Raw genomic sequence first — 50,281 nt, forward strand, 5'->3', positions numbered from 1 at the left:
TCCTTGGCAAGTTGCTCCTCAGCAGAGCTTGCCTCCGCTTTATCGTGGTACTGTAAGTTAAATGAAACTTCTTAGAAATTAAAACACTTACTATATTTGAAAAACAAAAGTGTCAACCATTTTCAGGACGAGACAATCAGGTTGTTTGGAGATTTTAGCATAGCACCGCTATGGTGAAATTGAAAACAGCAACGAAGTGGCTGATTTTGAAGCGATTTCAGCACGTAATAGAATGTCTATTGCATATTTCGGGTTAAACATCTCCTCACAAACCAATTAGATATGAATAGATATTTAAAGCTTGGTCTCTTTATTTTCTCATTCCTCCTGATATTAATAATTGGCTCTTTGGTTTACATACAGATGATCCTGCCAGATGTAGGCAATCCACCGGAGAACATGAGGCTATCTACTTCATCGGAAACTCTTAATAGGGGTAAATATCTTGCAAACCATGTAATGATTTGCATAGACTGCCACTCTCAAAGGGATTTTAGCTTATTTAGTGGCCCTCCAATTCCCGGAACAGAAGGTTCAGGAGGAGAAGTTTTTGACCATGCAATGGGTTTTCCAGGCACATTTATTTCACCCAACATTACCCCAGCCCACTTAACCTCCTATTCAGATGGAGAACTCTTTAGACTGATAACAACTGGGGTAAAGAAAGATGGAGATCCAATCTTCCCCATAATGCCTTATGCGAATTATGGGAAAATGGATAAAGAAGACATTCTATCAGTAATCGCCTATATTCGAACTTTGTCTCCTATTGAAAAAGTTCAGCCAACATCTGAGCCTGATTTTCCATTCAGCTTAATTATGAGAACCATACCCCAAAGGGCTGAATTTTCAACAAGACCTCCTGAATCTGATGCTATAGCCTACGGTAAATACCTAGTGAATGCAGCAGCTTGTAATGACTGCCATACCAAATTTGAAAATGGTAAATATACCGGTGAACACCTTGCTGGTGGAAGGGTTTTTAATATGCCAGATGGCAATATCTTAACGAGTCCCAATCTCACACCACATAAAACTGGACTAGGAAACTGGACGAAAGAACAGTTTATCGAAAGATTTAAACAGTATGAAGACCGGAACAAACTCGGTAAAGTTCAAGCTGGAGAAATGCAAACCATTATGCCATGGAACATGTATGCAGGCATGACCGTGGAAGACCTGGGTGCCATATACACGTACATTCACTCCCTTAAACCAGTAGATAATCAAGTCAATAAATTCTTAAAAGCAGAAAGCTTATAAGCAGTTTAATGCTCCACCATCTATTGGAATACTTGCACCATTGATATACCCAGCAAACGGAGAGGCCAAAAAAGCCATTAGGTAGCCATATTCCTCAGGCTTCCCAAACCTTTTAGCAGGTATGGCTTGTTGTTTCTGATGCAATAAATCATCAAAATCTTCACCTGTTTCCTTCGATTGGCTTTTAATCAAGGATTCGATTCTTTCGGTTTCAAAAGAGCCAGTCAACACTGTATTCACTGTAATACCTGAGGGTGCAGCCTCCTTAGACAAGGATTTGGCCCAGCTTACAACAGCGGTACGCATGGTGTTCGACAAGATAAGGTTGGGCAGAGGCTCTTTGACAGTGACAGAGGAAACATTGAGAATTCTCCCATAACCTCTTTCTTTCATCCCATCCAAAAGCAGGTGGCTCAGATGGTGATAGGTTTTAAAAAGCAGGTCAAAAGCTTCCTGATAATCTTCGGTAGATTTCTGAACCACAGAACCAGCTGCGGGCCCATTTGTATTGTTCACCAAAATATCTACTTCTTTACCAGCAAAAAATTGATTGGTAAGCGTTTTAAAGGAATCAAAATCTGCAAAATCCACATCCAGATAGTTATGTTCCTGACCACTGCTAACAGACAAAGTGCTTTTAGCAAATTCCAATTTTTCTTTATTTCTGGCGAGTAGGGTAACAGAAGCACCACATACAGCCAATTGTTGTGCTGTTGCAAGTCCTAGTCCTCTTGTTGCCCCTCCTACTACTGCTTTGTATCCTTTTAAGTCGATTTTCATGGTAATGCAATTCAAAATTAAATTTTCAAGAATGAATTTAGAATTAAAAAATCGAATACCAAAACCCAGCTAAAGTGGGGAATAAATTTATTATTCAACAAATCCTATCTTTTTTATAGGGTTTGTTGGGATTGTATTTAAATAATTAATTATATTTGTCGTACTAATAATTGGCATGACATACGAGCAATTTAGCAAATATTCATTTTTGTTGGACCGGACCGCAAGGAAGGTCAAGCAATACGCACAGCAGAAGTTCAAATTAAAAGAATTTGACATTACTGTGGACCAATGGCTGGTTTTAAAAAACCTAAATGAAAATGAAAGACTGAGCCAGACAGAATTGGCCCATTTGGTTTTCAAAGATCATCCTACTTTGACAAGGATAATAGATCTTCTTTGTAAAAAGGGTTATTTGGAAAGAATTCAACATCCGGAAGACCGAAGAAGCTATCAATTGCATCTTACTCAGGAGGGGAAGGACAAGGTGAAAGACTTAAAACCACAAATAGCCGCAATCAGGCAAAAGGCCTGGGAGAATCTCGATGAGAAGGATTTCGGAGAGTTCAAGCGAATTCTCAATACGATATACAATAATCTAGCAGAATAAATCTAACAAACTCTTAATATTAGTTGTTATACTAATTATATTTGCACAAACTATTGACTTTTAAAGAGGTTAACACATAAAAATCGACTTAAAGATGATTACTACTGACATTTGCATTATTGGAGCAGGCCCAGTTGGCTTATTCGCTGTCTTTGAAGCAGGGTTATTAAAAATGCGCTGCCATTTGATAGACGCCTTGCCACAAGTAGGAGGACAACTTTCGGAGATCTATCCACAGAAGCCTATTTATGATATACCAGGATACCCGGAGGTAAAAGCCCAGGAATTGGTAGACAATCTAATGGAGCAAATTAAGCCATTTAAACCTACATTTTCTTTAGGCGAGCGTGTTGACCATCTTAGCAAGCAAACCGACGGTTCGTATATACTCACTACAAGTGACAAGACTCAGGTACACGCCCAGGTCGTAATCATAGCTGGTGGACTGGGATGTTTTGAGCCTCGTAAACCAGCATTAGAGAACCTTACTGAATTTGAAGGAAAAGGAGTAACCTATATGGTGAAAAACCCAGAACAATTCAGAGATAAAAAGGTGATTTTAGCCGGGGGTGGTGATTCCGCTTTGGATTGGGCAATCTATCTATCTGATGTAGCGGAGAAGGTTACTTTGGTACATAGAAATGAAACTTTCAGGGGAGCTCCTGATTCTGCCTCAAAGGTATTCAACCTAGCCAATGAGGGAAAAATAGACCTTATTTTATCTGCCAATCTTAAAAAATTGGGAGGAAATGGTCATTTGGATACTGTTTACTTAGAAGACAAAAGCAAGTCTCAGTTTTCAATTGAAACCGATTACCTTATCCCATTATTTGGTCTAAGCCCTAAATTAGGACCTATAGCAGATTGGGGTTTGACCATAGACAGAAATGCGATAGAGGTTGATACCAGGGATTATTCGACTGGAGTAGAAAGAATCTTTGCTATTGGTGACATTAATACTTACCCAGGCAAGCTAAAATTAATCCTATGTGGTTTCCACGAGGCTGCCATTATGATGCATTCTGCATTTAAGTTTGTGTACCCTGATCAAAAATTAAGCTTCAAATACACTACTGTTAATGGTGTAAATTCATTTTAATCGTATTTTTGCAAAATGGTTACATTCACTGTAGAAGATCACGCTGGCAATCGCCAAAGTATAGAAGCCCCGGATGATATGGGCTTGAGTTTAATGGAAATATTAAAAGCATCCGAATATCCCGTTTTAGCGACATGTGGAGGAATGGCATTGTGTGCTACCTGCCATGTTGAAGTGCTAGAAGGGAAAGAAGGACTAGGAGACGCCACTGATGTGGAACTGGATCAACTTGAAGCACTTCCTGAGTATTACCCTACAAGCAGGCTAGCATGTCAGGTTAGAATCAGTGACGAACTCGAAGGTGCAGTAGTAAAACTTAGAGGAGAAGACAATTAATCAAAAAAAAGGGGAGTTTGATCTAATAAACTCCCCTATTCTATGTCTCTTATCGAAATCCTATTGATTATCAATTTTTAGCCATCTCAAAACTGTTTTTCTAAACTTTTCTTGAACAACCGGCTTAGTAAGAAATCCGTCAAAACCTGCGTTTTTCAACTCTTCTGCCTCACTTTGTAAAGCATTGGCCGTAAAGCCTACAACTGGAATTTGATTGGTATTGGGCTTAGACCTTATCTCTTTGAGCAATTCATAACCGTCTAATTTTGGCATATTAATATCTGTAATTACCAAATCAGGTATGGTCGAATTCCTAAGCAATTCCAAGGCTTCTTCCCCATTTTCTGCTTCTAATATTATTGCGTTAGGATCCAGTTTCTCCATGTATATTTTTATCAGCATGCGATTGACAGCATTGTCCTCAGCTACTAACAATTTAAATGGCTCCTTATCTTTAGGGGGAATATTACTCCCATTATGTGCTTTAGGGAATTCGGCTTTTGCATCTCTCGTTTTTACCAAGCTTTCAAAGAGCATTTCTAATTTTGATGGGGTAAAAGGTTTATACAATATGGTATTACAGCCAATGGAACTATACAATTTAATTGTTGCTTCTTGTTCTATGCTACCTACTGCGGCCACGAACCTCACTTGTGGGGTCCTGTCCTTTACAACAGTCATCATTTTTTGCATGGTCCATACACTGTTAGACCCTAACAAACTATTATTTAATATAACTAGTGCTATATTCAGGTTATTTTCTAATGCAAAAAAAGTGTCCGATACTGTTTTCACATGAGTGGCCTTTATTCCAAAACTCTCACAATTCGCTTTAAGAACTTTCCCTGACGCTTCATTTCCATCTACTATTAAAGTCTCACTAAGTTGGGAGAAGTCTTGGCTAGGTAATTTAAAATTCATTGTTTTGACTTCTAAATCAAAATAGAAATCACTTCCCTTTCCCATTTCACTTTTCAACTGAATGGAGCTCCCCAATAGTTTTAACAATTTATTTGAAATGGTTAATCCCAAGCCTGTTCCACCAAATTTCTTTGTAGTAGAAGAATCTGCTTGAGAAAAGGCCTCAAAAATCAATTGTTGTTTGCTCTTAGGTATACCTATCCCGCTATCCGATACTGAAAATCTGATATTTAAATTTTCTTGAAACTCCTCAGTGTAAGGGTTCAACAGGGTTAATTTCATTATTACCTGACCTTTTTCAGTAAATTTCAAGGCATTATTCAATAAATTAATTAAAACCTGCTTAAGCTTTAATTCATCTGTTTCTATTACATCCCCAATCCTAGGGTCCAAATCAAGTATTAATTCTAAGCCTTTTTTGTGAGCCTGAAAGCTTAAAACATCCAAAATAGTTTCAAGCAACTCATGAAGATGTAATTGTTTGATATTGGTTTCTGATTTTCCAGATTCTATTTTCGCCAAATCAAGAATATCATTTATTAAATCAAGCAAAGCATTGGCAGAATTTAAAGCAGTATTGGCATATTTGGCTTGTTGTTCATTCAATTGGGTATTTGACAAAAGCTCAGTAAAACCAATAACTCCATTTAAAGGGGTTCTTATCTCATGACTCATATTGGCCAAAAACTCACTTTTGGCACGATTAGCCTCTTCCGCTTCCTCTCTAGACCGCTGAATTTCAAATTGAAAAAGTTTTTCCTGTGTGATGTCTCTTAATAAAATAATGCTTCCTACCGATTTTCTATTTTGGCCTTTTATTGAAGATTTAGAGACAAGGTACCAATTCAAATAATCCCCTACTTTGTATGAAAACTCAATCATTCTGTAGTCTTCAGAACTTGTAAGCAATTCGTGTATTTCTGGCCAATCCTTCTTAATTACCTTTAAAGCAATGTTTTGGTTAATTGTTTTTAACTCAAACATATTGGCGGCAGCAAGATTCAAGGTAATCAAAGTCCCATAAGTATCGGTAACTAAAACCCCTTCTTGCATATTGTCAAACAAAGTTCTGTAAGCAATGGGTGCAATTTTAAACAGATTGTAACGTGTCAATCCTAAATAAAAAAACAATCCTGTACCTAAGAAACTAAAAGTAATATAATCAATCAGAACAGGTCCACGACTTGTCAAATACAATAAGTAAACAAAAAAGGGTGAACAAAGCCCTAAGATCACCATAAACACTTGCTTGGAGTCAATAGGAGGAACCTCTCTTATCCTTTTTATTAATAGAAATAAACTAACAAACAAGAGAAGCAAGGTGTAGGATTGGTGTAACCAATAACCAAAACCTTTTCCTGTCACCATCATTATGAATTCCCCTTTATTTACTAGCACAAACGAGCTATAGAAATAAGTGTGAAAATCATTTGTCCATACCAATAGTAAATTAATTGCAGGCACCACAAACAACAAATACATCCTGTTTCTATTGATCCAATTCCCTCTTTCAGTATATATCAAGGTAAATAAAAGCACCAATGGAGCGAACATTACGGCCCCCAAATACATCCCCTTTAACATCAACAACTTGCTAGGGATAGTCTCCATTGTCAGTTCAAAAACATTAGAAATTGAATAGACAAAACAGGCAATCATTAATGCGGAAAAATAGGATGAGGCTTTGCCTTGTACTTCCTTCTTTAAAAAAAATATAAGTAATACTGGTGCTATAGCAACCAATACCATTAAAAGTAATACCAAATTAAAATTCAAGGTGGACAGCATAAAAAAAACAAAATATTATTATTGAAATATAAACTTTTAAAGTCAATTATTTAACATTTCAACGATCTTTTTACTTTGAAATTTTGAAGTACTTAGTTCTATATAATGTAATTAATACCTCACTGTTTTCCTTTCTAAGCACAATCAGACTGAAATTTACTATTAATCAAATAATTACAACAGAAAAACGATTCAAATTTAACTTAACATCATAATTATTTCCATTATTCAAACCCCTAAAAAAACTATTATTTACTTGTTAAACCCGAAATATGCAATAGACATTCTATTACGTGCTGAAATCGCTTTAAAATACCCAATCGTTGCTGTTTTCAATTTCACCATAGCGGTGCTATGCTAAAATCTCCAAACAGTCTGATTTTCTTGCGATTGCAACACTTCCCGTAAACACGGGACAGGCATCACCCCTGACTATAGTCAGGGCCAGGAAATCCTATTACATAATCCGGGTTAAATGTGTGATGCTATTTCCCACAGGGGCGATAATTACTTTCTGACCAAAAACAGAAAATCTCATTACACAATTCAGATTTATTATAACAAATGAAAGGAGAATATGATTGCCTTCCAATAAAAAAAAGTTGAATGACCGACATGGGTTATTTAATTGTGGGAAATTTTATTAGGAAAAACCTTTTAATAAAAGAAATACATTGAATATATTAGTACAAAAGCCCAAAACAATACACTCAAATTAACAAATATGATGGATTTTCCATGGTTTCAATTTTATCCGGAAGCCGTTCCTAAGCAAATAGACCCGGATCAATACAGTAGTGCAGTAGATCTTTTTGAAGAAAGTATAGCAAAATTTGGAGATGCGGTAGCCTATGAATGTATGGATAAAACCATATCCTTCAATGAATTAGATAAATTATCGTCCACCTTTGCTTCCTTTTTACAGCATGAACTTAACCTAAAAAAAGGTGATCGCATTGGTATTCAAATGCCTAATTTACTACAGTACCCAATCGTCATGTTTGGCGCGCTAAGAGCCGGTCTGATAGTGGTAAATACCAATCCATTGTATACTTCTTCGGAGATGGAGCATCAGTTTTCTGACGCAGGGGTCAAAGCGGTCGTTATCGTTGCTAATTTTGCACATAATCTTGAAAAAATTAAAAGTAAAATAGGCCTTAAGCATATAGTCATTACTGAAATAGGTGATTCACTTGGTGGGTTAAAAGGGAATATCGTCAATTTAGTAGTGAAATACATCAAAAAGATGGTTCCTGCTTATAATATACCGGAGGCTTGGAGCTTTAAAAAGGCAATGGCAGCTGGTGAGAAAAAAGCTTATGTAAGGCAGGAGTTGGCTCATAAAGATTTGGCTTTCCTACAATATACTGGAGGAACTACTGGTGTGTCCAAAGGTGCCATGTTAAGTCATGGCAATATCGTTGCCAATATGCAGCAGATTTCTGCCTGGATGAAACCTAGGTTAATCGAAAAGGAGGAGACGGTAATAACTGCACTTCCTTTGTACCATATTTTCGCATTGACGGTCAATTGTCTGGCCATGATGAAGATTGGTGCTCACAATGTGTTGATCACCAACCCCCGCGATATGCCTACATTTTGTAAAACACTTAAAAAGCATCCTTTCAGTGTTTTTACAGGAGTCAATACCCTTTTCAATGGTTTGTTGAACCAAGAATCTTTCAGATCTTTGGACTTTAGTTCGCTTAAAATAGCAGTTGCAGGTGGAATGGCCCTTCAGTCATTTGTTGCCAAAAGATGGAAAGAAGTGACGGGAGTTGCGATATCTGAAGGCTATGGGCTTACTGAGACCTCTCCTGTGGTTACTTGTAACCCCATAGATGGTACAGAAAGGTTGGGTACAATTGGTATTCCTTTACCTAACACGGATGTAAAAATTGTAGATGATGAAGGAAATGATTTGCCCTTAGGTGAAAGAGGAGAATTGTGCGTTAAGGGCCCTCAGGTTATGCCAGGCTATTGGGAAAGACCTGAAGAAACTGCCGATAGCTTTTTGGGAGAGTGGTTTAAAACAGGAGACATAGCGGTTAAGGATAAAGACGGATACTTTAAAATCGTAGATCGTAAGAAGGAAATGATTTTGGTGTCTGGCTTCAATGTTTACCCTAACGAGGTAGAAGATGCCTTGACGGCGCATGATAGGATCAACGAAGCAGGGGTAATAGGTATTCCTGATGAGAAATCTACTGAGAGGGTAGTCGCCTATGTAATTGCCACAGACAAATCGCTTTCAGAAGAGGACTTGATTGCCTTTTCTAGAGAAAGCCTGACAAGTTATAAGGTGCCAAAAGAAATATATTTTGTGGATGAACTTCCCAAATCAAATGTTGGAAAAATCCTCAGAAGAGTAATCAAAGAAAATCACTTAAAGAAGATGGTGCTTTAAACCATCTTCTTTTCTTGGTCTATATATTTAATGATTTTAGCAGGGTTTCCTCCGACGATGACGTCTGCAGGTACATCCTTTGTGACAACTGCGCCTGCGGCAATAATGCTCCTGTCACCAATGTTTACTCCTGGACAAATAATCGCTCCTCCTCCGACCCAAACATCATCACCAATAGTCACTGGCTTACCAAATTCAAGCTGGCTGCCCCTTGTTTTGGCGTCGATTGGATGAGTTGCAGCATAAATATTTACTCCAGGCCCAAACATGCTTCGGTTACCAATTGTAATTGAATTAATGTCTAAGAGTACACAATTGAAATTAAAAAAAACCTGATCCCCCACACTGATATTATAACCATAATCGCAGTAAAAAGGAGGCTCCAAACCAAAATCTTTGCCTACATGCTTAAAAAGCTTTTTAGCGATATTAACCTTTTGGGTGCTGTCTCCAGGGAGGTTTTGGTTTAAGTCATTGAGTAATTGTCTGGTATGAAACCTGTCCTTGCTTAGGGTTTCGTCTGATGCCAGGTACAATTCACCATCAAGCATTTTTTCTTTTTCAGATTTCATAGGTTATTGGACAATTAGTTGGTTCTTTATTTGAGTAAGATGCCTCTTTTCATGGCTCAAAATAATTTCTATTGCTGTGTCCAAAGGGAATACAATCCATTTATTGGCCGGAGAATAAATCATAAGTTTTTGATTTAGATAAGGTTCCAGCTTTTGAATGTAATTGGACAATTGGTCTTGTTTATTGAAAAAATCAAACTTCAGGTCATTGTTATGCATCTTTTCAGCAGGTTCCCAGGAAGAAAAAGTTTTAATTTTTGTACTTTTATTCATGGCCGCAAGGATCATCTCTCCCGTTTTTTTACCATAAAAAGGAAGCCTACCTAATAGTGGTGTCTTAAACTTCTGGTCAATGATTTGTTGAAAAATGGGAAAATAAGAAGCATTAACTTGGATTAAATGGTCAATAATTTCCATTGGGCTCCATTTTCCAGGTCCTGGTTTTAAGTTTAAAGTAGTAAGGTCATAATCCTCTAAGAGCTTCTCAAATTCCCAAGTGATTTTGGTTAATTCCATTTGCCAGGCATCTGCTTTTTCTTTCATAATCGCTATGTTTAATAAAGTATTTGAATTAAAAGATGCCCTGAAGGAAATTGTTTGCTTCGTTCTTCAGTTTAATATCTAATATTACAAATTTGACAACTTTTATTCAAGAAGAAATAAATGAATCATTTTGTTTTTTCTGAGTATTGTTTTTACTTATGAGTTATTTATGTACGCAATAGTAGATATTGAAACTACGGGAGGATTTACTGGTAATAACAAGATTATCGAGATTGCCGTGGTTTTTCATGATGGTGAGAAAATTACCGGGCAATATGAGCAATTGTTGGATCCGGAAATGCATGTGCCTGGTTTTATCACAGGGCTCACAGGCATAGACTCACAGATGCTTGAAGGAGCACCTACTTTTGCAGATATTTCTGATGAACTTTTTGACTTATTAGAAGATAAGGTATTTGTCGCTCATAATGTAGGCTTTGATTATAGCTTTGTTAAGCAGGCATTTGAAAGAGAAGGAAAAGTGTACAAACCCAAACGCCTGTGTACTGTAAGATTAAGTAGGAAAATTTTTCCTGGGCTTAAAAGTTATAGCCTGGGTCGTCTATGTGAATCAAGAGGAATCACCGTGAATGATCGTCACCGCGCTATGGGTGATGCATGGGCCACATCTATATTGTTTGGCCAACTTCTGGAGGCAGATCATGAGGACCATATTGGTCAAGCCATAAAAGGCAAGCACAAGGCATTAACCCTACCTCCCAATATCAGCAAAGAACAGTTTAATGAAATTCCACAATCTACAGGGGTGTATTATTTTCATGATGCCAACGGGAAAGTGATCTATGTAGGCAAAGCAGTGAACATACAAAGTCGCTTCAATGGACACTTTACAGGTAAAGCTAAGTTGAGTTTAAAAAGTGAGATATGTGACGTAAGTTATGAAGTTACAGGAAGTGAGTTACTGGCATTGTTGTTAGAGGCCATGGAAATCAAAAGGCTGTGGCCAAAGTACAACAGGTCGCTAAAAGTAAAAGCCATGTCTTGGGGTATTTTCTCCTATACGGACAGGGAAGGTTACACTCGGTTTCAAATCAATAAGATTGTACCCGGAATTAAGCCTTTAGCTACATTTACCAGCCATGCCAGTGGTTGGAAATTCTTAGTAGAAAAAAACCAGGAATACCAGCTTTGCCCAAAACTTAATGGAATACAAAAAAAGAATGGAGCCTGTTATGATTTTCAAGTAGGTGAATGCAATGGGGCCTGCTGTGGCAAAGAATTGCCTGAAGTTTATAACGAAAGAGCCGATGAAGTTTTTGCTGCTGTGAAAATGGAAGGAGAAAGGTTCTTGGTGAAAGATATAGGTAGAAATCCCGAAGAAGAGGTCGCATTGCTTTTTGAAGATGGTTTTCTTTCTGCCTATGGTTTTTTGGACTTAAACATGTCCTATCAATCCTCCGAAGAAGTGATCTCTGCACTAAAACCTGTTAAAAGAGTGGTTGAGACTCGTTATTTACTGAAATCCTTTTGGGATAAAATACCTGAAAACAATATAGTTTATTTAGAAAATAGTTGAATTTGCTTGAAACATAAACCTCTATAAAATAAAATATTATGAAAATAAACGATCAAGAACCACTGCCAGTATATGTACCTGATCCTTCAAGGTATGATAACATGAAATACCGGAGATGCGGTAAAAGTGGATTGGATTTGCCAGCCATCTCTTTAGGGCTCTGGCACAATTTCGGTCATAGTGATGACCTTAAGGTAGGAAGAGAAATATTAAGAACAGCCTTTGATTTGGGGATTACGCATTTTGATCTTGCGAACAATTATGGACCTCCTTATGGTGCTGCTGAAGAGAATTTTGGTAGAATTCTTAAAAAGGATTTTTTAGCTTATAGAGATGAGTTGCTGATTTCTTCCAAGGCAGGATGGGACATGTGGCCTGGTCCATATGGTAACTTTGGCTCCAAGAAATACTTGGTCGCTAGTTTGGACCAAAGTTTAAAAAGAATGGGACTGGAATATGTAGATGTATTTTATCACCACAGGCCAGATCCAGATACTCCTTTAGAGGAAACCATGGGCGCCTTGGATTTGATTGTGCGTCAGGGAAAGGCGCTTTATGTAGGTATTTCTCAATACAGTGCAGCTGACACAATCAAAGCGGCTAAAATATTGAAAGAGTTAGGAACGCCTTGTTTAATTCACCAACCGCGGTATAACATGATGGACAGGTGGGTAGAAAAGGATTTACTGAATGTGTTGGATGAGTCAGGCATAGGCGCCATTGCCTTTTCTCCGCTGGAGCAAGGAATTCTAACCAATAAATACCTCAATGGTTTTCCTGAGGATTCAAGAGCCGTAAAGGATGGAAGGTATCTTAAATCCAGTAATATAACTTCAACGGTATTGAGTCAGGTTAAAAAATTAAATGACCTTGCAGAAGAAAGAGGGCAGAGTCTTGCTCAAATGGCCATAGCCTGGTTGTTGAAGAGCCCAACAATTACCTCGGTGCTTGTTGGTGTTAGTAAAGCCTCTCAGCTTCAGGATAATGTGAATAGTCTGCAGAATTTAAGTTTTACTGAGGACGAACTACTAAAGATTGAAACAATTTTAAAAAGCTAGGCAAACAATTTTACATAAAATTCTGCCTTAAAGGCCTTTGGAATACATTAAGAATTCCAAAGGCCTTTTTTATTTTGCAATTATAATATTTTTAATGGCGAAATTTACTTATAATCGGTTTATTTTCTATTTTAAATTTGTATATTGGGTAAGAACCCAAAAACAAAAAGGTATGAAAAAGCAGCTAATCATTTGGTTAATATCCGTAATGGCAGTAGTCAATGTTTATGGACAAAACGAGCAATTTTTGGTCTTGGAATTCATCAAAGTAGAGCCGAATAAAGTTTTGGATTATTTAGAATATAAGGAGTTTTTAGAGAAGGTTTACGAACAAGAAAAGAATGATGGACACATCAGTGGATGGGACTTTTGGTCACTTCAATCAGGTTCTGATTTAGAAGGGGAAAACTTCCAATACTTGACTGTTACCTATTATGAAGACCCTGTATCGATGATGAATGGGAACAACATGAATCAGTTGATCAATAGTGCGGTACAAGCTTTTCCTGAAATGAGTGCAGAACAAGCAAAAAATAAGATTGCTTCTTCTTTGGAAATGAGGGATTTAGCTGTTAGGAGCTATATGTTAGAAGTGGCGAGAACGGATGATGATTTCCAATACACTCCCGGGATTTTAGCTACTTTCGATCTTATGAAGGCAGTTGAAGGTAAATTTCAAGAATACGAAACTGCTGAAGAACAAATATTTTTGCCTCTTCATCAGAAAAAAATCTCCAATGACCTAATGGAAGATTGGAGATTTTTGAGAACAGCACTACCAACAGGAAGTGAAGCAAAATCTACTCATTTGACCATGAACATTTACAGGGATTATATTCAGTTTTTTAATTCTATGGAATTTGAAGACATGGAGATGACAGATAAAGAGCAAGAAGCAATGCTAGAGGGCTTAAAATCCAGAGATCAAAAATGGGTTTATTTGGCGACCCTACAATCCGCAGTCAGGTAAAAGCACTATAATTTAGGTAATGGTAAATTAAACCCGAAATATGCAATAGACAATCTATTACGTGCTGTAATAACTTTAAAATCAGTCATTTCGTTGCTATTTTCGACTTCACCATAGCGGTGCTATGACTCAGTCTCCAAATAGCCTGATTTTATTGTGATTGCAACACTTCCCGTAAACACGGGACAGGCTTCACCCCTGACTATTGTCAGGACGGAGAAATCCTATTACATAATCCGGGTTTAAAGAGGCCACAGAAAAGCAATAAGGTTGCTGATCCTGTGGCCTCTTTTTTATAATGATCTTAGTTAGTCGGGATTTTATGTGTCTAATCCAACTTATGCAATAGGGTAGTACTAATGCTTCGGGAATATTCCCTTAATAAAACAGATGTTTTATGGTTTTTTTTAAGGGTTGAATACAGTGTTCTTCCAACCGAAATGCTTACAGATTAAAACCATCAAAAAATTGACCCCAGTATGAAAGACTACAAGTAAGAAGATCGCTAGTAGTGGCACACCAAATACCTGTAGGGGCCAATAATAAGTCCAAACGCCTAAATTAATGGTTATGATTTCACCAAAAGTGGGGAATATCATAGCTATGACAATTGACAATAGGATTTTGGTAGCTATTTTTTTGATACTTAAAGCTGAAATTAAATCTTTTTCTAGCTGGTAGATATAGGTAAAAGCCAAAGCCCATGCAAAAGGCAGCCAATAGGGAAAAGACCTGCCCAAGCTAAGGTCATGGTATTCCCAATAACCAAAAAAAACGCCCCAGATCTCACAGCAAACACCTAATACACCGCCGATAATTGTTCCAGTCAGAAACACCATCTTGTCATCAGCATTGCGCTTCCACCTTTTTGCTAGGGAGTATATCAGGTAAATGGCCAATACCAGGCCAATCCAGAAATCATGAGAATGAAAAAAACCAATAAAAAGGCCCGCCAGCGTTAGCTTGATGAAGTTCTTAATGATTATTCTGCTACTTTCGGCCCTTGATGTACTGCTGTATTCAGTGTCCAATTGATCGGAGTTAAAAGTGAAAGGCAAAACTATACAATATTTACCTATAAGCCCTCAAATTTCCAATTTTTCAAAAGTTTTTCCAACTTTTTCACACCTGTACTGGCTTTCTCCTCAATAAAGAAAATATTTTCCTGGCTGGGGATGTGTGGAATTATTGGATCAATGACAAATTTAGGAATTTCTTTTCTGGTATAGTCTATCAATCCCGCAGCAGGATAGACCAACATAGAAGTGCCTATGATGACCAAGGCGTCTGCATTTTCAACTGCAGAAATAGCAGAAGTCATCATTGGTACAGGTTCACCAAACCAGACAATATAGGGTCGTAGCTGACTACCTTTTTCGCATTTATCTCCTATTTTTAATTCCCAGCCTTCAATGGGGTACACTAATTTTGGATCAACGGTGCTCTGTGCTTTGAACAACTCTCCATGGAGGTGAAGTACTGTGGATGAGCCAGCCTTCTCATGTAAATCATCAACGTTTTGAGTAATAATAGTAACCTTATACTTTTTCTCAAGTTCCGAAAGCTTAAGATGGGCTTCATTTGGCTTGGCATAAAGGCCAGTTTTCCTACGCGAATTATAAAATTCAAGTACCTTTTCCTTGTCTTTGTTCCAGCCTTCTGGTGAGGCTACTTCCATCACATCATGTCCTTCCCAAAGTCCATTGTCATCCCGAAAGGTTTTTATTCCACTTTCCGCAGAAATTCCCGCTCCTGTTAGGACAACAAGATTTTTAATTTCTGATTTCATTGTACTATTTGTATTTTATTGTCTTTAATAAAAAACCTGAACTTCCACTTTTCGGTCTTCTGGCCGTGAATTCCTTTGAACTCCCCTTATCAATAGTGCACCCGGTTGACGTTCTATCCTGTCTTTGTCTACACCAAATCGACTCAATAAGCTTTCTTCAACCACAGCGGCCCTCTTTTCTATCAATTTAAGGTTATAAGAGGTGCTGCCAGTATTGTCAGCAAAGCCTTTCACCAATATTATAGCTTTAGGCGTTTGGTTTAACATTTTAACCAAAGGAGCTAACTTTAAGGTTTCATTTTCTGATAAAATACTCTGATTTGATTCAAAATAAATTTCAGCGTAAAGGCCATTTTCTATTAAAGCTGCTTTGCTTTCATTCGAATTTAACAATTGTGAATTGATTCCCTGAACGTTTGCCGGTGTTTCAAATTTGTACTTTTGCCCGCCAATTCCTTGTCCTGGTATTGCCTTAAATCCAGTACTGATTGAATTCATTTCTACAGTGTCCAACTGCACGAGTGCGGTGCTGTCAGCGATCATCGTTGAGTCCATGCCAATAGGAGCTGTAACATAGGCAGCTTGGTTGACTGCGGAAGGTCGACCATAATAAGGTAGGGGATAAAGGATATTGGAATTAGCCACTTGGCTTTCAGGAGAAGCTGCTACATACGGGGCATTTATTTGAGGATCACTCTGTTCTCTCAAATTGTTTTGATTGTAACGACTATAAACAGTCTCTTTTTCTTGAACGTAAACAATTTCTGGATCGGATTGTCTAAAGGGGTATTGCCAAATGGTCACCGAATCCCTTTTTTGCTCCGTTTCGCTAATTCTGGAATTGAGTGCCGAAAATGTAAGCGTACTGTCAGCATTAGTTCTTGATTCTATTTGGGCAGGTATTTCTTGGACCTTGCTTTCAATAGGCAATGCTTTTCTTTCGGGTGCTAACACCTTTTCCTTATTGAAGTCACTGTTGTTTATGATTGTCTCTGATGAAGCTGTGTTATTTGAAGAATCCGTTCCTTCATATTCAATCTTTATCTCAGTGATTGATCGAATTATTGTCGAAGATGGGCTTATTGTGTTGGCTCTGAAGGCTGTTCTCGAAGGGAGAAAACTTATTTTTAGCCCAAATTGATGGTTGAAGAACCAATCCCGGTTGTTTTGCGCATCTCCTCTGATCATTCTGTCAGAAGGGCTTAAAGCAACTCCAGGATAGGCTGCATATTTTTGAAATTCATCAACATAGCTAGTTCTGGAAGACCCATCCACATCATCAATATAATCTGTATTTGTTCTTTTTACATCTGATTGAAAATACAGCTCAATTTGCTTGGTTAGCCTAAATCTTATTCCAATGCCTGCTGCCAAATAAAAAGCATTTTCATCATAGCCATTATTGCTAGAGGCCTGAAGTTTTCCTAGGTCGGTTTCGAAGTTTCCATCAGTGATTAACTCATTTTGTGAATAATCGTATTGGTTTCCATCCTTATCTAAAAGGTCACCTTTAGGTTTGAATTGTAACCAACCTCCATGTACAGAAAGGTAAGGGGCTATAAGTGCATTTTCCCGCAATATTTTTCCATTGTCGCTTCTAAAAACAAAACCTAAACCCAAGTCTTTTACCCGCGTCTTGAAATTTAAAGCCCTATTGAAATTTGGTCCATCAATTTTTAAAGCATCATTGGTGTCTACAAATCGGTCACTCATGGACAAGGTATATTGTCCCCCATTTAGCAGCAACCCCCAGCTTGCATTTATTCTTTGCTCTATGGATAAAGAAATGGATGGAGATTGGTTGTAGTTGGCATTATAAGAATAAGTTTCACCCAAAGAATTCCAATCTGGAAATTTTCCATAGCGGTAATTACTGAGGTCACCATAATAATTGGAATATCCTATTCCAGCCCCAATTCGCAGCTTATAAGGGTTTAATTGAGCTGATAGGTTAGCTGACTGAGCTATAAACAGGCCTAGGAAGAGTAGTGTTCTAAACATGCTTTTAAGGTTTAAGTCCTAACCAAATATTGAATTCTGCACTAAAGCCTATGAATGGGTAAACGGTTACATCTTCGAAATTTGAATTGACATTAGAGGACGTCAATACTGCTCCAGCATTAAATCGCATAATCCTGAATATGCTGTAACCTAAGCCAATGTAAGTAGGTCTACCAATAAGTGGCCCACTGATTTCAGTTTGGTTTCCATCCGTCATATTTGAGAAGAAAACACCTGTAGAGATGGAAGCATTCCCTAATATTTTGGTGAAATTTTTATTACCTAATGGGACAGAAATACCTGCAAAAGCAGAGGTTCCATAATCTAAATCGTTGAACCCCCCGCCAAAATAGGTCCCTGCATAACCAATGTTAATAGGTAAGTAATAGGGTTTTTTCTGTGTAGGATAGTTGTCTATCTCACGTACATCTACCAACATCAGTAAATTTGAACGAAGGTATTGATCTGTTTCAGCCTTTGTAAGGGCTACAAGCTGGGCCAAGATTTGATTGGCATAGTAGGCATTGTCCGTACCTTTGGTACTGTCATCTTTCTTCAATAAGTTGAATTTGGCGTTTTTTAATTTCAGCCCATGCACTTGCTCAATTTTCTGTTTTACCACATCACTAAAACCATTGAAGCTCTGATCCAGTTGGTGGGTGTAATTGCTAAGTCCTTGGTTTACAATTTCATTTAACTGTACCATCATGGCTTTTTGAGAGACCAAAGCTTTGACACCCTTTTTATTGACTTCAAAATTTGCATTAAGATAGGTTTCTAAATTGGTGTGAATGGCATCCTTCACCGCTGACATTTCGGTCGTGTCAGTGGCATTGTAGTAAAAAAACTTTAGGGTATAATTCTCATTACTTCTTAATGGGTAAGCAACATAAATTTCAAATGCTGATGGAATTGAAAGGTAAGCGGCTTTCCATATATAGCTCTCAGCTGTAGTTATTTTTTTATTGGCTTTATAAATTTTCACCTCTACCCGTCTTATACCTGGAGGAAGTACACCATCGATAAGAAATCTTTCTTCGGAAGGTAAAGGAAGCCCTGAATTGATCTGGTTTTTTTCAGGAGAAAAGGTGACCGACTTTATTTGACCTATAACCTGCAAGGGTAAAGTCAAGATTAAACATAAGATTAATAAATTTTTCATCATATTTTGGAATTGGAATGAGTCAATGTAGGTAAATGTTTTATGAATTTTATTTTTATACAATAATATTTTATAAAATTGGATATAATAAATTAATCTATAATCATGCCAGATTTTACCTTTGTTTTAATTTGCTTATAAATCGGGCCGAATCAAGGTGATTATTTAGAATCGCAATACAGCAAATTTGTGTTTTTGCTCTTTTAACCTGGATTAAGTAATAGAATGTCTATTGCATAATCCGGGTTTAATGCTATACTTTTCCTAATACCAACCTTTTACCGAAACCTATCACCTAGGTAAAAATGCATAAAAAAGGGTTTCTATTTTCAATAAAAAGGAGAAAGAGAATAGGTCAATTGGAGTGCCTCAGTGATGAATCTTTCTAAGCCTCAGGTGGACTAGGAATTCGCAAGGAGGAGAAGGGGATGAAGAGGAATTAGCACCTATAAGTTGCTATTTTTATGGGAAGGTAAAAAAAAAGAGAGACAATATTTTTGCCTCTCTTTTGAATAAATTCAGTGGTAATTGGTTTTCCTCAAAGATGTTTTTGATGGAAATTTCAATAAAATTCCATGATATTTAGTTGACTTTATTGACCAAAAACCCTCTTACAAAATCAATTTTAGAGATTTTTTACTCTTATGTTTTTAATGAATAAAATGTCTCCGTGTCCAAGAAATCCTATATGTCCTGTTTTATTTGAAAGTCCAGGATGCTCTCTTTTATCTAAAGTTCCATTTTCTCTGGCATCTGAGATATTCACATCAAGTGTTTTAGTACCATTAAGAATAACTTGAATGCGGTCACCTTTTACGATTACTTCCTGATAGTTCCATTCACCTACAGGTTTAAGATGACCCCTTTTAGCAGCACTGACACCGTATAGGGAGCCATGATACTGATAAGGTTTTAATTTGCTGTATATTTCAGCTGTATCATCAAGGATTTGAAGTTCCATACCTGAATATGCAGCATCTCCTTTTAGTGGTGCCCTGATGCCCAATCCATTGTTGGCACCTGGAGTTAATTTGAATTCGAACCTGAATTCAAAATCCTCATATTCTTCTTTTGTCATCAGGTTTCCAGAACCACCTTTGCCTGGATAAATAGCTAAAACACCATTTTCTACAACATAGTCTGTTTTATTTCCTGTCCATTCGTCTAGATCTGTTCCATCAAATAAAACTTTAAAACCATCTTTTTTCTCCTGATCGCTAAGCTCAAATTTTGGAGCTCCTACTAACTCGCGGATATAAATATCCCTGTAAGCTACATAGGTACCATGGGCTTGAAGTTCTATTTGTCCTGTTGGGAATATAGGTAACTCTCTGTCCCAGAAATTTTCTAGTGTTACATCGTCTACCACCAAATCACCATTCAGGTAAACAGTTACTTTTTCTCCCTGCATAATAATATGGAAAGTATTCCATTCTCCTACAGGATTATCAGCAACTTTTAAAGGCTTACTTGGATGTTTTTTGTTGTTGTACAATCCTCCAGAACCAACTTCTGCACCTACATTTGTTCTGGCAATATCCCATATTTGAACTTGAGGTGTTCCTCTTAAATAAATACCAGCATCTCCATCCGCAGTGATCTTCCAATCCACAAACATTTCAAAATCACCGAAATCTTTTTCTGCAGCTATGTTCTGACCTTTACCGGTGAATACAAGTAAACCATCTTCAGCTATCCAGCCAGTTTTCATGGTTTCGTTGGCTTTTTCCTGTTCTCTTTTGAAAGTTCTCTCAGTCATTTCAGCCCTTTTTATAGGGTTACTGAATACACCTTTCCAACCATCTAAATTTTCTTCATTGAAAAGCGGGTAGAAACCTTCTCCTTTAGGCATTTCATCAAGAAACTTCTTAAGAGAGGTCTTGTAATACTGACTGTCTTGTCCGCTGATCACTTCAATTGTTCTTTCAACAATTGACTTAACCTTGCTACCAAAAAGGGCATCGTTGTTCAATACAATTTTCATTACTGCTCTTGCAGCTTCTTGTTGGAAATCAGCTTTTTCCTGGTATTTTCCGGCTACGAGTAAAGCCTGCAAAGTAGAATAGTTACCGAGTTGACGTAAGATCGCATGAATATTTTCTTGACTTTTGGCTAACTCCAACGCATTTCTAAGCATCAATACTTTTTGAGTAGCCGTTCCTTCGGTTGAAGGGACTAACCTAATATAACCTGATAAGGCTTCGTCCATTAATTGATCAGTACTTGCATTTCTGGCAATATGCAATAATGGGCCTGTGGCCGCTGGATCTTCTGAATGATTCAAAGCACCAATAACTGCTTGTTTCTGTTTTACATTTCCTGTTTCATAAATGTCTTGAAGCTTGTTCAAAGCAGATTCACCACCAGTTTTTGCCAATACTTTATACAAGTACAACTGTTTGTCCAAATAAAGCTGAGGTAATAGATCCATAGCCCATTTGGTTTCTGATGCTAGGTTCCCTTTTTGGGCATTGGCAACAATGATTGCTTCTTGGATTTTATTCAAGTCATCTGCGGAGCTTTCATTTTTCAAAAGGTTAACCAGCTTAGGTAAATCATTTGGTGTAGCCATTGATGAAAGCGCTGTTAAAGCAGCTGATTTTACCTCAGAGTCACTGCTAGAGGTAGCAGTAAAGACCACATCAATTTGATCTTCTGCTGCTCTAGAAGCCAAAAGACCTAATAATGCGATTTTATTGGCATTGTCTGCATTTCCAACCCTTTTTGCAATTTCGGATGTCACATTGTCTCCCTTCATGGTTTGCAAAGCAGTTAGCAATTGCATTTTATCTGAATCATTAGCTGAAGCCAATAGATCAAGAATTTGTGTCAAAGCCAAATTATCACCTGAAGTAACAACTGAGGAAATTGCTGTTTGACGAATTCTGTCATTGGTACTATTTAGATAAGGTAAAATAGTTTGCGCAATTGCTTCATTTTGGACTTTGCCCATGCGTTGAAGAATGGCAACCACAGTTTCATCAGTTCCTTTGCTTAAAGTTTTTTTCCATCCTTCCAATCCTTGGATAAGTTGGTCATCGGTAACATAGCCTAAAGCAGTACCTCTGTACCTGTATTCATCCGATTGGGCTGCTTTATTTAGTCGCTTGCTTGATTTTTCAGGATCAAATTTCACCAATAATTCCAAAGCTCCAGCTTTGGTGTGGTAGTGTTGGCTTACATTTGTAGCCTTATCTAGTTTCTTGGCTAATTTTACCGCTAACTTATTACTTCCTTTAGCACCTAAATTGTCAATATACCTTAGGTATTGAGCTGAAGCATTGCTTGGCTCAAAAGTAAAGCCTGCTTTCTCAGCTTCAGCATACAATAAGCTTGCACTTGATGGATCAGCAATGCTGGCAGCAGCATATATGGCTACTTTTTTAAGTGAAGGGTTGCTGGAGTTTATATAGGTGGATACCGTTTCGGTAGCTTCCGCTGCTCCCAAATCTCCCAATGCCTCAATGTAATTGGCTTTTTGGGCATCGTCGTTAGAAGCTTTTAGAGCGGCAATCAATGCAGAGGCAGCATTGGAAGAACCAATATTTGCCAATACTCTGGATGCTGTTCCTGAAAGCCTTTCATTTGTCAAATAAGGTTTGATGCTTTCTAAATTTCCATCTTTAGCGATCCATTTTATTTGTTTCAGCACAAAGTTTTGAGCTTCTGGATCAGTCAATTTTCCTATGGCATCTGTGTAGGCATCTACAGCCATATTCGCCAAATCTTCTCTGCCATCCTTACTTGCATAAAATGCAAAGCCGGCCAAAGCATACTCTATGTTTTCATTGTTGACACCTGGTTTCTGCATAAGTGCCATTTCGGTAATGCCACTAGCCCCCAAGTCTTCCATTTGTTTCATAGCCGCTTCTAAAGCACTTGCGTTATTGGCTGGAAACCGGTTAAGTAAATCTGCAATTTTAGTGGCGGTAGTTCTTCCCGCATCGAGTTGATTTTGCGCCTGACTTATAAACACATGCCCTACAAAAAGGCAAAGTATCAAAGCCACTCTTTTAATAAAATATTTTTCCATAATACTGGTTATTCCTTTTATGTTTTAGATCAAATGGTATAAGGTGCTCTCATGGGCTGATTCACGAGTCTGTTGGCTCCTTCATCATTTATGAATTCTAATTTTACAGGATCGAAATTCAAATCTCTGTTAAGTCTCAAGGCTGCCAATCCCATGTTTACCAAGGTGCAAGAGCGAAATCCATTCTGCTCATTAAGCGCAAATTTCTTTCTGTTTTTTACTGCATCTACAAAATCCGTCACCTGAGGAGCAGGATCAGGGAATTGCGCCAGTTTCCGTTCCATATTAGGAATATCTGATTTAAATCCTCTATAGAGTTTACCTTTTGGCCCTTCTATATAAGGAGCTTCTGTAGTACCTTCTCCATCTAAGACGATCTGGCATCCATCCTCATAGGTATAAGTGATCTTTCTCCATGTTCCAACTGCCTCAGGGTGTTGTTGTGGTGCATCAACCTCTACCTTGACAGGGCTTGTTTCATCTTTGCCGAGGAAATACTGTACCGGATCCAAATAGTGTTGTCCCATGTCTCCAAGTCCACCGCCATCATAATCCCAATATCCTCTAAAAGTACCATGGGTTCTATGCTCGTTATAAGGTTTATAAGGTGCTGGACCTAACCAACGGTCATAATCTAGCTCCTTAGGAATCGGCATTTCATTCAATCCGGTTTTCCCAACCCAGTAAAATTTCCAATCGAATCCAGTCAACTTACCGACAGTTACTTTAAGAGGCCAGCCAAGCATTCCGGAATCCACTAGTTTTTTGATGTTTTTTACCTCGGTATTCATACCGTAAAAATTGCTATCAAAGCGGAACCAGGTATTTAATCTAAAAACATTTCCATGTTGCTTTACAGCTTCCATGACTTTCTTGCCTTCACCAATAGTCCTTGTCATTGGCTTTTCGCACCATATGTCTTTTCCTTCTCTAGCAGCATCAGCAGCCATGATTCCATGCCAATGAGGAGGGGTGGCAATGTGTACTATATCTACTTCCGGGAGCTTGATTAGGTCTCTATAATCAGCAAAAGTTTTGACACCTTTCCCTAGTGTTTCTTGAGCGATACCAATGTGACGTGTATCTACATCACAAATGGCTACAGTTTTAGTTCCTGCATAATTGAAGTGGCCTCGGCCCATGCCGCCAACTCCGATTATGCCTTTTGTTAAGTGGTCACTGGGGGCCAGATGTCCTTTGCCCAAAACGTGTCGGGGTACAATACTTATACCTCCTAGCGCCAAAAGACTCCCTTTTATGAAGGTTCTTCTGGAATTTTTTAAGTTACTTCTCATATTTAATTAAAATTTTTCTGAACTATTGATCCGTGAATATATTTCCTTGTGAAAGGATAAACAAATAAAAAGGGACTTAGGGTGAAATTTTACTGTGAAAATAGCGGTCAAATTCAATTTGGAATGATTTTGGTTATAATTTACCTATAATAAAACAAAAATTATAAAGATGGAAAAGAATAATAAAAACAATAAACATGATGATTTCCAGAAAAACAGCTTTACAGAAGCCCAAAATGAAGCAGAGGATGGTAAGGCTTCTAAAAAGCCTTTAAAGAATGTTGAGGTAAATGATAAAAAAGATGAAAAGGCTGCGAAAGATAAATTGTATAGGGCAAAAAATGCTGATAAAGAAGTGACCTCAGAAACTGATAAATACAGAAGAGATAACGCTTAAATAATACTATTATGCCGAAGGAAAAAATGAAGACTATAAAAAACGAGTCCCAATATGAAGCCCTTAGGGATAAAGGATACAGTAAAGAAAAATCCGCAAGAATAGCCAATGCTCCAAATACGGAAACGGGTAAAAAAGGCGGAAAAGCTTCTCCCTATGAAGAATGGACAAGGGAAGAACTTTACAATAAGGCTAAGGAAATCGGTTTAGAAGGGGTAAGTCAGTTGAAGAAGGAGGAATTAATTGATAAGCTAAGAAACAATTAAGAAAAACAGATCAGTAGATCCATATTTAATTTAACCCGAAATATGCAATAGACATTCTATTACGTGCAGAAATCGCTTTAAAATACCCAATCGTTGCTGTTTTCAATTTCACCATAGCGGTGCTATGCTAAAATATCCAAACAGCCGATTGTCTTGCGATTGCAACACTTCCCGTAAACACGGGACAGGCATCACCCCTGACTATCGTCAGGGCCAGGAAATCCTATAATATAATCCGGGTTTAACAAGAAAAAGTGATGGTTTTTCAGTATCTGAGATATCTGAATAACCTTCACTTTTGTATTTTTAAGAATAATTTCTTATTGGTCCCCCTTATTTTTTCTTTTTTTCATTGATTTTCTCCAGAATAGGTATAAAATCAGCACTAAAATTGGCAGGATTATGAAAATAACCAAATCACTGGTGTCGGAGAGGTCTATTTGATCAGTAGGTTTGGGGAGACCTTCCTGAATTTGGGCCATTAGCCCATTTGGAAATATAGATAATAAACAAAGTGTTAACATTAGGAAAGGAGTCTTTCTTATATTTGAGCTACTGAACTTTTTAAATAATGCGATTTTATTTTTCATTGTACACCTTAGTTTTAAATTTTAACAAGCATCAGATTTTCTGTTGCGTAGCGGAATTACTTTCAAAACAGTCAATTTGTAGCGATTTGTGGACTTATCAATTGCGATAGATAACCATTGATTCAACCCGAAATATGCAATAGACCTTCTATTACGTGATGGAATCACTTTAAAATCAGTCACTTCGTTGCTATTTTCGACTTCACCATAGCGGTGCTATGACTCAGTCTCCAAATAGCCTGATTGTTTGTGATTACACCACTTCCCGTAAATACGGGACAGGCTTAACCCCTGACTATTGTCAGGACGGAGAAATCCTATTACATAATCAGGGTTCAAGAAAAACTTAATTCTATGGTCATTCCATAAATAGACAAGAATAGGTCCAACTACTCAGAAATTGATTTCGTGTTTGGAGTTAAATTAAATGGCTTCCTTAAAAAGAACATCAAACAAACCTGATACCTTGTCGTCAAGCAGGCCATTTTTTAGTAATAAGTTCGATTGAATACCATCAAATAATAGGCCAATTGTAATTATTACTTGGATTAGGATAAGAGTTATAATATAATAGAAAAAATAGACGGGAAAAATTCCAATGCAAAGGGTAAAAAAAAGGAGACAGATTTGAATCTGTCTCCTTTAAGTTTATTTCTTTGTTTTCTTTTTTGCCGGGGCTTTCTTCGCCGGAGCAGCCTTTTTTGGTTTAGGCTTTTTAGTATCCCCTTGCGCTTCAATAAGCTTCATGACTTCCTCAAAGGTCAGTGATTCAGCTTCTTTGTCTTTCGGTATTTTAAAATTGCTTTTTCCCATTTTAATGTAGGGTCCCCATCTTCCGTTAAGGACTTGTATTTCAGGGTTTTCATCAAATGATTTGATGTGCTTTTTGGCATCAGCTTCACGCTTGTCATTGATTAGCTGAATAGCTTCTTCTAGAGTAACTGAAAGGGGATCGTATTCTTTTCCTAAAGAAACAAACTTACTGTCATGTCTTATATACGGACCGAAACGTCCTATGGCGGCAACAACCTTTTTATCTTCAAACATACCCACATCTCTAGGTAATTTGAAGAGTTCCATTGCATCTTCCAAAGTGATACTTTCTATAAATTGCCCTTTGCGCAAACTGGCAAATTGCTTTTCTTCATCTTCTGCGTCTCCTATTTGGACTAGCGGTCCAAATTTGCCAAGTCTGGCTATTACTACCTTTCCGGTTTTGGGATCCTTGCCCAGTTCCTTGCTGGAATTAACATCTGTTCTCTTGATATTTTCTGTCAATTCAACCTTGGAATGGAAATTACCATAGAAATTTTGAATCATTTCTTCCCAAGGTTGCTCGCCTTGAGCAATGTGGTCAAATTCTTTTTCCACTTTGGCGGTAAAAGAGAAATCAATCACATTTGGAAAATGCTCTACTAGAAAATCATTCACTACCATTGCGATATTGGTAGGGAATAGCTTATTTTTCTCTGTACCTGTAGTTTCTGTTTTTTCTGCCTCTTTAAATGTACCATTTTGGATGGTCATTTCTATGTATTTTCGCTGGATTCCATCCCTAGACTCTTTCACCACATAATTTCTTTTTTGTACTGTGGAGATAGTAGGGGCGTAGGTAGAAGGTCTTCCTATTCCCATTTCCTCTAGTTTTTTCACCAGGGAGGCTTCTGTATACCTTGCTGATGGTCGGGTGAAAGATTGGCGTCCTTTCATCTCAATCAAATGCAAGAGCTGTCCTACTGTCAAAGGAGGTAACAAACCTTTTCCGGTAGTTTCTTCTTCATCCTCATCATCAGTACTTTCCAAATAAACCTTCAAGAATCCCTGAAATTTGATAACTTCACCACTTGCACTTAAGGTTTGATCTGCATTGGAAATAGCAATGGATACATTTGTTTTCTCTAGTTGGGCATCCGCCATTTGGGAGGCAATAGACCTTTTCCAAATCAATTCATACAAGCGTTGTTCATTCCTGTCTTTACCGGCATTTGACTCGGCAAAGGAAGTTGGCCTGATTGCTTCGTGAGCTTCTTGTGCGCCTTCTGATTTGGATTTGAATTTACGTTTCTTATGGTACTCATCCCCATAAGCTGTTTTAATTTCCCTTTCAGCATCTTTCAATGCATCCTCTGACAAGTTAAGGCTGTCAGTTCTCATATAGGTGATCTTACCCGATTCATAAAGTTTCTGGGCAATATTCATTGTTTGAGCAACAGAGAAATACAACTTTCTACTTGCTTCTTGCTGTAGAGTAGAAGTAGTAAAAGGTGGAGCTGGACTTTTCTTCGCTGGTTTGGTTTCCAGAGATTTAATAGAAAAGTCTGCATTAAGGCATTTTTTTAAAAATTCTTCTGCCTCTTCTTTTGTTTCAAATTTCTTTGGTAATTCAGCTTGAAGTGATTTACCTTCTACATCAAATAGGGCTGTTATTTTAAAGGAAACGGTTGGTTTAAATTTTTCTATCTCCCTTTCTCTATCGACGATAAAACGAACAGCTACTGATTGAACCCTACCCGCAGAAAGACCTGCTTTGATCTTTTTCCATAACACAGGGGAAAGCTCAAATCCTACCAATCGATCCAGGATTCTTCTGGCTTGCTGTGCATTTACCAAATCGTAATCGATGGTTCTCGGAGATTCTAAAGCTTTCGTGATGGCAGACTTTGTGATTTCTCTAAAAACTATTCTTTTGGTATTTTCATCTTTTAGGTTTAGTACTTCTTTTAAGTGCCAAGATATTGCCTCTCCTTCGCGGTCATCATCACTAGCTAGATAAACTGTCTCTGCACCCTTTACCAGCTTTTTTAGTTCTTTAATTACCTCCTTTTTATCGGCGGTAACTTCATAAGTCGGTTTGAACTTATTCTTTATATCAATGGCATTTTCGCCCTTAGGGAGATCTCGTACATGCCCGTAGCTAGAGGTGACCTTAAAGTCTTTCCCTAGGTAACCCTCTATTGTCTTGGCCTTTGCAGGAGACTCGACTATAACTAAATTCTTTGGCATGGTAAGTTTCTTTAAAAATAAAAATAAATGGGATCAGGTAAAATTCCACAATTCAAGTCCTAAAAATAGATGTCATATTATTCTCTTCCAAATAATCATTCAAAGCAATTTTTATTGCCGATAAAAATTACACATATTTATTTTTCATTTTGTAGATTAAAACAAGCATATGGCTAAGGAATTATTATTGGTTCGGCATGGCCTTACCGAGGCCCCAAGTTTTGATACCAAGGATCATAAAAGGAACCTTACAAAACCTGGAATTGACCAATTGGAAAGATTGGCGAATATATTGAAAATCAATGGGCAGATTTGTAATCACTTGGTTTATAGCCCTGCAAATAGATGTCAGCAATCTTCCAAAATACTAGCGGATAAATTGGACATAGATAAATCTACTGTAGTCAATGAGATTTATCAGGCGGATAAGGATGTTTTACTTCAGGTACTAGAAGGCTTTGGACTAGAGGACAATCATGTGATGATGGTGGGGCATAATCCAGGCGTAAGTCATTTAGCCGCTTATCTTACAGGGGAGGATCATTTGCTCTTTTCTCCTGGAATGATGGTAAGAATTGTTTTTCATTTAGATGAATGGCAGCATATTTCAAAAAATAGTGGGATCCTCGAAGAAATTCTCCAATAAATTCATTCTTAATTTTTAATTTTGAATTCTATAAAACCAAAGGCATGGCAACAACAGATAAATCTACTGTTATATCAAATTTTGACCCAAATGGGGTAGGGGTAAGTGGTCAGCTTTTTGGCTTACCGTTTTCAAGCGAAGAGGCTGAAATGATAATTATCCCCGTTCCCTGGGAAGTAACTGTTTCCTATAGCGAGGGTACGGCAAATGGCCCTCAAGCGATTCTTCAGGCCTCTGCTCAAGTAGATCTTTTTCAGGAGGATATTCCGGAAGCCTGGAAGATGGGGATTTCTATGTTGCCCGAAGATGAAGAATTGAGGTCAGCAAGCGAAAAGCAAAGGTTGTTAGCAGAAGTTTATATCCAATGGTTAGAGGCTGGTGAACCGGAAGAGGTGAGGGAGCAATTTGAGAAATATCCTGAAGGTATCAATGCTGCCTGTGAATCAATGGTTGATTGGGTTTACAAGCAATCAAAAATACATTTGGAGAAAGGTAAGCTTGTCGGCTTATTGGGAGGAGACCACAGTACTCCTTTAGGTTTGATTAAAGCCATGGCTGATACCCACAATTCTTTTGGAATCCTTCAGATTGATGCCCATGCAGATTTGCGGCCCGCTTATGAAGGTTTTGAATATTCTCATGCGTCTATAGCTTACAACTTTATGAAGTTACCGCAGGTTAAGCAACTTGTTCAGGTTGGAATCAGGGATTTTTGTGAGCAGGAATGGGATTATATCCAATCTGAAAGTAGGGTGTCTTTGTTTTCAGACAACCAACTTAAGGAAGAAATGTATCAAGGTGTTAACTGGAGTGATTTATGCAAAAGAATTATTGCCGATCTGCCAGAGAAAGTATACCTCACCATAGATATTGATGGCTTATTGCCAAATTTGTGTCCAAGTACAGGAACTCCTGTACCAGGAGGATTGGATTTTCAGCAATTAATGTATTTAATCAAAACCCTGGTAAAGTCAGGAAGAGAAATAATAGGTTTCGACCTTGTAGAAGTAGCACCTGGTAGTGGGGATGACGAATGGGATGCCAATGTTGGGGCTAGAGTTTTGTATAGGGTAGCAAATTTAGTTGGATTGTCACAAGGAAAACTTCAATGGGCTTAACCTGAACCATAGCAAAATTTGGTTATTTTTTGGTTTAAATCACCTCCTTAGAGGAATTAGGCGATCTGTTGACCAGTTTGCCTGATTCTTATTTCTACTTGGTATTGCACAGTAGTTTGAAAAACTTAACTGCCTGAGGGGATTATATTAATTAAATTTTCGGTTATTTAGGTAATTGTTTTCCCTCATGAAAAAGCTAATTTCTACATATGATTTGATCTTACTCGCCATACGTGGTAGCGAGCAGGATTTTACCAAACTACCGATTAAGCGGGGGATATTTCTTTTGGCAATTCCTATGATTTTGGAAATGATCATGGAGTCCCTCTTTGCTGTAGTAGATATTTTTTTTGTAGGCAGGCTTGGCGAACATGCTGTAGCAACTGTAGGCTTGACAGAAGCTGTATTGACTATAATTTATTCACTTGGAGTAGGTATTAGCATGGCTGGCACTGCTCTGGTAGCCAGAAGGTTTGGAGAGAAAAAGTACAAACAAGCAGGTACCCTAGCTTTCCAATTGCTTTTGGTAGGGGTTTTGGTTTCTGTGGCATTGGGTATTGCAGGCTTTATTTATGCAGAAGATGTTTTGCGATTGATGGGCGCAGAATCAACTGTATTGGTAACAGGAACTGCTTACACTAGGATTATTTTTGCAGGAAATACCGCAGTGATGCTTTTGTTTTTGATCAATGGGATTTTTAGAGGGGCAGGATCGGCTCATTTGGCAATGCGGGCATTGTGGATTTCTAACGGCCTGAATATTATTCTTGACCCATTATTGATATTTGGCCTTGGGTCCATCGAAGGGCTTGGCTTAGTAGGTGCTGCTTGGGCAACCACAATAGGTAGAAGTATAGGTGTTGTTTACCAGATGTATCACCTTCTAAATGGAAAGCATCGCTTGGTTATCAAATCTTACAATCTTCTGGTTCGGTGGGAAACACTTAAAAAAATCATCAATATCTCTATTGGAGGCATGGGACAGTTTTTGGTAGATTCCGCTGCCTGGATAGTACTCACAAGAATCGCGTCTGAATTTGGCAGTGTGGCAATTGCTGGATACACCATTGCTTTTAGAATATTACTTTTCAGTCTGATGCCTGCTTGGGGTTTGTCTGCAGCAGCGGCCACACTAGTAGGGCAAAACTTAGGAGCTGGAAAGGCTTTTCGTGCAGAAATTGCCACTTATCTTACGGCTAGGTATAACTTTATCTTTTTGGCCACAGTGACGCTTATATATTTGTTTTTTGCCGATTTTCTGGCTGGTATTTTTACTCAGGATGAGGGAGTAAGAGCCATCGCCGCAACAGGCTTAAAGGTTACCGTTTTAGGTTATGTCTTTTATGCTGTAGGAATGGTGATGGTGCAGGCATTCAATGGTGCGGGTGATACCAAAACTCCTGCATACATTAATATAAGTATTTTCTGGTTATTGGAAATTCCTTTGGCGTATTACCTGGCAATAATTTACGGACTCAATACTTTCGGTATTTTTATTACCATCGCCTTGTGTCATTCACTTCACGCACTTGTGGCATTGTATTTTTTTAGAAAAGGAAAATGGAAATTTGTAAAGACTTAATGTCAGGAAATTAAAATCCCATTAAGTATCTCTTTAACCCGGATTATGTAATAGAATGTCTATTGCATATTCGGGTTTAATATCGGTAGCTTTTTTGAATTATATTAAATTCAAAGTGGCTAATCTTATCCTGGATTGAATTGAATTTTCTTTATCCTTTAAATTAATCAGGTGAAGTGTTTCAATTACCTAATAGAAGGTATGCTGCCTGTTTTTACATTTAATAAACAGTGGTAAGAATGACTAGGCTATCAATTTCGGAGAGATTTATTGATTCGTCTTTTGATGGGTTTAATACCAACCTTTTTCCCTTTTCTCCTTGCATAAACACCCCTAAAGCAGTTTCGCCATAGGACGAAGCCTGTGATTCTAATTCTGAAAATGTAGCCATAGGTACCTTGATACCGTACTCTTCAATGCTCCGAAAGATAATTTCAGGACCTCCAACAGTAAAAAGTTCATTGTATATGCTATATAACTCCCGTTGCATGGCAACACTTGCCAGAAGGTGACTTAGAATCATTGGGCTGATGATTACCTCACTTTGGAAAGGTTTTAACAAAGATTCGTTACTAGGATCTGCCAATTCCAACAAGATGGAGGGGCTTTTTACGGATTTCTCCAATACTTCTTCCAATAAAACAAAACCTACCATGGTCCTGGCATCAGCCTCTTCTTCTTCTTCCATTCTATCACTACTTACCATCAGAATATGTTCAAAGGTCTCCGCTTCAATTCTTTTTATGACGGATTCCCTTATATAATCCGCCACAACATGGTCTATAACTATTCTTTCGTGTTCTTCGTTTACCATGCCAAAATCCTTCTTCCTTTCTTGAAGTGGTTTTAAGGAGACGATCCTAATGTAGTAGGATTCATCCTCATAGGTAGTCAACTCTTCAATTAAAGAGGGTACATGTTCATTCCACCCCAATATTAAAATTCTAATTACTCCCGTTTGTTCTTCTACAGTTAAGGCCTTTTTCTTAGGAAGATGCACCCTGTCTTTTTCTATTAAGTCCATATCCAATTCCAGGTCTGAAAAATTCCTGGCTATCAGGATCAACTGATCTTTCTCCTTTAAGACTTCATTTTCATCCGTATTCAAGTAAGGAATAAAGGTGTCGTTTTCCTCTCTAACTATTCCCAAAACAATGGCTTTGGTAAAGGCTTTTTTGACAGCCCATATCGGGTGATTAATGGTTTCAGGAAATTCCTGAGTGAAAATATTGTTTTTAACCAACTGAGACAGTAGCTCGTTATACACTTGCGAAAGTCCTGGATGCCGTATGTTCTGCGCCATCAAACGGCTAATAATTGCATTACTACCAATAATTTCTAAGGGTCCGCTATAAGACCTGTAAGCGGCGTTGATCTTATGATCGTCCTGGATTTCAGCGATGACATAAGGCAGGGTTGTGAAGTTAAATTGCCTGGCTTCCGCATTTAAAGAAAGCAGACATTTAATGGTTTCCACATCTGGATTGATCAGTTCTTTTCGGTCATAGGCCAAACTTGGAATAATAATGACGGCGGCATTTAGCGCATCCACTCTTCGTAAATGTTCCCTGTCTATAGCCACTCCTGTGCGCAAAATAATTTCGTGTGCACGGCGACCAATCATCGGGTTGTCCTTCAATTCCTGCATTTGAAAGGGACCTACCTCCTCGGAAAGGACAATCAGTTTTAGTTTTTTAATGTTGAATTTTTCAAACATTCTTTTCAATCTCCCAGAGGATTGAAAAATTTCCGCGGCAATATGAATGGTTCTATTGGACCAACCCAGAATGACCAAATGGTTATTGGCTGTTACTGGGGTCAGGCCCTGTTCTAAGTGGCGAATCTTTCTGTTCATCCAAGTGGTAATGATGGCTACCAGTGAACCTAGGAATATCACATAACCCGCTATTGTGAGCAGGGTGGAAATAAAACGACGCCAATTGCCTTCATCATCTCCCAGGTAACCGGGATCTGTGAGCCTTAGGAATGCCCACCATACAGCCTCGCCCAAAGATTGTGAAGGGGTATCGGTAGGAATCACCAATAGACCACCTATAATTGAAATCATACCTATCAAGGCGGCCACAACTAAAAGCTGGTATTGTGCCCCTTTTACCAACTGCCTTTCCAGTGTAAACAAGATTTTCCGCCGAATTCTAGGTCTTTTTAATCGCATATAATTTTAAACAGGTGTTCTTTCCGTCCCTCAATATAAATATTAAGTTACAATAATCGATATTGTTATTCAGAGTGGCTGTCTGGAAATATAAATTTCAAATTCAGTATGGATCTGCCTTTTCAGATGGAAGTAGAAACTGAATTGGCTTGGAGTTGTAGGGCGGTGGTTAATGGAATGGGAGGGGTAAATATTTAAAAAGTCCGTAAAAATGAAAATAGAAAAGGGTAGGGGTAAAGGAAAAAGAAAAGTGACCGGGCAATGTAAATACCTAGTAATTACATTGCCCGGGTAAAATGATTATGGACTATAGCCCTTAGTTTCCTTCGATCAAGCGAAAATTCTGAACCGTTTTCCCTTCTAGGTGTTTGCTCCATTTTTCAAGCAATGGTTTTTCTAGATCTACTTCTCTGTACTCATCCGGATTCATTATGGGTAAGCCTTTTACTATTGGGTAAATTCTTTTGCATTCCTTGCAGTGTAACCAGCCTTCTAGAATTCTTTTCTCTGTATCTTCTGTAATACTTGTCAATTCTAGATCGGCTTTATCAAAAGGGCAACACAATTTATTAATGGTTGATAATCTCATCGTTATTTTGATTGTAGTGATTAAAATAATTTTGCAATGCGGCCACAGGGTTTTCCATTTGCATCACCCCCGAAATCAAAGCAATTCCCGAGTGGGGAAGAGATTGAAGCTCGGTAAGATGTCCTGTTTTGATTCCTCCAGCCAAAAATAGGGGCATGTCCGTGATTTTACCTGCTTCTCTGATAGAATCGAAGCTTACCAAATCACAATGTTGGGTGGTCTTGGTAGGGTAAACTGAGCAAAAGGATACATAATCCATCCCAAGCTTGAAGGCCTGTCGGATCAATTCCAGGTCATTGTTTACGGTCAGTCCTACCAGGTGATTTTTTACCGAAAATGCACTGATGGAAGATAAATCCGATGGAAGACTGTCCAAATGGATGCCGTCCACATTTTCCACTTTGAGTAAATCCCATCTGTTGTTTACCAAAATCGGGAAGTTATAAGCCGAAGCCAATTCCACGACTTTACTTGTAAATGCGACTTCATCCTGACCTTCTCCAAAATGATCCCAAATTTGCACAGCAGCAAGTGGGAAAGTAAACAACTGTTCCAAAATAGGAAAAAGCACAGCCTCAGGCTTGTCAGAAGGATCAATGACCAAGTAAATACTTTTATCTGCTTTTAAGTTTAGTTTTTTCATTGCCATCCGTTTTTATATGCACTAAAAAAAGCCTCCCAGTAAGGGTCTACAGATTGATAAATCATTGGCGTTTTTTCTCCTTGTTTGAAGATTGAAATGCCTTCCTCGGCAGCGGTTAGTTGGCCAACTTCAGCACAGGCAATATTTTCATTCGCCAAGCGACTTTTTATTTTCTCTACCTGGTCTTTTTTGCAAGTAATCATCATGGAACCTGCTCCAATGCAATGCAAAGGATCAAGGGAGAAAAGGCGACAAACGGCTTCCTGCACTGCTCCGACAGGTATCAAATCCTCTTCAATGACAGCCCCACAGTTGGCTGCACTGGCCAACTCATAGATTGCGCCCAATACGCCACCTTCGGTGACATCATGCATGGCTGAGACATTGTTTTCGGCTGCATTTCCTCTGGCTGTCAGTGCATCTTTGATAGAACTTGTTTGGTAAAATGAATCCGAAGCTCCTTGATATACCTCTTTGCCGAGTTTGTTGCTTACTGTTTTCGGGAAACTCATGGCCAAAATAGCAGCAGACGAGATGGCGGCCCCTTTTGTTACCAAAATACAGTCCCCAGCCTGGGCTTTAGGAGTCGCCAGCATCTGATCTTTTGGGGCGATGCATATAAATGTGCCTCCTCCTGCGATAGTAGAATTTTGACCTTCTACAAAACCCGTATGGCCTCCTGTAATGGCAACCCCTAACTTGGAACAATACTCGTGCACATATTGCCAATAAATTTTGAAATCAGCCTGGCTCAAAGTAGCAGGAAGGTTCAATACAAATTGCCCAAATTGTGGTGCGAAACCAGTAGTGGCCATGTCGTTGGCCATCAGGTGCACAGAAAGCCAAGCGGATTCTTGTAAGCCCAAGCTTGGGATTAGAGAAAGCGGATCACTGGTGAGCGCCATGGCTTGTCCTTCAGTCAACTCTACAATGGATACGTCAATACCGAAACCCGGCCCAACAAGTACCTTTTTATTGGGTGTCCCACAATTGGAGGTTATAAAGTCACCCAATAATCTTTCATCAATCTTTCCGGCTTTTTCGCTCATCTATTCAACGTCGTTAAATTGCACATACAGACCAAAGAAATCTCCATAAGGCATATTCCATTGCTGAACAGGAAACCATTTTGGTAAGCCGGTACAAGACCAGGAAATGGTGTAATCTCTTCCTTCCAAGGCCTCCTCTATAATCCTGATAAGGTGTTTTGGGGTGTAAAATGTTGCGGTAACATAAAAAGGGTTCTTTCCAAAAACTTGTTGCACCCTGCGGCGAAGTACTTTGGGGGAGTTCTTGTTCATCATACCCATGGCAATCCCATACTTTCCAACCCTGGCTGCTTCACGGATGACCTTAACAGGATCTTTGTAATATTCGAAAGTGGTGATAAAGGCAAGGGAATCAAAAGTATTGTCTTTGAAGGGCATGTGGTGAGAATCAGCCATTACCAGATCCCCATCAAACAAATGGATGGCCTGAGATAGCATTAAAGGAGAGATGTCTCCACCAGTAGATTCTATGCCTATTTCTTTCCACCACCTGGTAAATCTGGTGGTGCCACAACCAAATTCCAATAAGGTTTTCACCCTTTTGTCCTTGGTTACCAACTGTTCCATTACTTTTTTCTGCCAAATCTCAGCCCTTTTGTAGCGGCCTTCATACCAAAGTTCATAGGTGTCTGTATGGTCTCTGTTGAAAAACCACTCGGGTCTGTTTTGCCAGTTTCTTTGTTGCTGAGGGATCAGCCCCATTTTTTGCTTTTCTATTTCCATTTTGTAATTCGTTTATAAAAAAAAAACATCCGACCGGACAAAACCAGTAGAATGTAGCTTCAAATTACAAATGGAAATCTGGCTTGCATCCCTACGTTGGCATTATCCAAATCAGGTTCCGGGTATTATCTCAGCCTGACTTTCGTCAAGCACCCCGTGCATATTTTACAGCCACAAAGATATTGAATAACCCATGTAAAGCAAGCAGTCTTTCCAATGCCAATACTAAGACTGCTTTTAAATTGAAATTAATAAAGCATAAATCATGTGGTTTTTTAATATTTTCGATAAATTAGATAGTTGTTTAATGATTTTTAAAATAGAAGATTAGATACATGTCCGCATTAACAAAATTTATTACCTGGAAGAAAGGTAATACAGTAGTGTCTTGGGTACTTTTTGGCTTATTGGTTCAGGTGATTTTTAACCGAAAGAACGTACCGGCACATATTGAAGTATTGGACGATGCCCTCACTCATCATTGCTCCAGAACAAAAAGAAATCGCTGGGTAAGTGTCATTAATTTTATTGTTACCCCTAGGTATATTAGAAGGTTGATTGAATCCCAGTTGAATAAAAAAATGGCCGATCATGAAAAGGTGATATTGTCTCTTGATAAGGAGTTGACCAAAGATGAATTGTTTGAAAAAGACAAACCACATAGGCAAAAATGGGGCAATTGGTATGGCAACCATTTTTCGGAGCCACTGAAGTTTTTTGTACTTGGAAATGGAGAATTTGATAATTTTTCACCTAAACATGAATCCTGCAATAGTTACGATTATAAAGGCTTGTTGGAAGTAAGTGAGTTGGTGAAAAATGCAGAAAAAGAAAACAGAAAAATACGTGCAGTAGGTTCCGGACATGCCCTTACGGCGGTGGCCCAGTGTGAAGATTTTTTGGTTTGTACCCAAAACATGAACATGACCCAGCGGATTGCCAAGGAATGGATCAAAAAGGAATACAAGGATGGTTTTGATGTAGAAGTGAATTTTTGCAATAAAAAATCAGTGGAAAAACATTTCCTTTTTGAAACTGGAGGAGGAACCAAGATCAGGCACCTAATAGAAGCTTTGACCTATCATGGCTTTGCTTTGATCAACCAAGGGGGTTCAAGCATTCAGTCTATCAGTGGAGCGATTGCCACCTCTACCCATGGATCAGGAATTGGAATCGGCCCTGTTTCAGTTTTTGCGAGATCCATGACCATCGTGGGAAAGGGAGGTAAGATTTTTAGAGTAGAACCAAGCGATGGGATAACAGATCCTGCCGAATTCAATAAGGACGATCAGGTTAAAAAGTATGGAATTGAACTGATTCAGGACGATGAGAAATTCAATGCCGTAATGGTGGGGATTGGTTCCATGGGGATTGTGTTCTCCATGATTTTAGAGGCCCAACCCAATTACAGGCTTTTTGAGGAGAGAATCAGCTACAATTGGGAAGAGCTCAAAGCTGAAATGCAAAAAGTGGATGTGTATAAATTTATCAATGCCCACAGACATTTTGAGGTTCTGATCAACCCTTATCGAGACCTGACCGCTGAAACAGAAGATGGAAAACAAAGAAAATGTTTGGTGACTACCCGAGATTATAGTGAAAAAGGGATTAGAGAGCAGGCGGGAAGAGAGAGGAATTATATTTCCTCATTTATCTCTGGAATAGCCATATCAGGAAGGCTTTCACCTTGGGTGTTCAATAAAAACCATCAGGCCATTCCTGCAATGACCAATAATTCTATACATAGACTGGTGGATCATCGTGGGGACGAAGGAGGAGGATTTGAGGATGATTCGCGATTTGTGTTGGATCAGGGATTGGGAGAGTTAAAGTTTTATGGTTATGCTGTAGAATTTGGTTTTCCTTTGGAAAAGGTATTTGATGCCGTAGACTTGATATTCAAAGTTTGTGAAGAAGCCCAACCTTACCACCACCTTTTGGCAGCGCCTTTTTCTTTGCGATTTGTCAAACAGTGTGATGCCCATTTATCCATGATGAACCAGCACGACACCTGTATGATTGAACTGGTAAGTGTAAAAGGTGTGACCGGTAGCTTGCCTTTGTTCAAGCGTTTGGAGAGAGAGTTGCTGGATTTTGGAGCCATTCCTCATTGGGGGCTTTCTGTTGAACCATGGTATAGGGAACGGGTGGAGAAAGCCTTTCCACGCTTTAAGGATTGGGAACTGCAGCAGGCATTTTTTGGAGGGAAAACCTTTAAAAATGCCTTTTTAGAACGAATTCAAGATTCTTAATCCTTTGTTTAATTTCACTGTTTGTGAATTGGTGGCAACTTTAAAATAGCTTTAAATTTTAACAGCCCAAATCTATGATTGGATAAGGCTTGTGATGTGAAGTCTTGTTCAACCCAATATCGGGGTTGAGGAATTGACGTGGAATTGGCCGTCCACGGGTTTTTACCCATGATTATTGTTGTTGAAGCTATCTGATTTGTTGCTAATCTGTTGTGTCTGGATAGTTTTTACCCATGATTATTGTTGTTGAAGCCCTTCAGGCTTCTTTCGATTATCCTCATTTCGATATTAAAATTGTCCTAAAAAAATGACTCCATCGACACTGCGAACCTTTTTTGAAGGTTTTTGAGGTGGAAAAGGGTGTGGCAATCTCGTCTTGGGGATTCCCAAGGCTTTCTTCACTCAAAGCCTTCCCTAAGCCTACCGATGACAGATTTTAAAAAGCTCGGGAAAGGAGCCGCAGGCATTAGCGAAAAGCCTGTTTCACGGTTGAGCTTATTGGAGGCTAATGTCTTACAAATTCCAATTCATTTAGACCCTGGGTCGCACCTCTTGCGTCGGCTTACCCAGGGCTACAAAGGTTGCACTCCGCTGGAGTGCGGCATTGGATATTGTCTAGGTCTCGGAATGACGATTTTTTCATCATCCTAGATCATACTCAGTTTATTACATTTTTATGTAAACTGTCCCTGACATTTCTGATAAGTGTTTGCAAATTTCGTGGCACTTTTAAAGTAGCTATAACACCTAATAGCTGAGATTTATGATTGGAAACCTTTTTTGATGAGAAGGATTGTTCAACCCGCTATCGGGGTTGAGGAATAGATGTGGAGTTGGCCGTCCACGGGTTTCATCCGTGGTTATTATTATTGAAGCCCTACAGGCTTCTTTCGATTACATTTTTAAATAAAATTGTTCCAGACATTTCTGATAATTGTTTGTTATGAAAGGTGAGTATTCCTATTCCAAGTCTGAAGGACTTGAACAATATTAACCGTCAGTTTTACTCACGGAAAAGCCATTACATCCTTCACCCGCTACCCTGTAAGGGGTTGAACCGCGTTGCAGAAAATTAATTTACGCTTACAGACTCCCTATAGGTTGTAACTACGCTATCCGGCTTTTTGTGATTTGTAATTCACATCAGGGAATTTATAAATTGTAAATGTCTGGTCAATCCAATATTTTGGAAGTAGCGTCTGGGCGAGGATTTGATGGTATTAGGTTTTTGGGAATTTCCTTCGTGATTTTTTTTAGTTGATTTAGCTCAAATCCAATTTTAAATTGAAACCTGGAAGTTGAAAGGCCACGACTTTCTTTAAATAAGGGATCCCAAGTCAGCAATACTACCGATTGAAGCTTTTTCCCCATGGGAATGGCTCTTCCAGCTCCTAAACCTGATAACCAGATGGCTCCATCAAAATTTCTGTGTTCATAACCCGGGACATAGGTCACGCTTATCCTACTTCTTGCCAACTCTCCCTGAAGCAACCAATTCCCTAGGGTAAAGCGCAATCCTCCTTTAATTCCCTCACCTGTACTTACAGGCCCTATTTGACTTTTAAATTGACGCTTGGCGATGATTCCGGCATAGGAATGCCACTGACTGCTCATACTGTATTTTATGCCCAGGTCTATAAATATTCCCTCGCCAAATGAGGTCAATGGATCATACCAAAGGTATAAACCTGTCCTGTTTAAAAATGGTGCCTTTTTTAAGCTGTTCGGTTCCTTAAACTTGAATTTTTCAAGGGTTTTCTTTGGGCCTATTACTTTAATGTTCCCAAGGGAATCCATGCTTATTTTGCTGTAGTTATTGCCGATGTTTTGTAAGTATTCGTTGGAAATAGCTTTAGTTTTTTCTGTAGTCATTGACTTGGCTTTAGCCATGGATAGATAGCCTTCAACGTTCTCTCGGCTAAGCTCTTTCATGGCACCCTTACCATAATAATCCATCAGATTTGTACTTTGTGGATCAATTTTGCTGCTCTGGTTTCCGCTTATTTTTTGTTCAAGTTCAGGCATAAGCCGTTCATTACTGAATGCTTTCAGGTTTTCCTCGTTTTGCTGGATAATCTCCTCTACAGCAGATATGTCACTGGCTTGTTGCAATGTTCCTTTGGATATTTCCACCTGCTTTAAAAGGTAATTCGAAGAGTTTTTTAATTTTTCACTTGATGGATTTGAGTCAGCCACCAAGTTTTGTAGCATCTCCTTTTCCTGGTCGAGTACTTTTTGGCCGCGGGATTTTAGTACATTGACCAAGCTGTCCTTTCTGGCGCTGTCTATTTTTGTGGTCTTTAATTCTTTGATCTCTTGATTTAAGGAATCATAAGCTTGTTTAAGCGAGTGGATTTGTTGTAGGTCCTTTTTAAATGGGATTTGATCCATTGTAGCTAAGGAGCCGGCAGGGGAACTTTTGAGCAGACTGGCAGGAGGACCTAAAGTTGTGGCCGTAATCGGCACTTGTGCCAGACTGGGAAAAGCAAGCAGAAAAGCAAAAATCAAGGAAATGCAAGTCTCTTTCATAGCCAGGCTTTTTCTCCATTGGTTTCAACTCCCAATTTCAGCCTTACTATTTTTACTTTGGAAAAATTCAAACAGTAAACTTCCTGAAATAAGGCCTTTGTACTAAAATACCGAAAGTAATTTATAAATACAAGTACTTGGAAATGAGAAAGATTTGGAGATTAATCATTTCCCTTACTTTTCCGGTAAGCTGCCAATTCTTTATACACCCTTCTTCTTGCCCTGTTGATTCCTCCAACTGGAGCATGTTCTACCAAACCCATCCAAGGAGAAAATTCCAACTCTTCCCCCATTTTTATACGTTCAGGAATGTCAAAGGATTGTTGAGGTATGTTTAGCGTTGCTACAGGTATTAACGCTCCTTCCCAGGCAATGGAAGTGTTTTCCAATGGTTGAAGCGCATCGCTTTTATGAATTTGTACATTTAAGGTAAAGGCATGGTCTTTCGTTTCACAGTCTTTGATCAATTGTGATTTTAGAAAGTTGTCGTCTTTGGCTTGGTCCAGGGTATAGCCCAGGTTGGGATCATTTGGGGTCAGTACAAATTTCACAAATAAGGCTGGACCAAACTTAAAGGCTCCTCCTGAGAAATAGGTTTGTGAAAGCAGGTTATCATGTTTCTTGCTGTACTTAAATGTCAGGAAAATACTTCTCCAATGGGAAGGGTTTACCGCAAATTTGAATTGTTCCCAAAGCCCGAATAATACCGCTTTAATGGCTTTTGCGTACAGAGAAATATTCCAGGCGGACAGAATAGGGCTGGTGGTTAGTAAAAAGTTTTGGGTAGGCACGCCTATCGGATCTGGCTCAATTACTTCCCCGGGAATATCCAGCACCTTGATGGCCAATCCTCTTCCGGAGGCAGGCTTGTCTGATTTTACTTTTGGAGGTGCATTGGAGAGCCTTATCCATGTTTGATAAACCCCAGGATTTTTAAAGAGCCCTTGCTTTAGTTCCTCTGGTAAATCAGGGAGTATGCTTAGACTGCCTTTTAATAGGCCATGCATTTTGGGATGAAAATTCCTGAGTTTTTTACCAGCCAGGTATTCCTTGTCCAGGTAATCCTTCATGGTTTGGATCAAGTCCTGAATTTCCTTTTCCTCTGTGTTTTGTTCTTCAGTCATGGCTTGAAATATATTGTAAAGCTTTTATACCGGGGAAAAAGAAATAAGCTCCTCCTTTAATCAAGGTGAAATTGGGTAGGTTTGTATACTTTTTTCTTATGGGGTAATTGGGCTCGCTAAACTCATTGGTGCGGTAATGCTCGGTTTGGTAATGGTTGCCGATGATTGGATCAGCATCATTTTCCAGGCCTCCAAATTTATGGAAGCTAACCCAGTTGTTTTGAACAAATTCAAACTGTCTCCTAATGTCTGTAACCATGGCAATAAAATGGAGCCCTCTTTCTTGTTCATCCTCACTTGAATCCATTATGTCATTCGGGTCAAGCTCCGGCGTCACGGGAGGACCATAGGGTCTACCTTTTCTCAGCATTTGGTGCTTGGCGGCCATTTCTGAGGAGTCTATTTTGCTTTTTTCTGTGACCAGATGATCTCTGGGGTTTGTTCTTCGGATATGGGCACCCATAGGGCACTTGAGTCCAGCCTGATCATCGTCCCAAAAACCAAAATTATTGGATTCGGATAGGGTGGGATCGGGCTGCATGGGGCACAGGGCCAAAGGAGAACCATCCGGCCATCTGCCAACCATTTTGCTAGCCAGTTTGATGGCAGCGGCTTTTTCATCCGTTTGTTCCTTCATGTAATTCCAAAAACTGTGGACGTTTTGTTGCATTTGCCTAAATATCAGATAAGTACCATTTTTACCTAAGTCCTTTCTTTCAGGATAATCTGGGTGAAAGGGTAAAAATCCATTTTTGTCCAACTCATGAGGTACATAGGGAGCAGGCGCATATTCATCGTAAAGGTTCTTATAGCCCATGATAAATTCTCCCGCAGGAAAAGTAGTGGAGTCCTTAGGTGGAGCTTCTTTTAATAGTTCCCGAATGACTGGTCTTGAAATATCATCTCTAAATCCAAAATGTTCCTTTTGATGCTGTAAAAGCCCCGTAGGGAGGGTGTGAATAAGTTGAATGCCACAACGGTCCGTTTGTTCTTTGATCCTGAGCATGCTTTTATCCAGTTGGACCTGATCCTTTGCATATACCATCAATAAAAAATGGATGCTGTCATGGCCCCAGATCCAGTTTTCAGGATCATTTTCGCCTATATCTCCCAATACACTTCTCCTTTGTTCTGCAGACATTCCCTCTTTAAATTCCCTACAAAAACTGTTTAAAACAGGTTCTGGAAGGTTTAGGAAGGCAAGTCCATCATAGGTAAAGGCAATATGGATGGCTTCATCTTCAGGTTTTTCTTCTGCATGTGTAATTAAAGGGGTGATTTCTTTCAAAAAATCGCAGGTGGCATCAGGTTTCGTACAATTGTACAATAAGAACCTAGCGCTTGTCAGGTTACCATGACCACGAACCATTAGCCCTTGAATGTCTTCTTTTTCCAATTCCATAGCTTCAAATCGTTAATAGCCATTTTTTTATTGCTTCATCGTCCATTTCTTTAAACAGACCCTCTCGGAAAGCCCTGTTCCTCTTTAGGTTTTCCACGCTTTCATATTGATTATGGGAGTACCAGAATTGGGTGATTTTCTGGTGGGCCCTGACCCCTTTCATGTATTCGCTTCGGTGATTGTATTGCTTGTGGATCAACCAGCGAGTGGCAGGAAATCCAAAGGCATGGCTAAAGATTACGGCCATGTTTTTGGTTCTTTTCTCACTGTCTACAAAGTCATGTGCGTAGGCCTCAGATAAATTGTCAAAGTTGGCAATGAAAACCAGTCTTTTTCCCTTGTCTAACTGTAACCACCTTGCGGTATGAACGGTAGGGATATAGGTGAAATAAGTCAATAGACCCACTAATTTTAAGCTGACGTATAGAAAAGCCCTTCTTACCCATCCTTTTTTTAAGGGAGCAATGACGGTCATTTCATTGAGTACAGGATGGGTTTCCAGGGCTACTATTTTCCTGATTTCATCATCAGACAATTCCTCATTGGGAATATGGGGATTTTTTTCATTTTGCCGAAGTAGCAATAATAAGCCTCCCATTATTGATACAAATAAGGGGAAAACCCAGGCCATAATTTTCACGAAAAGGGTGTCCATAAAAAAGCAGAGGACAATACAGATTATGGAAGTTGCCATAATTAGCCCAAATACCACCAGAGGAAGTAACATTTGAACCTTGTTTTTTCTGGCAAAAGGAATTTCTTCAACGGCCCAATGTAGGGCCGGGTTATTGGCTACAAAGTCTTCAATTTGCTGCTTTATATAAGAAGGGCTGAGCTGGGAAGCATCCTTGCTCGCATTCAATTGCTGTGCATATTCCCATACCGCCGATTTGAGTGCTTTTTCCTTTGCCACATCAGAAGTGGTCAAGAACTTAAACCCACTATAAAAAGTGTTGGCTACACTTTTACTACTTAGAAATTGAAGCATATCCGATTTCCCAGCATAATTTTCAGGGAATTCATGACTTTCTCCAAAAACCTGCTTGAGTTGGGGTTCTAGAAAATTCACCAATTCATTTAAATGCTCTTGCTTGTCCCCGACATAACTTGTCATTAAAATAATTCTTGCAGGGAGTTGCTCCGTCTCATTGTAGATTTGAGCAGGTAGGGTCAGCCAACTGATAAAGAAGGTGCTGGGCAATGATTTGTCGAATTGATCCCTGTTGGTTTTAAGATCGTTTCGGAATTGAAATAAAAGGGCATTGACATTACTCAGCTTGTCCTCATCTATAGTGACAGTAACAGTAAGTCCTCTATGTATTGTAGACATAAACTATAAAAATATTTGATACAATATAGAGAATTTTATTTCTTTTTAGTAAAGAAATGCCATAAAAAAACTAGGTTTTCTCCTGTTTGATAAGCTTGTAAGGTGATGTTGAGCTTAACCGATGGTAATATCCTGTGCTTAGCTCCTTTTCCTTCCAAAACTTGTTTGATAAGCACAATGCTTTAGCTATTCTCTTCCGCTAAAATAGCCTGCCGGTTTATTCCATTTTGGGTCTGGATAACTTAAAATATTGATTTGCTGATTGATCCAGAGCACGTTTTATTTTATTGAAATTTTCTTCAGTAGGAGCAAAATTGATGTATTTGTCGATGATGGTGCTTCTTTTATAAATCAAAAAGGTATTGTCAACTTTTGGGTTGATGTTGTTTAAATGAATATTTGAAACAGTGTCTGCAAAAGAAGGCAGGAAAGTCAGGGCTACGCTTTTCAACTGAAGTTGGGACCCTAATTTCTCCAACTGAGACCTTCTTTCCGAGGGTACATAATTGGATTGGTTGCCATATACAAAATACACCTTTAGGTACTTTTGCCTTATCAAGCTTTCATTGTCCAAAAAAAGTAACCATTTCTCTATAGCCGGCCAATCGGGCTTGTCCCCAACAAAATACAAAATGCCATGGTACCAACCGTATTTGCAAACCGGACAGGTCTTTGTGCCCTTGTCCGGTCCATAGGCATGGTAGGGGGTGAAAGAAAAAATAGGTTCTCCAATCTCATTGGCTGATGCATTGATGGCTTCTTTATCTTTAGGCAGATCTGAAATATTTAAGCCTAAAATAAGGTTGCGTTCTCCGATCCACAAGCCGTCCTTTTCTACAAAACGGATCACACCACTTCCAGCTCTATTTTCCATTTTTACCCTCTTGGCAGTTGTCAATCCTTTATCGTCATCGAAAACAAAATCATCTATATAATAGGGGGGGTCTCTGTTTTCTTCTTTAACGTACATGTGAATATGCGCTACTTCGCTGCCATTGGGATAGCTACCGGGCATTACGGTGTAGATGGCATATTTACCATCCTTTCCTGTTTTCACCCATCCCCTGATGTAGCCGTGGGTTTGTCCGAGTTGGTTTTTGGGCATGTTCAAAGGTTCCGATGCTTTGGTGGCATATTGGCCATTTACATCTGTGTGGTAATAATAAAGGAGGGTATTGGCAGCGGGTGTTTTGCCGTCGATTTCATATACCGTTCCTGTCAATACTATCTTTTGCCCTTTCTGTGTCCATCCCGGGCTGGTGTCACTGGATGAAAGCCGTTCTGGGATTTTGTAAAATAGGGGAGGGGATTGATCAAAATCATTGCTTAAAACTGCTTTGGGCTCTTTATTTCCTGGTTGCTGTCCGTTACAGCTTAAGGAAATAAAACAACAAGACAGTAAAATGAATACATTTGTTAATCGAGTCATGGGCCTGCTTTTCGTACAATATAATTGTACAGAAACATTCCATGTCAAAGGACATTGCTAAAATCTGCCCAAAGGAGTAATGCTTAGGCTCAATGGAGGAGCTGCTGCCAGGTGCTTCGGAAATGCCTGCTTAATCGTACTGTTTTACCATTTTTCAATGCTGCATCATAATCCCCATTTTGCCTGGATTTTAAGGTTTTGATACAATCAGCGTTGACAATGCTAGAGCGGTGAACGCGCAGAAAAAGCCCAGGCTTGAGTAAGGCTTCAAACGCTTTAAGGCTGAAGTCAGACAAATACATTTGATCGGCAGTGTATATGGCCAAATAGGGTTTGTCGGTGGTGATAAATTGGATAGTGGCCGTGGGCAGGGCTGTAATTTTTGTTCCAAGGCGAATATTTATTTTCTCAGGATAATTGGCAGCAATTGGCTTGAAAGATTGGGCTTTTGTCTTTAAAAATGCCCGGTAGATAAAGGGTATGGTGGCGTATATCAGGAATAGAAAGGCCAATTGATTTGAAATTGCTGTATTAAATATAGGAGAAAAATGATGGGTAGGTGAGTATAGGAAATGGCTTATCGTTACAAAATAGCCGGCAAAAACCAAGAGGTGCGTCAAGCTAAATACCGCTCCAAACCCTACAGCTATCAGAAAGAAGGCGCTTCTGTTTTTTGTATACAGTTGTTTTAAGAAATAGCCTTCCACTAATGCAAAAGGCAGTATAAATGCCCATAAACTATTGTAGAGCAGGGACTCGCTAATGTAAAAACCCGTGTTGTTTAACCTACTGAATAGGTAATCCTGGAATATGGCCATTCCGATAAACAAAGTCAAACAGCCGAGAAATATCGCTGAGTTTTTGCCTTTAAACAGGGATTGACTTGGGAAAGGAATTGTTGATCGTTCCATGGGCCATTGGATTCATTGTAAACTAAAAATAATGAATATCTCTCAAAGTTACCCTAAGCCATTTGGTTTTTATTTTACTTTGGTATTGGCTTGATTTCGGGTTAAATTGGACTTTGATTAATTCTTGTAAATCAAAAGCAATGAATCAAGTGTTTTTTTGCATTCCCTGCATAAAACCAAAAAAAATGTTTTTATTTATAGTTTCGCATCAATAATTATCAAAACCCAAAATGAAACCGACCTTATATTCCCTTTTACTTGTATTGTTTTTTGGATGTGCCAAGCCTGCAGAAGAATTACCTCTCCCCAATATTTTATGGATCACCAGTGAGGACAACAGTCCAATAGCTGGCTGTTATGGAGATGAATTCGCCACCACACCCAATATGGATGCCTTGGCAGCAGAGGGATTTCTTTATACCCATGCCTATGCAAACGTACCGGTCTGTGCCCCGGCCAGAAATACTATTTTGACAGGTATTTACGCGATCTCGGGTGGAAACCAGCACATGAGGAGTTATTATGACAAATCGGATGAAGTGAAGTTCTATCCACAAATGTTACGAGAGGCCGGTTATTATGCCACTAATAATTCCAAGGAAGACTACAATATAAACCCAGCGCAAAATGTAAATATTTGGGACGATTCAAGTAAAGAAGCGCACTATAAAAACAGACCTGAAGGGAAGCCTTTTTTTGCTGTTTTTAATAGTACCATCTCCCATGAAAGTTCAATCCACAAATCCATTCCCAATGAGGACCTGAGGCACAGTTCTGAGGAAGTTACATTACCTCCTTATCATCCGGATACTCCGGAAATGCGCCATGATTGGGCCCAATATTATGACAAGGTGGAGGACATGGATAAAAAAATCGGTGAGATTCTTCAAGAATTGGAAGAAAGTGGAGAAGCGGAAAACACTATTGTTTTTTATTATGGCGATCATGGTGGGGTATTGGCCAGAAGCAAGCGCTATGTGTACGAAACAGGTACTAGAGTCCCTTTTATCGTAAAAATACCAGAAAAATACAAGCATTTGTTTCCAGCAGAAAAACCGGGAGATAAGGTAGATAGAATGATCAGTTTTGTGGATTTGTTTCCTACACTGCTTAGCATTATCGGAACAGATATTCCTGACTACCTGCAGGGAAAAGCCTTTTTAGGAGAGAAGAAAACTGCAGATCCTGAGTATGTGTACATGTTCCGCGGGAGAATGGATGAGCGTTATGACATGAGTAGGGCCGTGCGTGACCAAAAATTCAGGTACATTCGGAATTACATCCCCTACAGGATTTATGGTCAGTACCTGGAGTATTTATTCAGAGCACCTTCTATCAGATCCTGGGAAGCAGCCTATAAAGCGGGTGAATGTAACGAGGTACAATCTGCCTTCTGGAATACCAAACCTGCTGAAGAATTGTACGACACCGAAAATGATCCCTGGGAAGTAAATAACCTGGCCAATGATCCAAAATACAAGGAAGATCTTGAAAGGATGCGAAAAGCGGCGAAGGTATGGATGTTGAAAATTTGGGATACAGGCTTTATACCTGAGGCAGAGTTGATTGACAGAACAGAAGGCACTACCGCCTATGATTATATGCGGGAATCCAACCTGGATTTAGAAAAACTGATAGACGGAGCCAATTTAGCATCCACCGCAAAAGAAGAAGACATTCCACAACTTTTAAGCCTATTGTCCTCCCAGGAAGCTGCCGAAAGGTATTGGGGAGCAACAGGGCTGTTAATATTGGGAGAAAAAGCCCAGTCAGCCATCAAAGAACTGGAAGCAGCTTTAAATGATCCCTCTCCAAATGTCAAGTCAGTTGCTGCAGAAGCCCTGTACAATTTGGGTGAAAAGGACAAAGCAAGGCAAGCCTTGGCCGAAGTCTTGAAAGCCCCTAATTCTTTTGCCAGAACCCATGCTTTAAATGTCATAGACTGCATAGAAGACCAATCTAAAACCAGCCTTGATGCAGTTGTTGCCATGGTAGAAAATGCAGGTGAATTGGACCGCAGCCAATATGACCTAAGGGCTGCCAGAGGCTTGCTGGAGAAGTGGGACATAGCCCCTTCAGATTATGGTTTTAATATGGATTGGTAAGAAAAACATAAATATCAATCCTTCGGAATTTAAAGGAGATAATCTAAAAATAAAAGGTAATAAAATTACACCAATTCAACCACATGTAGATATATTGTGCAATAAAACTGCACATATAAACAAGTTGAACAAAACCTCCTACGTCGGTAGTTTTTTACTTTTCTTATATTAATGATCTTATTTTCAGGTATATAGATTATTTTTATTCCATGTTTAACCTTTAAACTTTACTTATCATGGAAAAAAAAGCCTA

At 38.9% G+C, this 50,281-nt stretch carries 37 protein-coding genes and 1 riboswitch; of the genes, 15 read left to right on the top strand and 22 right to left on the bottom strand.

From position 1 onward, the window contains the following. The first annotated feature begins 282 nt into the window (after positions 1–282). Complete coding sequence (locus tag AC13EX_RS01395) at positions 283–1,263, top strand: c-type cytochrome (protein WP_482891250.1); 981 nt, start codon at positions 283–285, stop codon at positions 1,261–1,263. Here AC13EX_RS01395 and AC13EX_RS01400 read toward each other — a convergent pair. Continuing rightward, a complete protein-coding gene (locus AC13EX_RS01400; protein WP_482891251.1) occupies positions 1,258–2,043 on the bottom strand; it encodes an SDR family oxidoreductase in 786 nt (261 codons plus the stop codon). The two genes, AC13EX_RS01395 and AC13EX_RS01400, sit on opposite strands and share 6 nt — an antisense overlap. A 175-nt stretch (positions 2,044–2,218) precedes the next feature. Between AC13EX_RS01400 and AC13EX_RS01405 the strand changes: the two genes are divergently transcribed. The 3 genes from AC13EX_RS01405 (at position 2,219) to AC13EX_RS01415 (ending at position 4,088) form a co-directional block, all read left to right on the top strand. Then, complete coding sequence (locus tag AC13EX_RS01405; protein WP_048642747.1) at positions 2,219–2,653, top strand: MarR family winged helix-turn-helix transcriptional regulator; 435 nt, start codon at positions 2,219–2,221, stop codon at positions 2,651–2,653. A gap of 94 nt (positions 2,654–2,747) precedes the next feature. Beyond that, the gene (locus tag AC13EX_RS01410; RefSeq protein ID WP_048642746.1) at positions 2,748–3,752 is read left to right on the top strand and encodes an NAD(P)/FAD-dependent oxidoreductase; all 1,005 of its coding nucleotides are present in this window, start codon (positions 2,748–2,750) and stop codon (positions 3,750–3,752) included. 15 nt (positions 3,753–3,767) lie between these two features. Beyond that, positions 3,768–4,088 carry a 2Fe-2S iron-sulfur cluster-binding protein gene (locus AC13EX_RS01415; RefSeq protein ID WP_048642745.1) on the top strand — a complete coding sequence of 107 codons (321 nt, stop codon included), beginning with the start codon at positions 3,768–3,770 and terminating at the stop codon, positions 4,086–4,088. Positions 4,089–4,148: 60 nt separating this feature from the next. Here the strand turns inward: AC13EX_RS01415 and AC13EX_RS01420 are convergent, their stop codons facing one another. Beyond that, positions 4,149–6,773, bottom strand: coding sequence for a histidine kinase N-terminal 7TM domain-containing protein (locus AC13EX_RS01420; RefSeq protein WP_482891252.1), 2,625 nt, complete (start codon positions 6,771–6,773; stop codon positions 4,149–4,151). A gap of 748 nt (positions 6,774–7,521) precedes the next feature. Between AC13EX_RS01420 and AC13EX_RS01425 the strand changes: the two genes are divergently transcribed. Further along, positions 7,522–9,204, top strand: a complete 1,683-nt coding sequence (locus AC13EX_RS01425; protein WP_339718086.1) for an AMP-binding protein — start codon at positions 7,522–7,524, stop codon at positions 9,202–9,204. Here AC13EX_RS01425 and AC13EX_RS01430 read toward each other — a convergent pair. Both AC13EX_RS01430 and AC13EX_RS01435 read right to left on the bottom strand, forming a co-directional pair. After that, on the bottom strand, positions 9,201–9,776 hold the full coding sequence (locus AC13EX_RS01430; protein WP_482891253.1) for a sugar O-acetyltransferase: 576 nt from the start codon (positions 9,774–9,776) through the stop codon (positions 9,201–9,203). The two genes, AC13EX_RS01425 and AC13EX_RS01430, sit on opposite strands and share 4 nt — an antisense overlap. Positions 9,777–9,779: 3 nt before the next feature. Then, on the bottom strand, positions 9,780–10,319 hold the full coding sequence (locus AC13EX_RS01435; protein WP_482891254.1) for a DinB family protein: 540 nt from the start codon (positions 10,317–10,319) through the stop codon (positions 9,780–9,782). A 169-nt stretch (positions 10,320–10,488) separates the two neighbouring features. On the opposite strand from AC13EX_RS01435, the gene AC13EX_RS01440 reads away from it, so the two are divergent. From AC13EX_RS01440 to AC13EX_RS01450, 3 genes are all read left to right on the top strand, one after another. After that, complete coding sequence (locus tag AC13EX_RS01440) at positions 10,489–11,856, top strand: exonuclease domain-containing protein (RefSeq protein WP_048643004.1); 1,368 nt, start codon at positions 10,489–10,491, stop codon at positions 11,854–11,856. Between the two features lie 38 nt (positions 11,857–11,894). Further along, entirely contained in the window at positions 11,895–12,914 is a 1,020-nt protein-coding gene (gene mgrA / locus AC13EX_RS01445) for an L-glyceraldehyde 3-phosphate reductase (RefSeq protein WP_482891255.1), read from the top strand. A gap of 172 nt (positions 12,915–13,086) precedes the next feature. Further along, positions 13,087–13,884: a hypothetical protein gene (locus tag AC13EX_RS01450; protein WP_048644587.1), complete on the top strand. Its 798-nt coding sequence runs from the start codon at positions 13,087–13,089 to the stop codon at positions 13,882–13,884. A 407-nt stretch (positions 13,885–14,291) separates the two neighbouring features. On the opposite strand, the gene AC13EX_RS01455 is transcribed toward AC13EX_RS01450, so the two are convergent. The 6 genes from AC13EX_RS01455 to AC13EX_RS01480 form a co-directional block, all read right to left on the bottom strand. Beyond that, positions 14,292–14,942 carry a hypothetical protein gene (locus AC13EX_RS01455; RefSeq protein WP_240477825.1) on the bottom strand — a complete coding sequence of 217 codons (651 nt, stop codon included), beginning with the start codon at positions 14,940–14,942 and terminating at the stop codon, positions 14,292–14,294. Between the two features lie 17 nt (positions 14,943–14,959). Continuing rightward, entirely contained in the window at positions 14,960–15,673 is a 714-nt protein-coding gene (locus tag AC13EX_RS01460) for an SIR2 family NAD-dependent protein deacylase (protein ID WP_482891256.1), read from the bottom strand. 24 nt (positions 15,674–15,697) lie between these two features. After that, positions 15,698–17,674 (bottom strand): OmpA family protein, encoded by a 1,977-nt coding sequence (locus tag AC13EX_RS01465; RefSeq protein ID WP_482891257.1) that lies wholly within the window; start codon positions 17,672–17,674, stop codon positions 15,698–15,700. A gap of 4 nt (positions 17,675–17,678) precedes the next feature. Further along, positions 17,679–18,839 carry a hypothetical protein gene (locus tag AC13EX_RS01470; RefSeq protein ID WP_240477827.1) on the bottom strand — a complete coding sequence of 387 codons (1,161 nt, stop codon included), beginning with the start codon at positions 18,837–18,839 and terminating at the stop codon, positions 17,679–17,681. A 622-nt stretch (positions 18,840–19,461) separates the two neighbouring features. Then, positions 19,462–22,869 carry a 3-keto-alpha-glucoside-1,2-lyase-like domain-containing protein gene (locus AC13EX_RS01475; RefSeq protein ID WP_482891258.1) on the bottom strand — a complete coding sequence of 1,136 codons (3,408 nt, stop codon included), beginning with the start codon at positions 22,867–22,869 and terminating at the stop codon, positions 19,462–19,464. A gap of 29 nt (positions 22,870–22,898) precedes the next feature. Further along, entirely contained in the window at positions 22,899–24,164 is a 1,266-nt protein-coding gene (locus AC13EX_RS01480) for a Gfo/Idh/MocA family oxidoreductase (RefSeq protein ID WP_482891259.1), read from the bottom strand. A gap of 169 nt (positions 24,165–24,333) precedes the next feature. Between AC13EX_RS01480 and AC13EX_RS01485 the strand changes: the two genes are divergently transcribed. Both AC13EX_RS01485 and AC13EX_RS01490 read left to right on the top strand, forming a co-directional pair. Further along, positions 24,334–24,561, top strand: coding sequence for a hypothetical protein (locus AC13EX_RS01485; protein ID WP_048643010.1), 228 nt, complete (start codon positions 24,334–24,336; stop codon positions 24,559–24,561). A gap of 11 nt (positions 24,562–24,572) precedes the next feature. After that, positions 24,573–24,827, top strand: coding sequence for a DUF7218 family protein (locus AC13EX_RS01490; protein WP_048643011.1), 255 nt, complete (start codon positions 24,573–24,575; stop codon positions 24,825–24,827). 1,238 nt (positions 24,828–26,065) lie between these two features. Here AC13EX_RS01490 and topA read toward each other — a convergent pair. After that, positions 26,066–28,420: a type I DNA topoisomerase gene (gene topA, locus AC13EX_RS01495; RefSeq protein ID WP_048643013.1), complete on the bottom strand. Its 2,355-nt coding sequence runs from the start codon at positions 28,418–28,420 to the stop codon at positions 26,066–26,068. Positions 28,421–28,589: 169 nt separating this feature from the next. Between topA and AC13EX_RS01500 the strand changes: the two genes are divergently transcribed. The 3 genes from AC13EX_RS01500 to AC13EX_RS01510 all read left to right on the top strand — a co-directional run bounded on the left by AC13EX_RS01500 (position 28,590) and on the right by AC13EX_RS01510 (position 31,766). Beyond that, positions 28,590–29,066, top strand: coding sequence for a SixA phosphatase family protein (locus AC13EX_RS01500; RefSeq protein ID WP_339714475.1), 477 nt, complete (start codon positions 28,590–28,592; stop codon positions 29,064–29,066). Between the two features lie 44 nt (positions 29,067–29,110). Next, positions 29,111–30,184: an agmatinase family protein gene (locus AC13EX_RS01505; RefSeq protein ID WP_048643015.1), complete on the top strand. Its 1,074-nt coding sequence runs from the start codon at positions 29,111–29,113 to the stop codon at positions 30,182–30,184. Between the two features lie 187 nt (positions 30,185–30,371). Beyond that, positions 30,372–31,766 (top strand): MATE family efflux transporter, encoded by a 1,395-nt coding sequence (locus AC13EX_RS01510; protein WP_339714481.1) that lies wholly within the window; start codon positions 30,372–30,374, stop codon positions 31,764–31,766. A gap of 220 nt (positions 31,767–31,986) precedes the next feature. On the opposite strand, the gene AC13EX_RS01515 is transcribed toward AC13EX_RS01510, so the two are convergent. The 5 genes from AC13EX_RS01515 to AC13EX_RS01535 form a co-directional block, all read right to left on the bottom strand. Further along, on the bottom strand, positions 31,987–33,942 hold the full coding sequence (locus tag AC13EX_RS01515; protein WP_482891260.1) for a CASTOR/POLLUX-related putative ion channel: 1,956 nt from the start codon (positions 33,940–33,942) through the stop codon (positions 31,987–31,989). A gap of 316 nt (positions 33,943–34,258) precedes the next feature. Then, a complete protein-coding gene (locus AC13EX_RS01520; RefSeq protein ID WP_048643018.1) occupies positions 34,259–34,531 on the bottom strand; it encodes a Trm112 family protein in 273 nt (90 codons plus the stop codon). Next, entirely contained in the window at positions 34,512–35,174 is a 663-nt protein-coding gene (locus AC13EX_RS01525) for a thiamine phosphate synthase (RefSeq protein ID WP_482891261.1), read from the bottom strand. The genes AC13EX_RS01520 and AC13EX_RS01525 overlap by 20 nt, the downstream gene beginning before the upstream one ends. Next, entirely contained in the window at positions 35,171–36,223 is a 1,053-nt protein-coding gene (locus tag AC13EX_RS01530) for an AIR synthase-related protein (RefSeq protein ID WP_482891262.1), read from the bottom strand. Before AC13EX_RS01530 ends, AC13EX_RS01525 begins: the two co-directional genes overlap by 4 nt. Next, positions 36,224–36,946, bottom strand: a complete 723-nt coding sequence (locus tag AC13EX_RS01535; protein WP_482891263.1) for a class I SAM-dependent methyltransferase — start codon at positions 36,944–36,946, stop codon at positions 36,224–36,226. 71 nt (positions 36,947–37,017) lie between these two features. Beyond that, positions 37,018–37,113, bottom strand: a riboswitch (TPP riboswitch). A gap of 168 nt (positions 37,114–37,281) precedes the next feature. On the opposite strand from AC13EX_RS01535, the gene AC13EX_RS01540 reads away from it, so the two are divergent. Beyond that, positions 37,282–39,198 carry a D-arabinono-1,4-lactone oxidase gene (locus tag AC13EX_RS01540; protein WP_482891264.1) on the top strand — a complete coding sequence of 639 codons (1,917 nt, stop codon included), beginning with the start codon at positions 37,282–37,284 and terminating at the stop codon, positions 39,196–39,198. A 1,173-nt stretch (positions 39,199–40,371) separates the two neighbouring features. Here the strand turns inward: AC13EX_RS01540 and AC13EX_RS01545 are convergent. The 6 genes from AC13EX_RS01545 to AC13EX_RS01570 form a co-directional block, all read right to left on the bottom strand. After that, positions 40,372–41,727: a hypothetical protein gene (locus AC13EX_RS01545; RefSeq protein ID WP_482891265.1), complete on the bottom strand. Its 1,356-nt coding sequence runs from the start codon at positions 41,725–41,727 to the stop codon at positions 40,372–40,374. Positions 41,728–41,888: 161 nt separating this feature from the next. Then, on the bottom strand, positions 41,889–42,851 hold the full coding sequence (locus tag AC13EX_RS01550; protein ID WP_482891266.1) for a catalase family protein: 963 nt from the start codon (positions 42,849–42,851) through the stop codon (positions 41,889–41,891). Beyond that, positions 42,844–44,253, bottom strand: coding sequence for a Dyp-type peroxidase (locus AC13EX_RS01555; RefSeq protein ID WP_482891267.1), 1,410 nt, complete (start codon positions 44,251–44,253; stop codon positions 42,844–42,846). The genes AC13EX_RS01550 and AC13EX_RS01555 overlap by 8 nt, the downstream gene beginning before the upstream one ends. 4 nt (positions 44,254–44,257) lie before the next feature. Continuing rightward, positions 44,258–45,583 carry a hypothetical protein gene (locus tag AC13EX_RS01560; RefSeq protein ID WP_048643027.1) on the bottom strand — a complete coding sequence of 442 codons (1,326 nt, stop codon included), beginning with the start codon at positions 45,581–45,583 and terminating at the stop codon, positions 44,258–44,260. Between the two features lie 217 nt (positions 45,584–45,800). Next, positions 45,801–47,012, bottom strand: coding sequence for a dioxygenase family protein (locus tag AC13EX_RS01565; RefSeq protein WP_482891268.1), 1,212 nt, complete (start codon positions 47,010–47,012; stop codon positions 45,801–45,803). Positions 47,013–47,101: 89 nt separating this feature from the next. Further along, positions 47,102–47,923 carry a LytR/AlgR family response regulator transcription factor gene (locus AC13EX_RS01570; protein ID WP_482891269.1) on the bottom strand — a complete coding sequence of 274 codons (822 nt, stop codon included), beginning with the start codon at positions 47,921–47,923 and terminating at the stop codon, positions 47,102–47,104. 230 nt (positions 47,924–48,153) lie between these two features. On the opposite strand from AC13EX_RS01570, the gene AC13EX_RS01575 reads away from it, so the two are divergent. Then, positions 48,154–50,028 (top strand): sulfatase-like hydrolase/transferase, encoded by a 1,875-nt coding sequence (locus AC13EX_RS01575; RefSeq protein ID WP_482891270.1) that lies wholly within the window; start codon positions 48,154–48,156, stop codon positions 50,026–50,028. The last annotated feature ends 253 nt before the right edge of the window (positions 50,029–50,281 follow it).

This window comes from Cyclobacterium sp. L-R (assembly GCF_056859355.1).

Bases quoted from the DNA above. Each gene is read 5' to 3' on its own strand.
- AC13EX_RS01395 (WP_482891250.1), top strand. From the start codon at position 283: ATGAATAGATATTTAAAGCTTGGTCTCTTTATTTTCTCATTCCTCCTG.
- AC13EX_RS01400 (WP_482891251.1), bottom strand. From the start codon at position 2,043: ATGAAAATCGACTTAAAAGGATACAAAGCAGTAGTAGGAGGGGCAACA.
- AC13EX_RS01405 (WP_048642747.1), top strand. From the start codon at position 2,219: ATGACATACGAGCAATTTAGCAAATATTCATTTTTGTTGGACCGGACC.
- AC13EX_RS01410 (WP_048642746.1), top strand. From the start codon at position 2,748: ATGATTACTACTGACATTTGCATTATTGGAGCAGGCCCAGTTGGCTTA.
- AC13EX_RS01415 (WP_048642745.1), top strand. From the start codon at position 3,768: ATGGTTACATTCACTGTAGAAGATCACGCTGGCAATCGCCAAAGTATA.
- AC13EX_RS01425 (WP_339718086.1), top strand. From the start codon at position 7,522: ATGATGGATTTTCCATGGTTTCAATTTTATCCGGAAGCCGTTCCTAAG.
- AC13EX_RS01430 (WP_482891253.1), bottom strand. From the start codon at position 9,776: ATGAAATCTGAAAAAGAAAAAATGCTTGATGGTGAATTGTACCTGGCA.
- AC13EX_RS01435 (WP_482891254.1), bottom strand. From the start codon at position 10,319: ATGAAAGAAAAAGCAGATGCCTGGCAAATGGAATTAACCAAAATCACT.
- AC13EX_RS01440 (WP_048643004.1), top strand. From the start codon at position 10,489: ATGTACGCAATAGTAGATATTGAAACTACGGGAGGATTTACTGGTAAT.
- mgrA (WP_482891255.1), top strand. From the start codon at position 11,895: ATGAAAATAAACGATCAAGAACCACTGCCAGTATATGTACCTGATCCT.
- AC13EX_RS01450 (WP_048644587.1), top strand. From the start codon at position 13,087: ATGAAAAAGCAGCTAATCATTTGGTTAATATCCGTAATGGCAGTAGTC.
- AC13EX_RS01460 (WP_482891256.1), bottom strand. From the start codon at position 15,673: ATGAAATCAGAAATTAAAAATCTTGTTGTCCTAACAGGAGCGGGAATT.
- AC13EX_RS01465 (WP_482891257.1), bottom strand. From the start codon at position 17,674: ATGTTTAGAACACTACTCTTCCTAGGCCTGTTTATAGCTCAGTCAGCT.
- AC13EX_RS01470 (WP_240477827.1), bottom strand. From the start codon at position 18,839: ATGATGAAAAATTTATTAATCTTATGTTTAATCTTGACTTTACCCTTG.
- AC13EX_RS01475 (WP_482891258.1), bottom strand. From the start codon at position 22,869: ATGGAAAAATATTTTATTAAAAGAGTGGCTTTGATACTTTGCCTTTTT.
- AC13EX_RS01480 (WP_482891259.1), bottom strand. From the start codon at position 24,164: ATGAGAAGTAACTTAAAAAATTCCAGAAGAACCTTCATAAAAGGGAGT.
- AC13EX_RS01485 (WP_048643010.1), top strand. From the start codon at position 24,334: ATGGAAAAGAATAATAAAAACAATAAACATGATGATTTCCAGAAAAAC.
- AC13EX_RS01490 (WP_048643011.1), top strand. From the start codon at position 24,573: ATGCCGAAGGAAAAAATGAAGACTATAAAAAACGAGTCCCAATATGAA.
- topA (WP_048643013.1), bottom strand. From the start codon at position 28,420: ATGCCAAAGAATTTAGTTATAGTCGAGTCTCCTGCAAAGGCCAAGACA.
- AC13EX_RS01500 (WP_339714475.1), top strand. From the start codon at position 28,590: ATGGCTAAGGAATTATTATTGGTTCGGCATGGCCTTACCGAGGCCCCA.
- AC13EX_RS01505 (WP_048643015.1), top strand. From the start codon at position 29,111: ATGGCAACAACAGATAAATCTACTGTTATATCAAATTTTGACCCAAAT.
- AC13EX_RS01510 (WP_339714481.1), top strand. From the start codon at position 30,372: ATGAAAAAGCTAATTTCTACATATGATTTGATCTTACTCGCCATACGT.
- AC13EX_RS01515 (WP_482891260.1), bottom strand. From the start codon at position 33,942: ATGCGATTAAAAAGACCTAGAATTCGGCGGAAAATCTTGTTTACACTG.
- AC13EX_RS01520 (WP_048643018.1), bottom strand. From the start codon at position 34,531: ATGAGATTATCAACCATTAATAAATTGTGTTGCCCTTTTGATAAAGCC.
- AC13EX_RS01525 (WP_482891261.1), bottom strand. From the start codon at position 35,174: ATGAAAAAACTAAACTTAAAAGCAGATAAAAGTATTTACTTGGTCATT.
- AC13EX_RS01530 (WP_482891262.1), bottom strand. From the start codon at position 36,223: ATGAGCGAAAAAGCCGGAAAGATTGATGAAAGATTATTGGGTGACTTT.
- AC13EX_RS01535 (WP_482891263.1), bottom strand. From the start codon at position 36,946: ATGGAAATAGAAAAGCAAAAAATGGGGCTGATCCCTCAGCAACAAAGA.
- AC13EX_RS01540 (WP_482891264.1), top strand. From the start codon at position 37,282: ATGTCCGCATTAACAAAATTTATTACCTGGAAGAAAGGTAATACAGTA.
- AC13EX_RS01545 (WP_482891265.1), bottom strand. From the start codon at position 41,727: ATGAAAGAGACTTGCATTTCCTTGATTTTTGCTTTTCTGCTTGCTTTT.
- AC13EX_RS01550 (WP_482891266.1), bottom strand. From the start codon at position 42,851: ATGACTGAAGAACAAAACACAGAGGAAAAGGAAATTCAGGACTTGATC.
- AC13EX_RS01555 (WP_482891267.1), bottom strand. From the start codon at position 44,253: ATGGAATTGGAAAAAGAAGACATTCAAGGGCTAATGGTTCGTGGTCAT.
- AC13EX_RS01560 (WP_048643027.1), bottom strand. From the start codon at position 45,583: ATGTCTACAATACATAGAGGACTTACTGTTACTGTCACTATAGATGAG.
- AC13EX_RS01565 (WP_482891268.1), bottom strand. From the start codon at position 47,012: ATGACTCGATTAACAAATGTATTCATTTTACTGTCTTGTTGTTTTATT.
- AC13EX_RS01570 (WP_482891269.1), bottom strand. From the start codon at position 47,923: ATGGAACGATCAACAATTCCTTTCCCAAGTCAATCCCTGTTTAAAGGC.
- AC13EX_RS01575 (WP_482891270.1), top strand. From the start codon at position 48,154: ATGAAACCGACCTTATATTCCCTTTTACTTGTATTGTTTTTTGGATGT.